Genomic DNA, 55,388 nt, shown 5'->3' with positions numbered 1-55,388 from the left:
CCGATCGCCCGACTTGTTTTTATCTTAGCGAGAATGGGCACGTCAGGCGGATTGCAGAGAGCTTCGCTTGGGTTTTCCAGCACCCTATCCGACGCGAAAACCCGCGACAGGCACGGATGGCCTTCACACTCACCGGTCTCTCCGGCCGCGCCTCCGCCCGAGCGTCGTCCTCCTACCGTGCAGCTTGCGGAAGACGCCCGCGCCATTTTCCGCTGTCGCGCCCACGCCGCAACTCCCGCGTATACCCCACATTAACCTTGCCGGATGCTTAACTCGCTCTGGAGCATGCGTTCCGTGGGAAACCCCGTTTCGGCCCATCTTTCGCCGGATTCACGCGCGATTGGAGGGATACGGCATTTCCCCGGATCGCGGATCGGGCGGCGGCGTGGGTCTCCCGCGACGCAAGCGGCGGGGTTTGGGCCGGGGCTGGAGCCTTGAGGCATCCGGCCACGGCGTACCGCCTGGGTGAGAAGGATGACAGGATGAACCCCGCCGACGTCGCGCAGGCCGCGCCGCAGATCGACATGTCGTTCTGGACGCTGTTCTGGCACGCCCATATCGTCGTCAAGCTGGTCATGATGGGCCTGCTCGCCGCTTCGGTCTGGTGCTGGTCGATCATCGTCGACAAGACCCTGCTTTATCGCCGGACGCGCAAGGACATGGACGCCTTCGAGGAGGTGTTCTGGTCGGGCCGTTCGCTCGAGGAGCTCTATCGCGACCTCGCCAGCAAGCCGGTCAACGACATGGCCGCCGTCTTCGTCGCGGCGATGCGGGAGTGGAAGCGCTCCTTCGAGAATGGCGGCCGCTCGGTCGCCAGCCTGCCCCAGCGCATCGACAAGGTGCTCGACGTCACCATCCAGCGCGAGACCGAGCGGCTGGAATCGGGGCTGCTCGTGCTCTCGACCATCGCCTCGGCCGCCCCCTTCATCGGCCTGTTCGGCACGGTCTGGGGCATCATGACCTCGTTCACCGCGATCGCGGTCTCCAAGAATTCCTCGCTCGCGGTCGTCGCGCCCGGCATCGCCGAAGCGCTGTTCGCCACCGCGATCGGCCTCTTTGCCGCCATTCCCGCGCTGATGGCCTACAACAAGCTCCAGGCCGAGGTCGCCAAGGCGCAAGGCCGTCTCGAAGCCTTCGCCGACGAGTTCTCCGCGATCCTGTCGCGGCAGATCGACGAGCGCATGGCGGCGTGAGGGCCTGAGCGATGGGTATGTCAGCCGCTTCAGGCGCAAAGGGCGGTTCCGGCCGCCGGGGCCGGCGTGGACGCCGCCACGGCGCCATCGCCGAGATCAACATGACGCCGTTCATCGACGTCATGCTGGTGTTGCTCATCATCTTCATGGTCGCCGCGCCGCTGATCGCGACCGGCGTGCCGCTCGACCTGCCGCAGACCGGCGCCAAGCCGATCAATGTCGATCAGAAGCCGCTGACCATCGCCATCGACAGCAAGGGTCAGATCTTCCTGCAGGACGAGCCGACGCTCGAGCCCGACCTCGTCGCCAAGCTCCAGGGCCTGGCCAAGCAGGGCTTCGACGAGCGCATCTATGTTCGCGGCGACAAGCAGGTCGATTACGGCCGCGTCGCCTCGGTGATGTCGACCATCACCGCCGCCGGCTTCAAGCGGGTCGCGCTCGTCACCGAGCCGAGCCGCTGAGAGCTGAGAGTTAGAGAGTAAGGACGTTAAGGGCGTGAAGCTTTCGACCTCCGAACCTGGCATGCTGGTGTCGGCGCTCGGCCACGCGACGTTCCTCGTCGCGGGGCTGCTGGCGTTCTCGTCGCCTGCGCCGCTGCCGGATAACGAGGAGGCGATCGCCGTCGAGGTGATCGACCCCAGCGCGCTGAACCAGGTGACGCGCGGCGAGCGCAGCGCCGAGAAGGTCCAGGCGCAGCCGACCCCGCGCGCCGAGCGCCAGTCCGAGACGGTCGAGCGCAAGGAAGCCGGCGAGGCCAAGGCCGACACGCCGGCGCCGCCCTCGCGCCCGCCAGAACTGAAGACCGCCGAGAACAACGCCACGACGCCCCCGCCGCCGGCCCGCCCGGTCGAGCCGCCGAAGCCCGAGGCCAAGCAGCCGGAACCCGCCAAGCAGCCGCCGCAGAAGAGCGAGGCCGCTGCCGCCCGCGAGGCCGAGCAGAAGCGCGAGGAATTGGCCAAGCTCGCCGAGGAGGCCGAGCTCGCCTCCAAGGCGAAGAAGGCCGAGGAAGAGGCGAAGGCCGCCGCCAAGGCCAAGGCGGAAGCCGATGCCCAGGCCGCCAAGCGCGCAGCCGACGCGAAGGCCAAGGCCGAGGCGCTCGCCAAGGCCGAAGCCGAGAAGGCCGCGAAGGAAAAGGCGGAGGCTGCCGCCAAGGCGAAGGCCGAGGCCGAGCAGAAGGCCAAGATCGCCGCCGAAGCGAAGGCCAAGCAGGAGGCCGAGGCCAAGGCGAAGAAGGAGGCGGAGATCGCCAAGAACTTCAACGCCAGCGATATCGCCAAGCTGCTCCAGTCGAAGGAGAAGGCGCAGTCGTCTGGCTCCTCGGCGCCGCAGGTCAACCGCACCGCCTCGCTCGGCACCGAGCGCGGCTCCTCGCAGAAGCTCAGCCCCTCGCTCCGGGCCCAGCTCATCGGCATCATCCAGGAACAGCTCCTGAAGTGCTGGAACGTGCCGATCGCGCTCGCCAACGCCCATGGCAACGGCAATGTCGTGCCGTCCGTGCGGATGAAACTGAACACCGACGGCTCGCTCATCGGCCAGCCCGGCGTGATCAACTCATCCGCGGATCCGCTCTTCCGGGTCGCCGCCGATTCGGCGCTGACCGCCACCCGCCGCTGCGCGCCGCTGCGCATCCCGGCTCAATTCGCCTCCTATTACGACGACTGGCGCGATGTCGTCGTCAATTTCGACGCCAGGGACGTCATGTGACCCCGATGATCGACAGAAGCCCCCTGCCCTTCCTCACGGCCGCGCCGACGCGCCGCCGTCTCCTCGCCACCGCCGGCGCGGCACTGCTGGTGCCGGCCGCGGCCAAGGCCGAGCTCGTCATCAACCTGACGGGCGGCGCCTTCCAGCCGATGCCGATCGCCATCGCCGATTTCGGCGGCGAGGGCGGCGTGCTGGTCTCCGGCGTCATCACCAACAACCTGAAGCGCTGCGGCTACTTCACACCGATCGACAAGGGCCGCTTCCCCGAAGCGAACCCACCCTTCGATGCGGCGCCACGCTTCGACGCCTGGAAGGCGGCGGGCGTGCAGGCCCTCGTCACCGGCCGCGTCGCACGCGAAGCCGGCCGCATCCGCGCCGAGTTCCGCCTCTGGGACGTCGCGACCGGCACCCAGACCGACGGCCAGCAGTATTTCACCGACCCGAGCAATGCCCGCCGCGTCGGCCACATCATCTCGGACGCGATCTTCTCGAAGGTCACCGGGCTGGGTGGCTTCTTCGACACCCGCGTCGTCTTCGTCGACGAATCCGGCCCGAAGGAAACGCGCCGCAAGCGCCTCGCCATCATGGACCAGGACGGCGCCAATGTGCGCTACCTCACCAATGGCGACACCTCCGTGGTGACGCCGCGCTATTCGCCGGTCTCGCAGGACGTGACCTTCATGACCCAGCGCCTCGGCGAGCAGCCGCGCGTGCAGGTCCTCAACATCGAGACCGGCCAGCGCCAGATCGTCGGCAACTTCCCCGACATGAGCTCGAGCCCGCGCTTTGCGCCCAACGGCCAGCGCGTCGTGCTCTCGCTGCAGCAGGGCGGCAATGCCAATCTCTACGCCATCGATATCGGCTCGCGCTCGACGACGCGCCTGACCTCGACGGCGGCGATCGACACCTCGCCTTCCTACGCGCCCGACGGCTCGCGCATCGTCTTCGAGAGCGACCGTGGCGGCCAGCAGCAGCTTTATGTGATGGGCGCCGGCGGCGGCGAGGGCCAGCGCATCTCCTTCGGTCAGGGCCGTTATTCGCAGCCGTCCTGGTCGCCGCGCGGCGACCTCATCGCCTTCACCCGCCAGGGCGGCGGCGGTTTCGCCATCGGCGTGATGCGGCCGGACGGCTCGGGCGAGCGCATCCTCACCGAGGGCTTCCACAACGAAGCCCCGAACTGGGCGCCGAACGGCCAGTACATCATGTTCTTCCGCGATCCGGGCGGCCAGTCCGGCGGCAAGCTCTACATGGTCGACATCACCGGCCGCGTCGAAGTGCCCGTGCCGACCCCGGCCTTCGCCTCCGACCCGACCTGGTCGCCCCTGCTCAGCGGCCAGCGCTGAGACGCACCGCAGGTTCCTCGAACGAGAAAAAGCCGCCCGGTCACTGCCGGGCGGCTTTTTGATTGCTGCGGCGGTTTCCTTCTTCCGCGAGCTGTGGCTGATGAGCGCGCAACAAGAGCGCCGATCCGATGCCTGCCACAGACGCCGCCCCGAAGACCTCGCGCATTCCGCGCACCGTATGGGTATTGGGCTTCGTCAGCCTGCTGATGGACGTCTCGTCGGAGATGATCCAGACGTTGCTGCCCTTCTATCTCGTGGGCGTGCTCGGCGCCTCAGCGACCTTCGTGGGCTTCGTCGAGGGCCTCTCGGTCGCGATCGCGACCGTGACCAAGCTGTTCTCCGGCGTGATCTCCGACATCACCACCCGCCGCAAGCCGCTGGCCGTGCTGGGCTACGGGCTCGGCGCCGTATCGAAGCTGATCTTCCCGCTCGCGACCTCGACCGGCTGGATCGTCACGGCCAAGGCGCTCGATCGTGTCGGCAAGGGCATTCGCGGCACGCCCCGCGACGCGCTGATCGCCGATGTGACACCGCCCGAAATCCGGGGCGCGAGCTTCGGGCTGCGCAAGTCGCTCGACACGGTCGGCGGCTTCCTCGGACCTCTAGCGGCAGTCGGGCTGATGCTCGCGCTCAACAACGACGTGCTCACGATCTACTGGATCGCAGTCGTGCCCGCCTTTCTGGCCATCGCGCTCCTCGTCTTCGGCATCAGGGAGCCCGAAGCCCCGCCATCCGCCAGGCCCGTGAAACGCTTTCGCCTCGCTAATGTCGTCCTGCTCAATCGCGCGGTCTGGCTGGTCATCATCGCCGCCTGCCTTTTGACCGCGGCACGCTTCAGCGAGGCTTTCCTGCTGCTGAAATCGCAGGAGGCCGGCTTCGCGCCGGCCATGATCCCGCTCACCATGGTGATCATGCACGCGGTCTACGGGCTGACGGCCTATCCGGTCGGCCGCCTGTCGGATCGCGTCGGGCGAACCGGCCTGCTCGTCCTCAGCATCCTCGTCCTCATCGCCGCTTACGGCGTGCTGGCAGTCGCATCCGGCATCACGGCCTTCGTGCTCGGCATCGTCCTCTGGGGCCTGCATATGGGCCTGTCACAGGGCCTGCTGGCGACGCTGATCGCCGATACCGCCCCTGCCGAGATGAAGGGCACGGCTTTCGGCTTCTTCAACCTGATGACCGGGCTCGTCGTCCTCATCGGCAATATCGCCGCCGGCCTGATCTGGGACGCCTATGGTTCGAGTGCGACGTTCCTGACCGGTGCCGCCCTGTCGGTGCTGGCCCTCTGTGCATTCATGATGCTCCGAGGGCGGATGCGGCCGGCTCAGTCGCGATAGACCGGCTCCTCAGTGTCGAGCTGGCGGCGGATCGAGGCGAGGTGCAGGCGGGCCGATTCCGGATCGCCCTCGCGCATCTGGCGATAGGCCGCTTCGGCGATCTCGGGCTTCACCGGCTTGACCTGCCGCCCCGTCGAGAGCGCCAGCGTCTGCACCTCGCAGGCCCGCTCCAGATAGTAGAGGTCGTCCCAGGCCTCGGCGATGTTGGGCCCGAGCACCATGACGCCGTGATGCTTCATGAAGACGATATCGGCGTCGCCTACCGCTGCCGCGATACGGTCGCCCTCGCGCTCGTCCAGCGCCAGCCCGTTATAGTCGCGGTCGACGACGGTGCGGCCGTAGAACTTCAGTGCCGTCTGGCCGGCGAAGATCAGCGGATCGCCCTCGGTCATCGAGAGCGCCGTCGCATAGGGCATATGGGTATGGAACGCGACCTTGGCGCGCGGGATGTTCTTGTGGATGCGGGCATGGATGTAGAAGGCCGTCGCCTCCGGCTGTCCCTCGCCCGAGACGACATTGCCGTGGAAATCGCAGATCAGCAGCTTCGAGGCGGTCAGCTCGCGGAAGGCCCAGCCATAGGGATTGACGATGAACAGGTCGTCATGGCCCGGCACCAGCGCCGAGAAATGGTTGCAGATGCCCTCCTCGAAACCGTAGCGCGCCGCCATGCGGAAGGTCGCGGCCAAGTCCCGGCGCGCCTCCCAGACGATCTCGGCATCGAGATCGGGCTGGTTCGGACCACGAAGCGGCATCACGTTCGCTGCGCCGGACTTGAGGGAATGGGCCATCGCGATCTCCGGTCGAAGGGAAAGGCGGAAACGAAGCAAGTATCGAGCCGTTGCTCGGGGAACGATAGAGCCCTTCCGGCGAAACAGGCGCTGCAATTGCCGGGGTGATCTGCAAGCTTGTTTCACGAGTGGGCGCGGATGTGTCCGCCGCACCACAGCCCTTCCCGGAATCGTCTTTCGCCATAATTGGTTAACCATAAGCCGCAATGCCGCCACTTCGCCCTGATTTGGCAAGGTCTCGTTTAGGTTGACACTTCATTGATGAGGCATTGCGAAGCCTTCCTCGAAGTGCCCCGCCACATCATTCGATTGCCCGGAGTCCAGCCATGTTCACCAATCTCGTTCCCGGCGGCCGTGCCGTCCGTTTCGCCGCCGCCATCGCCGCCACGCTCGCTCTCGGCGCCTGCGCCAAGGACCAGAACGCCGACGGCTCGGGCTTCGGCGCCGGCGGCGCCGCGACCCCGGGCAGCGCGCAGGACTTCGTCGTCAATGTCGGCGACCGCGTCTTCTTCGAAACCGACTCGACCGACCTGACCTCGACCGCGACCGCCACCCTCGACAAGCAGGTCGGCTGGCTGCAGCGCTACCCGCGCTACACCTTCACGGTCGAAGGCCATGCCGACGAGCGCGGCACCCGCGAGTACAACTATTCGCTCGGCGCCCGCCGCGCCCAGACCGTGCGCGACTACCTCGCCTCGCGCGGCATCCCGGCCAACCGCATGCGCACCATCTCCTACGGCAAGGAGCGCCCGGTCGCGGTCTGCAACGACATTTCCTGCTGGTCGCAGAACCGCCGTGTCGTCACGGTGCTGGACGGCGCCGGCGGCGTCTGATCTGAGCGGATAGACACAGAAAAGGCCCCGGATGGCGACATCCGGGGCCTTTTTCGTATCTGAATGGCGCGATCAGCCCACCGCGGTCGGGATCAGGCTGCGCGCCACGCCCTCGATCCGCTCGGCCGCCGCGACCAGCGCTTCGGCCGCCCGGTCCTCGACCTCGCTGAGGCGCTCGTCGGCGGCGCCGGCATTGCCCTGCGTCGCCGCGAGATCGGCCTCCAGCTTGGCCAGGCGCTGCTTCAGCTCATGGACCTCGTCGGCCACCATCAGCGCCGCCATGACATGCAGGCGCATGTCGCCGATCTCGCCGAAAGCCTGCCGCATCTCGCCGATCTTCTCGTCATAGAACCGGGCGAGCCCTTCGAGATGGGCCTCCTCGCCCTCCCCGCAGGCCATGCGATAGGCCTTCCCGGAAATCATGACGTTGACTTGCGGCATTCGAGCTCCAGTCCTTGTTCTAGCCTTGCGTTGCCTCGGGCTCCGGCGGCTGCTGCGCCTCCACCCGCGCGATCACCGCGCCGACGACGTTCATCGCCCGCTCCAGCCGCTGGTCGACATCGGCCGCGGCCGTCTCGACCTGGCCGAGGCGCGCCATCGCGCCGTCGAGCTCGGCCGCCAGCCGCGCCCGGTCGTCCTGCATCAGGGCGAGTTCGGTTTCGAGGTTGCCACGTCCACGCTCAGCTTCGACCCGCCGCCGCGCCGCCGCCTCCAGCTGCCCCAGCGCCGTATCGAGGCGCGCCAGCGCATTGTCCAGCATCAGGCTCGCCACCGTCGCTCTCCTTTCAGATCGAAGCCGGCTCACACGATTCGTGCCTCAATTTACAGCAAAGCGGCGGAAAACAGGAATCGATCTCGCGGCCCGGAAACACGCCTCCACAACGGCTTGCCCGGCGCAGTTGACGCGCCATCTGCGGAAAACCGATCGAAAGCCGCGCCTGCGACCCCGAAAGCGGGGTTTCGCGAATTGACTCGCGGGGAGGGCCGGGCCTAATCCACCCGTCCTTTCCAAGCCTGCCGCAAGCGGCTGCAGGAAAGCTGACGCGGAATTCACTGCCTTCCCCCTCGCCGGCCCGCTGTCGCGCAGGCCGGCCCGGTCCTCCCGCCCGCCCGACGGAGCCCTGTGAGATCATCATGACCACCATCGATCGCGCCCAGCACGACAAGCTCGCCAACGCCATCCGCGGCCTGGCGATGGATGGCGTCGAGAAGGCCAAGTCCGGCCATCCCGGCCTGCCGATGGGCGCCGCCGACATCGCCGCCGTGCTGTTTACCCGCGTGATGAAGTATGACGCCGCCGATCCGCGCTGGCCGGATCGCGACCGCTTCGTGCTCTCCGCCGGCCACGGCTCGATGCTGCTCTACGCCCTGCTCTATCTCACCGGCGCCCCCGGCATGCAGCTCGACGACCTCAAGGCCTTCCGCCAGCTCGAGTCGAAGACCCCCGGCCACCCCGAGAACTTCATGACCGCCGGCGTCGAGACCACCACCGGCCCGCTCGGCCAGGGCCTCGCCACCGCCGTCGGCATGGCGATGGCCGAGCGCATGCTCGCCGCCGAGTTCGGCAAGAAGGTCGTCGATCACCACACCTATGTGCTGGCGTCCGACGGCGACCTGATGGAGGGCATCAGCCAGGAGGCGATCGCGCTCGCCGGCCACCAGAAGCTGAACAAGCTGATCGTGCTCTGGGACGATAACGGCATCTCGATCGACGGCCCGCTCTCGATCACCGACAATGTCGATCAGGTCGCGCGCTTCAAGGCCTGCGGCTGGCGCTCCGAGCGCGTCGACGGCCATGATCCCGAGGCGATCGAGGCCGCGGTCCGCCGCGCCCAGAAGTCGAACAAGCCGACCATGATCGCCTGCAAGACCGTGATCGGCTTCGGCGCGCCGAAGAAGGCCGGCACCTCCAAGGCCCATGGCGAGCCGCTCGGCGCCGAGGAACTCGCCGCCGCCAAGCAGAAGCTCGGCATCACCGGCGGCGCCTTCGAGGTCGCGGCTGACGTGCTCAAGGCCTGGCGCGGCTTCGGTGCCGTCGGCGCCGCCGCCCACAAGGACTGGAGCGAGCGCTTCGCCACCCTCTCCGAGCGCAAGCGCGGCGAGTTCGACCGCCGCCTCGCCCTTGCCGTCCCGGCCAAGCTCGACAAGGCGATCCTCGCCCACAAGAAGGCGCTGATCGCCGCGCCGCAGGCCGTCGCCACCCGCAAGGCTTCGGAAATGGCTCTCGAAGCCATCACCCCGATCATGCCGGAGCTGGTGATGGGCTCGGCCGACCTGACCCCGTCGAACAACACCCGCACCAAGGCCGCCGAGGACTTCACCCCGAAGACCCCGAAGGGCCGCTATGTCCGCTACGGCATCCGCGAGCACGGCATGGCCGCCGCGATGAACGGCATCACGCTGCATGGCGGCTTCCGCACCGGCGGCGGCACCTTCCTGGTCTTCGCCGACTATGCCCGTCCCTCGATGCGGCTTGCCGCGCTGATGAGCCTGCCGGTCGTTTATGTCATGACCCATGACTCGATCGGCCTCGGCGAGGACGGCCCGACCCACCAGCCGGTCGAGCAGGTCGCCTCGCTCCGCGCCATGCCGAACATGCGCGTCTTCCGCCCGGCCGACACGATCGAGACGGCCGAAGCCTGGCAGGCAGCGCTAGAGCGCACCGACGGACCGACCGTGCTCGCGCTCTCGCGCCAGAACCTGCCGCAGCTGCGCACCGACGCCACCGCGAAGAACCGCTCTGCCACCGGCGCCTATGAATTGCTGGCGGCCGAGGGCGGCAAGGCCCAGGTCTCGCTCTTCGCCTCGGGTTCCGAGGTCGAGCTCGCGGTCGCCGCGCGCAAGCTGCTCGCCGAGAAGGGCGTGCGCGCCCGCGTCGTCTCGGTGCCCTCGCTCGAACTCTTCCTCGAGCAGGACGAGGCCACGCAGGCTGCTGTCATCGGCTCCGCCCCGGTCAAGATCGCGGTCGAGGCCGGCGTGCGCTTCGGCTGGGATGCCGTGATCGGCCATGACGGCACCTTCATCGGCATGAACTCCTTCGGCGCCAGCGGCCCCTACAAGGAGGTCTACAAGCATTTCGGCATCACGGCGGAGGCGATCGCCGACGCCGCGATGAAGCAGCATAACGCCTGAGCGCCTGTTTGCCGCAGGCAGGGCTGATTTTCCCGAAAGACATCTTGCGTTCGGCCATTCTTTGGCCGAATTGCCCGCGTGGATAGCGACGGCTTACGCCGGACGCTCGGCGAAGGAGAGGAAGACATGACGGTCAAGGTGGCGATCAACGGCTTCGGCCGCATCGGGCGCAACGTTCTGCGCGCGATCATCGAGTCGAAGCGCAAGGACATCGAGGTCGTGGCGATCAACGATCTCGGCCCGGTCGAGACCAATGCCCATCTCTTCCGCTTCGACTCCGTCCACGGCCGCTTCCCCGGCACGGTGACCGTTTCCGGCGACACGATCGATGTCGGCCGCGGCCCGATCAAGGTCACCGCGATCCGCGATCCCAAGGACCTGCCGCACAAGGCGCTCGGCGTCGACATCGCGCTGGAATGCACCGGCTTCTTCACCAGCAAGGAGAAGGCCTCGGCCCATCTCGCCGCCGGCGCCAAGCGCGTCCTGGTCTCGGCCCCCTGCGACGGCGCCGATCTGACCGTCGTCTTCGGCGTCAACCAGCACGAGCTGACCAAGGACCACCTCGTGGTCTCGAACGCCTCCTGCACCACGAACTGCCTCGCGCCGGTCGTGCGCGTGCTCCATGACGCCGTCGGCATCGACAAGGGCTTCATGACCACGATCCACGCCTATACCGGCGACCAGCCGACGCTCGACACGATGCACAAGGATCTCTATCGCGGCCGCGCCGCCGCGCTTTCGATGATCCCGACCTCGACCGGCGCCGCCAAGGCGATCGGCCTCGTCATCCCCGAGCTGAAGGGCCGCCTCGACGGCACCTCGGTGCGCGTGCCGACCCCGAACGTCTCGGTCGTCGACTTCAAGTTCATCTCGAAGCGCAAGACCACGGTCGAGAAGATCAACGAGGCGATCATCAAGGCGTCGAAGCGCGGCCCGCTCAAGGGCATCCTCGCCGTCACCGACCAGCCGAACGTCTCGATCGACTTCAACCACGATCCGGCGTCCTCGACCTTCGCCCTCGACCAGACCAAGGTCATGGACGACAAGTTCGTGCGCGTGCTGTCCTGGTACGACAACGAGTGGGGCTTCTCGAACCGCATGAGCGACACCGCCGTCGCCATGGGCGCCCTGCTCTGATCCATCATCACCCTGCCCCATATTGAGGGCATGACACCTGAATGCGAGGCCGCGCTGCCGAAGTGCGGTTTCGCCCCATACTTGCCAGCTACGGAGCGCCTATGGCCAAGATCGAGCCGACCGTCGTGACCCCGGCGAACACCGAGCAGCCCGTCGCATCCGGCCCCACGCTCGTGGCGACGACGCCCGCCTCCGAGACCGCTGCGCCCGTCACTGAGCCGCGCAAGCTCGACCAGCTCTCTCGCATCGAGGAGAAGGCGGCGCGCATCGAGGAGAAGTTCGCCCGCTACGAGGCCGTTCTGACCCGCGCCGAAGCCTCGCTGGAGCGCAGCGCCCACAAGGTCGATGCCGCCGCCGGCACCATGGATTTCGCGGCGATCCGCGGCGAGATCAACGCGCTCCGCAACCGCGTCGATGCGACGCCGCGCGCCGGCACGCTGTTCATGACCGCGATCGTCACGGCCGTACTGACCGTGATCCTCACCATTCTCGTGCTGAAATTCGGCGTGCCCGGCCTGTTCGGAGGCCTGCTCGCCCGATGAGCTTTCGGGACGTCGCCCTTCTGGCCGTGCCGCGCAGCCTGCGCTGGCGACCGGTCGAGGGCGTCGGACTGGAGCATCTGACGCTCGCCACCACGCAATCGGGCATCCGTGCCGAGGCCGTGGTCATCGGCGAGCGCGGCGAGCCGCCCTATGGCGTGTCCTACCGCATCGACTGCACGGCGGATTTCACGGTCACCGGCTTCGCCATCGCGACGACCGATGGCCGGCGCCTCGCCATGGAACGCCGCGCCGGCCGCTGGCATGATGCCGCCGGCACGCGGCTTCCCGCTTTCGACGACTGCATCGACATCGACCTGCAGGGCTCGCCCTTCACCAACACCCTGCCGATCCGGCGGGAGCGCTGGGAGATCGGCCAGAGCCGCACCTTCACAATGCTCTACATCCCCTTCGACGATTTCGTGCCGACCATCGACCGGCAGACCTATACCTGCCTAGCCCCGCGCCTGTTCCGCTATCAGGCGGCCGATGGCAGCTTCGAGGCCGAATTGCCTGTCGACGAGGACGGTCTCGTCGTCGATTATCCCAGCCTGTTCGAACGCATCCGATAAGAGAGCCCGATGACCGCCTTCCGCACCCTCGATGACGCCGATCTCGCCGGCAAGCGCGTGCTTGTCCGCGTCGACCTCAACGTTCCCATGGAAGACGGCAAGGTCAGCGACACCACACGCATCGACCGCATCCTGCCGACGATCCGCGAGATCGCCGACAAGGGCGGCAAGGTCGTGCTGCTCGCGCATTTCGGCCGCCCGAAGGGCCGCGACGACAAGAACAGCCTGCGCCAGGTCGTACCGGCCCTGACCGAGGCGCTCGGCCGCCCCGTCACCTTCGTCGATGACTGCATCGGCGATGACGTCGCCAAGGCGCTCGCCGCCGCGAAGAACGGCGATGTCCTGCTGCTGGAGAACACCCGCTTCCACGCCGGCGACGAGAAGAACGACCCGGACTTCGTCAAGGCGCTCGCCGCCAATGGCGATCTCTATGTCAACGACGCCTTCTCGGCCGCGCACCGCGCCCATGCCTCGACCGAAGGCCTCGCCCATGTCCTGCCGGCCTATGCCGGGCGCACCATGCAGGCGGAACTGGAGGCCCTCTCCGCAGGCCTCGACAATCCGGCCCGGCCGGTGATGGCGATCGTCGGTGGCGCCAAGGTCTCGACCAAGCTCGAATTGCTCGGCAACCTCGTCAGGAAGGTCGATGTGCTCGCCATCGGTGGCGGCATGGCCAACACCTTCCTCGCCGCGCGGGGCGTCGATGTCGGCAAGTCGCTCTGCGAGCATGACCTCGTCGGCACCGCCCGCCAGATCGAGGAGAAGGCCAAGGCCGCCGGCTGCGAGATCGTCCTGCCGGTCGATGCGCTGGTCGCGCGCGAGTTCAAGGCCCATCCCGGCCATCGCGTCGTAACGGTCGGCGAGGTCGCAGCCGACGAGATGATCCTCGATGCCGGCCCGCTCAGCGCCGCCGATGTCGTGCTGCGCCTGGACAAGGTCAAGACGCTGGTCTGGAACGGCCCCTTCGGCGCCTTCGAGCTGCCACCCTTCGACACCGCGACGGTCGCCGTCGCCAAGGCTGCGGCCAAGCGCGTCAAGGCGGGTCAGCTCGTCGCCGTCGCCGGCGGCGGTGACACCGTCGCGGCCATGAACCATGCCGGCGTCGCCGACGATCTTTCCTATGTCTCGACCGCGGGCGGCGCCTTCCTCGAATGGATGGAGGGCAAGGCCCTGCCGGGCGTCGAGGCGCTCCGGAAGGCGTGACAGCCGGATAGGCAATCTAGCTGGCCGCTTCGGCAACGGAGCGGCGGCTCGGACTTTAAGGTTTTTGCCGGTTTCGCTTTGCGCGGCCGGCGCCGACACACTAAATCCACCCTCAGACCGATGAACCAAAGGGGAGTGCCATCGTGGCCCGTATCACGCTTCGCCAGTTGCTCGATCATGCCGCCGAGAACGACTACGGCGTGCCTGCCTTCAACATCAACAACATGGAGCAGGCGCTGGCGATCATGGCGGCGGCCGACGCGACCGACGCGCCGGTGATCATCCAGGCCTCGCGCGGCGCTCGCAGCTACGCCAACGACATCATGCTCAAGCACATGATGGACGCCGTCACCGAGATCTATCCGCATATCCCGGTCTGCGTGCATCTCGACCACGGCAACGAGCCGGCGACCTGCATGACCGCGATCCAGGCCGGCTTCACCTCGGTGATGATGGACGGCTCGCTCAAGGCCGACGGCAAGACCCCGGGCGACTGGGACTACAATGTCGGCGTGACCAAGACCGTCACCGACATGGCCCATCTCGGCGGCATCTCGGTCGAGGGCGAGCTCGGCGTGCTCGGCTCGCTCGAGTCCGGCGAGGGCGAGAAGGAGGACGGCCACGGCTTCGAGGGCAAGCTCAGCCACGACCAGCTCCTGACCAACCCCGACGAAGCCGTGAAGTTCGTCGCCGAGACCAAGGTCGATGCGCTCGCCATCGCCATGGGCACCTCGCACGGCGCCTACAAGTTCACCCGCAAGCCCGACGGCGCGATCCTGGCGATGCATGTCATCGAGGCGATCCACAAGCTGCTGCCGAACACCCATCTCGTCATGCACGGCTCGTCCTCGGTCCCGCAGGATCTCCAGGACGTCATCAACCAATACGGCGGCAAGATGCCCCAGACCTGGGGCGTGCCGGTCGAGGAGATCCAGCGCGGCATCAAGCACGGTGTGCGCAAGATCAACATCGACACCGACAACCGCATGGCGATGACCGGCCAGATCCGCAAGATCCTGTCGGAGAACCCCGGTGAGTTCGATCCGCGCAAGTATCTGAAGCCCGCCATGGAAGCGATGACCAAGCTCTGCAAGCAGCGCCTTGAGGAGTTCAACACCGCCGGCCAGGCCTCGAAGATCAAGCGCGTCATCACGCTGGCCGACATGGCCAAGCGCTACGCCAAGGGCGAGCTCGACCCCACCTTCGGCGCCAGGAAGGCAGCCTGAGGCCGGCACCGCTTGCAATCCGTCATGGTCGGGCTTGTCCCGACCATCCACGTCTTCGTTCGGCGAGCATCGTGTTCGAGACGTGGATGCTCGCCACAAGAGCGAGCATGACGGCACGAGCGGCTCGGCTCCCGATAAGCTAAAAAGGCCCGGCAGCGATGCCGGGCCTTTCTCGTTCGAGAGATGCTTGGGGCAAGCCGGAGCATGACGTCTGGCAAAGCTCAAACCCCGATCTTGCCGCCACTCTTCTTGGTGATCGCCACCACTGACGGCCGCACCGGCATGTCCGGCTTGAAATCCGGCCAGCGGGTCGAGAGGTCCTCGTAATAGGAGCGGCGGCCGAATTCCGGCCAGTCCGGGCCGTCATCGCCGGGATGCTGCACGGCGACGAAGGCGGTGGTGTCGTCCGGCGTGAAGCACGGGCCGCAGAGCTCCGCGCCATGCGGCACGCGGTAGAACAGCTTCGAGGTCCGGCGCGCGCCACCCTCGGTATCGACCGCCCAGAGCCCGTCCGTGCGTCCGGTCACGTCGATGCCGTTGCCGTCGGTCGCGACCCAGAGCCGGCCGGCGGAATCGACCACGGCATTGTCGGGCATGCCGAACCAACCGTTCTTGGTCGTCTCGGTCGAGAAGCTCGCGCCAACCGCCGCGACGGAAGGATCGCCGCATTTCAGCAGGATCTCCCAGCGTCCTTTGGTCGCCGTGTGGTCGCCATCGGCCTCGGCGATCTCGATGATATGGCCAAAGGCATTCTTGGCGCGTGGATTGGCGGCGTCGACCTCGCCATCCTTGCGGCTCGTATTGTTGGTCAGCATCACATAGACGCGCCCCGTTACCGGATTCGGCGTGATGTCCTCCGGCCTATCCATCTTGGTCGCGCCGAGCAGGTCGCCGGCGCGGCGCGCCTCGATCAACACGTCGGCCTGGTTCTGGAAGCCGTTGGCGGCCGTGAGCGGCCCCTGCCCGAAGACAAGCGGCAGCCATTCATGCGTGCCGTCTGCCGCGAACTTGGCGACATAGAGCGTGCCGGCATCGAGCAGGTCGAGATTGCTGGCGCGGTTGTTAGGGTCGAAGCGGCCGGCCGTGACGAACTTGTAGACATAGTCGAAACGCTCGTCGTCGCCGAGATAGGCGACCACGCGCCCGTCCTTGGCGACGATCATGTCGGCGCCCTCATGCTTGAAGCGGCCGAGCGCAGTGCGCTTCTTCGGCACCGAGTTCGGGTCGAACGGATCGACCTCGATCACCCAGCCGAAGCGGTTGGCCTCGTTCGGCTCCTTCGCCAGGTCGAAGCGCTCCTCGAAGCGGCCCCAGGCGTAGGGCGAGGACGGCACGGCGAGGCGCTTGTAGTTCGCCTCCTCGCGATGGCCTTCCGGCAGCTTGCCGGAGAAATAACCGTGGAAATTCTCCTCGCCCGAAACGAAGGTCCCCCACGGCGTCAGCGCGCCCGAGCAGTTGTTGAGCGTTCCCAGTACCTTGCGGCCGCTGGCATCGGCCCTGGTCTGCACGCGCTCGGTGCCGGCGACCGGTCCCGAGAGCTGCATTTCGGTCGCGGCGGTGATGCGGCGATTGTACCTGGAATCCTTGACCAGTGCCCACTCGCTGCCGGTCTTGCGGATTTCCGCGACCGTCGCGCCATGCGCCATCGCCTCGATCGCGAAGCGCTCCGGCGTCGCGTTCTTCAGGACGGGCTTGCCGTCCTTCATCTCGACGACGCCCGGGAACATCAGGTGCGGGTTGGTGTATTCGTGATTGACGAAGAGCAGCCCATGCGCGGACGGATCCGCGGCGCCGGTCATCGGCACATAGCCGACGAAGTCGTTATTGTAGCCGAACTGCTTGCTCTGGGCCTCGGCGCTCTGCTTCGCCGGGTCGAAGGCCGGCGCATCGGCCGTCAGCGGGTCGCCCCAGCGCAGCAGCACCTGCGCCTCGTAGCCATCGGCGACATGGTGATCGGCATCGACGCCGACTTCGACCTCCTTGAAGGAGAAGGCCGATTTCGCGCCTTGCGCCTGCGCTTCCGCGGCGGTTTCCAGCGCCAGCGTGCCGACCGTCGCCGAGATCGCCGAAACGGCAAGCGCGCCCTTGAGCAAGCCGCGCCGCGAGAAGCGCTGCGAGATCAGCTCGCCCATGGTCGGGTTTTCGGTCGGGTTCCGCGGCTCCGCATCCTCGTGCTCCAGCATGCTGGCGCCGAAGGTGGATTCGTGATCGTCGTCGCGCATGATCGGCCTCGGTCGCTTCGGATTGGAATAATGCGCAGCTAGACCGAGCCATTGACAGCCGCATGACATCACCGTCCACCGACGGGCCATCCTGGGGCAACCCTTGTGCCCGAAGCTGGCCCCGGCCCTGCGCCCGTCACCCTTTCCGTGTCCCGCGTTTTCTGGTTCAACGCTGGCTTGCTTCCGTTCCAGCCGGCTTCCCGCACCATGTCGATCGTCTTCTCTGCCCTGGTCGCGGTATTTGTCGGCTTCGCCGCCTCCGTCGCCGTCATCCTGCAGGCCGCGCAGGCGCTGGGCGCCACACACGGCCAGACCATTTCCTGGATCGCGGCGCTCTGCCTCGCCACCGGCGCCTCCAGCCTCTTCCTGTCCTGGCGTTACCGCATGCCGATGATCTGCGCCTGGTCGACACCGGGCGCGGCGCTGATCGCGGCCGTGACCGGCTTCGACATGGCCTCTGCCGTGGGCGCCTTCCTGGTCGCAGCCGTGCTGATGATGCTGACGGCGGCCTTCCGCCCGCTCGGCAAGCTGATCGAGCGCATCCCGATGCCGGTCGCGGCCGCCATGCTCGCCGGCGTCATCTTCCGCTTCGTCGTCGCGGTCTTCGACGAGATGCGGCTCTCGCCCGGCCTCGTCCTGCCGCTGCTCGCCGTCTTTCTGGTGGCGCGGCTGCTCAATCCCTTCCTCGGCGTCATCGCCGCGCTCGTCGCCGGCATCGCGATCAGCTTTCTCGGCGGCCTCGCCCATTGGCCTGCAGGAGCCATGACGCTGAGCGGCCTCGAATTCGTCACGCCGCGCTTCGATATTCCCGCCATGCTCGGAATCGGCGTCCCGCTCTATCTCGTCACCATGGCCGCCCAGAACCTGCCGGGCTTCGCGGTGCTGCGCGCCGCCGGCTACAACCCGCCGACCGCGCCCTCGCTGTTCGTGACGGGGCTGACCTCGCTCCTGACCGCACCTTTCGGTGCGCATATGACCAACATGGCCGCGATCTCGGCCTCGATCTGCACGGGCGGCGACACCCATCCCGACCCGGCCCAGCGCTGGAAAGCGGGCGTGCTCTACGGGCTCGCCTATTTCGTCGTCGCCGCCTGCACCGGCCTGTTGATCGCCCTGCTGCTGGCCTTGCCCAAGGCGCTCATCGTCGCCGTCGCCGGGCTGGGCCTCGTCGGCTCGCTCACCGGCGCGCTCGGGCAGGCCATGGCCTCCGACAAGGAACGCTTCGCCGCCGTCGTCACCTTCGCCGTCGCCGCCTCCAGCCTATCGCTTTTCGGCATCGGCTCGGCCTTCTGGAGCCTCGTTGCCGGTCTTGCGGTCTTGACATTGGACTTCGCTGCGGGCCGTTTGCGCAGCCGATCATGACCACACAACCTTTCTCCACTCGCCTGATGCTCGTCACCCCTCCCGTCGCGGACGCGGAGGCCATGGCCTTTCGCCTGATGCAGGCCATGGCCGGCGGCGATATCGCCGCCGTGCTGCTGCGCCTGACGCCCGGCGACGACCGCAGCCGGATCGAGCGCGTCAAGCGCCTCGCCGGCCCGGTCCAGGCCAATAATGTCGCGCTCGTCGTCGAGGACAATGCGCTCGTCGCCGCGCGCGGCGGCGCTGACGGCGTCCATCTCACCGGCGGCCCGGCCGCGGTTGCCGAGGCCCGCTCCAGCCTGAAGAGCGAGCGCATCATCGGCATCGGCGGCCTGCGCGCCCGCCATGACGCCATGGATGCCGGCGAAGCCGGGGTCGATTACGTGATGTTCGGCGAGCCCCGTCCGGACGGCTCGCTGCCACCGCTGGCGGCGGTCGTCGAGCGCGCCGGCTGGTGGGCCGAAATCTTCGAGACGCCCTGCGTCGCCTATGCGCCCGATGCCGAATCCATCCCGGCCCTGGTCGAGACCGGCGCCGAATTCGTCGCCCTCGGCGCCTGGGCCTTCGACGAAGGCCAGGACATCCGTGCGCTGGTCGAGCAGGCCAATCAGGCGACCGCCGCCTGCGCGGCACGGAAGGCGGCGCGATGAAACGGCTGGTCGGGCTCGCCCTGCTCGCCGGCGCCCTGTTCGCGGGCCCGGCCGAGGCGGCGCCGGCGCCGGACATCGCCTATGGCGCCTATCAGGCCGGCCATTATCGCCGGGCTCTCTCCGAGGCGCTCAAGCGCATAGAAGCCGACAGCAGCGACGCCGGCGCGATGACCCTCCTCGGCGAGCTCTATCGCCAGGGCCTCGGCGTCCCGCCGGACCAGAAGGTCGCGTTGGAATGGTATGAGCGGGCCGAGGCGCGCGGCGACGTCAACGCCACCTTCGCGCTCGCCATGCAGCTCCTCGACGAGAAGAGCGGCAAGCGCGACCCCGCCCGCGCCGGTGTCCTTCTGGAGAAGGCCGCCGCCGCCGGCCACCCTGCCGCCAATTACAATCTCGCCCTCGCCCTGCTTGCGGCCAACAAGGAGGCAGAGGACAAGCGCGCCATCGCCAGCCTCGAGATCGCGGCGAAGGCACAGGTCGGCGATGCCATGTATGCGCTCGGCATCCTGGCCAAGCAGGGGCGCGGCATGCCGGCGAGCGAGGAGGTCGCGGCACGCTGGATGAAGCAGGCGGCCGCGGCCGGCAATCTCCCCGGCGAGGTCGAATACGCGATCATGCTGTTCAACGGCACCGGCGTGGAGAAGGACGAGGCCGCGGCGGCCAGCCTGTTCCGGCGCGCCGCCTGGCAGGGCAACCCGATCGCCCAGAACCGCCTCGCCAAGCTCTACCAGTTCGGGCTCGGCATCGCGCCGGACACGATCGAGGCCGCCGCCTGGCATCTCGCGGCCCGCGCGCAGGGCCTCAAGGACGCCGGACTCGACGACCTGTTCGAGCGCATGAAGCCCGAGCAGCAGGCCCGCGCCGTCCGCATGGCCGCCAGCCGGATCAGCAGCGCCGTCTTGACGGCGCCCTAAGACCCGCGCAAGTGACGGCACGCTAATTTTCCGCCGGGCGCAAGGCTTGCGCCGCTGGCTCACCGCGCCTCGCCGGCGCGCAAGAGGTTTTCGATGATCCGCTCCCCCCTGATGACCGTGATGACCGACGCCGTGATGAAGGCGTCCCGCTCGCTGAAGCGCGACTTCGGCGAGGTCGAGAACCTCCAGGTGCTCGCCAAGGGCCCGGGCGACTTCGTCTCCAAGGCCGATCACAAGGCCGAGGAGATCCTGCGCGAGGCACTGGAGAAGGCCCGCCCCGGCTATGGCTTCGTCCTGGAGGAGAGCGGCGTCGTCCACGGCACCGATGAGAGCAACCGCTGGCATATCGACCCGCTCGACGGCACCCATAACTTCCTGCGCGGCATCCCGCACTGGAACATCTCGGTCGCGCTGGAGCGCGACAACCAGTTCATCGCCGGCGTGATCTACGACGCCGCCAAGGACGAGATGTTCATGGCCGAGAAGGGCAAGGGCGCCTATGTCAACAACCGCCGCCTGCGCGTCTCCGGCCGCAACGAGCCGGCCGACATGCTGATCGGCACCGGCATCCCGCATATCGGCAAGGGCGGCCACGGCCAGTTCCTGCGCGAGCTCGCGGCCGTGATGCCGCGCTTCGCCAATGTCCGCCGCATGGGCTCGGCCGCGCTCGACATCGCCTATGTCGCCGCCGGCCGCATGGATGCCTATTGGGAACGCGGCCTCAACACCTGGGATTTCGCGGCCGGCGCCGTGCTGATCCGCGAGGCCGGCGGCACCTTCGGCACGCTCGACGGCAAGCCGATCACGAGCGCCAAAGACATCATCTGCGGCAATGAGGCCGGCGAGCGTGCTCTCGCCCAGGCGCTCAAGACTGCGGCCGCTTGAAACCTAACAGCCACTAAACTGTTGCTCTTTCGTGCTTGATCCCGGCGGCGTGGGAGGCGACAGTCCTCCCCGCACTCCGAGGCGAACGGAAGACGACGCATGGCGACTGAGGATTTTGCGGCCGAGCCGGCAACGGCCGCTCCGACGCGGGCGCAGGTCCGCTTCTCCAGGCCGCTTCGTTACGTCGTCCGCGCGGTCCTCTTCCTCGCCCTGATCGGCTTCCTCGGCTACATCCTGCAGGCCGGGCTGATCCAGGCCTTCATGACCAATCCGGGGCTGAACGGCCTCATCCTGGGCGCCCTGCTCGTCGGCTGCCTGATCGCGCTGCGCGAGCTCTGGCGCCTCCACAGCGAGGCGCGCGCCGCCACCAATCTCGCAGCCGCTCCCGCCTCCGCACAGGTCCGCCGCGGCCAGGTCATCGCTCCGCTGGGCTCCGTTCTGCCGGCGCTGGAGCACGGCACGCTCGCTCCCGTGCAGGCGGCCTCGACGCTCGAATCGATCGCCGTCAGGCTCGACGACGGGCGCGAGGTCCTGCGCTATCTCAGCGGGCTGCTCGTCTTCCTCGGCCTGCTCGGCACCTTCTGGGGCCTGCTCGACACGGTCGGCTCGGTCGGCGGCGTCATCAAGTCCCTGCGCACCGGCGCGGAAGCCGGCGTGCTCTTCGACGAATTGAAGGCCGGCCTTTCCGCTCCGCTCGCCGGCATGGGCCTGTCCTTCTCGTCCTCGCTCTTCGGCATCGCCGGCTCGCTGATCCTCGGCTTTCTCGACCTGCAGGTCGGGCAGGCCCAGCGCCGCTTCCGCAACGAGGTCGAGAGCTGGCTCGGCAGCCGCACCGGCTCGCCCGAGGCGCCCGCCGCCCTGCTGGGCGCCGGCAACCCGCTGGCCGACCGCTTCGAGCAGCTCAGCGCCGCCATGGCCGATGGCGCCTCCAACAACCGCGCCGCGACGCAGGCCCTCTCCAATCTGGCCGAGGGCATCCAGGGCCTCGTCCAGCACATGCGTTCCGAGCAGCAGATGATCCGCGACTGGGTCGAGGCGCAGGCCGCCCGCGAGAAGGACCTGAAGCGGCTGATCGACCGCCTCACCGCCGATCAGGTCTCCGAGCCATGATGCTCTCGGGCGGAACAGGAACCTGAGCCATGGCCCTCTCCCGCGCCCACCGCCGCGAGGAAACGAATTTCTGGCCCGGCTTCGTCGATGCGCTCTCGACGATGCTGATCGGCATCGTCTTCCTGCTCACCGTCTTCGTGCTCGGCCAGTTCTTCCTCTCGCAGGAGCTGACCGGCAAGGACACGGCGCTGGAGCGCCTCAACAAGCAGATTTCGGAGCTGACCGACCTCCTCGCACTGGAGCGCTCCTCCAACCGGCAGGCCCAGGAGAGCCTCCAGCTGATGCAGTCGACGCTGGCGCAGGCGCAGGGCGATCGTACCCGCCTGCAAGGCCTGATCGACACGCAGCAAGGCAGCAATGCCGGCGCCCAGCTCGCCGAATCCCAGAAGGCGCTCGACGCCGAGAAGCAGCTTTCCGCCCGCGCCCAGGCGACGGTCGATCTCGTCAACCAGCAGATCCAGGCCATGCGCCGCCAGCTCGCCGCGCTGGAAGAGGCGCTCGCCGCCTCCGAGGCCAAGGACAAGGATTCGCAGGCCCGCATCTCCGAGCTCGGTTCGCGCCTCAACGTCGCGCTGGCCCAGCGCGTGCAGGAGCTGGCGCGCTATCGCTCGGACTTCTTCGGCCGCCTGCGCCAGGTGCTTGGCACGCGGCCCGACATCCGCGTCGTCGGCGACCGCTTCGTCTTTCAGTCCGAAGTCTTCTTCGACGCCGGCCAGGCCGTGCTGAAGCCCGAGGGGAAGGGCGAGCTCGACAAGCTCGCCACCATCCTGCTCGACCTCGGCAACGAGATGCCGCCCGACCTGCCCTGGATCCTGCGTGTCGACGGCCATACCGACAACCACCCGATCAAGTCGGCCCAGTTCCCGTCGAACTGGTATCTCTCATCGGCGCGCGCCATCGCCGTCGTCGAGTACCTGATCTCGCGCGGCCTGCCGACCGACCGCGTCGCGGCGACCGGCTTCGGCGAGTATCAGCCGCTCGACGTCGCCAATACCGACGAGGCCCACCGTCGCAACCGCCGCATCGAGTTCAAGATCACCGAGCGGTAGGCGCTCCGCATGCGTCGGAAACCTCACCGTCATTCCGGGGCTTCGCGTCAGCGAAGAGCCCGGAACCCATGAACACGACGAGGCTTCAGTCCGTCATGCTCGCCCTTGTGGCGAGCATCCACGTCTTGAACACGGCGCTCGACGAGCGAAGACGTGGATGGTCGGGACAAGCCCGACCATGACGGGGGCGGCGTATTCATGGGTTCCGGGCTCGCTCCTTTGGAGCGCCCCGGAATGACGCTGAGGTTCCCGAGCGGCCCCTACGCCGCCTCCAGCCCGAACTGCAGCGCCGCCAGCCGCGCATAGAGCCCGCCGCGCGCCTTGAGCTCGGCATGGCTGCCCTCCTCGACGATGCGCCCGTCCTCCATGACGAGGATGCGGTCAGCCGAGAGGATGGTCGCCAACCGATGCGCCACCACCAGCGTGGTCCGGCCCTGCATCAGGCGGTCGAGCGCATCCTGCACCGCCCGCTCGCTCTCGGAATCGAGCGCCGAGGTGGCTTCGTCGAGCAGCAGGATCGGCGCGTCCTTCAGGATCGCCCGCGCGATGGCGAGGCGCTGGCGCTGCCCGCCCGAGAGCGTCACGCCGCGCTCGCCGACAACCGTCTCGTAGCCATCAGGGAGAGCGCGGATGAACTCGTCCGCCGCCGCGAGCTTCGCCGCAGCCTCGACCTCCTCCTGCGAGGCGTCAGGCCGGCCATAGGCGATGTTGTCGCGCACCGAGACGCCGAACACCGTCGGCTCCTGCGGCACCAGTGCGAAACGCTCGCGCCAGACCTCCGGATCGGCCTCGGGCCCCGCGACACCGTCGACGACGACGCGCCCGTCCTGCGGATCGTAGAAGCGCAGCGCCAGTTGCAGCACCGTGCTCTTGCCGGCGCCGGACGGGCCGACCAGCGCGATCCGCTCGCCCGGCCGAACCGAGAAGCTGAGATCCGACAGAGCCGGACCGACGCGGCCGGGATAGCTGAAGGAAACGTTCTCGAAGGCGAGCTCGCCGAGCGAGGGCGCCGGCATCGGCTTGGGGTGCGGCGGCGCGGCGATGGCCGGCTTCAGCGCCAGGATCTCGCCGAGCCGGCTGGAGGCGCCGGCGGCGGCACTGATATCGCCATAGACCTCGGAGAGCTGGCCGAGCGAGCTTGCTGCCAACACCGCATAGAGGATGAACTGCGACAGCCGTCCGCCGCTCATGCGCCCGTCGAAGACTTCGGTCGCGCCGACCCAGAGCACGCAGACCACGCTGGCGCTGACCAGGAAGATCGCGACGCCGGAAAGCAGCGCGCGCGATGCGCTCGCCTCGCGCGAGGCGCCGTAAGCGTCGTCCGAGGCCGCCTCGAACCGCGCCGAGGTCTGGCGCGCGGCACCGAAGGACTGCATCGTGCGGACCGCGCCGACAGCCTCGGCCGCGAAGGCGGAGGCATCCGCCAGCCGGTCCTGCGCCGCCCGCGAGCGCCGTCTGACCGAGCGGCCGGACAGGACCAGCGGAATCACGATCAGCGGGATGACGCCGATGACGATCGCGGACAGCCGCGGGCTGGTCGCCACCATCATCCCGAGCGCGCCCAGCGCCATGATGGCGTTGCGCAGCGCGATCGAGGCGGTCGAGGCGAAGGTCGACTTGATCTGCGTGGTGTCGGCGGTGAGCCGCGAGACGAGGTCGCCCGCCCGACTCGAATCGAAGAAGGCCGGCTCCAGCCGCGTCAGGTGACGGAAGACATCGGCGCGCAGCGAGGCGACGATGCGCTCGCCCACCGTCATCACCAAATAGAACCGCGCCGAGCTCGCCAGCGCGAGCACGGCGACCACGCCGATCAGGAGGATGAAATAGCTGTCGGCGAGCTGCCGCTCACCGCCGGCGAAGCCGACATCGATGACGCGGCGAACCGCCAGCGGCAGCGCCAGGGTCGCGAGCGACGCGACGATCAGCGCGACCAGCGCAAACGCGATCCGGCGCTTCTGCGCCCGCGCATAGGGCCAGAAGGTCGCCAGCGAGCGGAAATCGGGCCGGGCCTTCTTGGCGTTATTCTCAGCTTCGGCCACGCGCCGGAACTCCTGCTTCTCGCGCACGCGTCGCGCGCGCTCTTTCGACCAATCTCAATCTTGCCTTCGTGAAGCCGATCATGGCCGGATTGGCAAACGACGCAACGCCGCAGGGGAGCCCCCGAAAGCGCGTTGTGCTTGCGCTGCGGCGCCGGCTGCGATATGTGCACGCGACTTCACGACAGGCTCATCCGAATTCTTTCGACGGGCCGGGCAGGCTCGCCTGCTTGTCGATGCGCCCGTTTTTGTAGCTCCGAGGATTTCGTCATGGCCAAGGCCGGCATCCACCCCGATTACCACACCATCAAGGTCGTCATGACCGATGGCACCGAATATGCCACCCGCTCGACCTACGGCAAGGAAGGCGACACGCTGAACCTTGACATCGACCCCAAGACCCACCCGGCCTGGACCGGCGGCACCCAGCACATGCTGGACCGCGGCGGCCGCGTCTCGCGCTTCAACTCGCGCTTCAGCGGCATCGGCGCCATCGGCAAGAAGTGATGCTGCGGCGCTCCGGCGCCGCCGTCATTGATCTCGAACAAAAAACCCGGCCTCGCGGCCGGGTTTTTTTGTTTTGGATCCTCGCCCCAGTTGGGCGAAGCACCCTCCTCCAGCCTCCGTCGTCATCCCGGACAAGCGGCAAAGCCGCGCAGATCCGGGATCCATCGTAAGGCTCCGGAGCTCTACGATGGATCCCGGATCAAGCCCGGGAGGACGCCGCGGCTCGACAGAAAATCAGCGCCCGAAGCCCAGCCGGGCCTCGAGGCTCGCGAGCTGGGTGAGCACGGGGTTCACATGCGCGCGGATGGGCGCAGCGCCGGTCATCTGGCCTTCGAGATGGCGGATGCGCTCCTGCAGGCGGAAGGAATGCGCCATCAGGTCGCGCAGCCGCTCCGGCAGCTGTGCCACGACATGCTCGGCCGGCGGCGCCATCGGGTCACCGATCTTGACCTTGTTATGCTCGGTGCGAGCCTGCTCGACGGTCAGTTCTCCTTCCGCCACGGCTCGCTGCACGAGGAGCCAGGAGGCAATCTGCATCAGCCGCGTCGTCAGGCGCATGCTTTCGGTGGCGTAGGTCAGCGAGGCCTCGCGCGGCAGGGCAGCGGCGTCCTTGCGCCCGTCCCCGTCGAGATAGCCGGCGGTCTGCTCGACCAGTCCCATCCCCTCGCGAAACAGCAGCATGAAGGCATCGGAGCGCACGAAACCCCGAGCGAAGGAAATCGCGCCCTCTTCCGTCTGCGGATCGAGCAACTGGGCGTCGTTCATTGGTGTCTCCCATCGGCACAAACCCGTGCGCCTCTGGAACGCGTCACGGATGTTGTAGCCGATGTCGCAAGGATAGCGCCGATCATGGTTTCCAGCGCCGGTAAGGTGCCGTTAACCTTAACGAGGCTAAACCGCTGTGGCGACAACAAGGCAGGCGAGTCCACAGGGACAACGCGACCTGCCGGACGCAAGGGAACGTGCGGACAAAAAAAGAGCCGCCAAAGGCGGCTCGAAGGTCAACAGGGAGGCGTCAAACAGAGTGGGCAGGAGCCACTCGACATCCAGACAAACTGGATGATGCGATTCATACTTTGGAATCATTAACGCCCGGTAAACGGGCGTTTCTTTTTGACGCTTTTTCAGGCGGGCTTCCGGAAGAACGCGTCCGCCGCGGAGCGCGAGGCATCCTTGCGCGCCCGGGTCTCGATCAGCCTTTCGATCTCGGTCTTGAGCGCGGCGATGCGCTCGTCGATCTCGGCCAGGGACAGCATCGACAGGTCCTGCCCGATCTCATGCACGCTCTTCGGCTTGGGGCGATCGTCCTCCGGGAATATCGACATGGCGGCCTCGCATCTGCTCAAACTGCGCGCGGCACGCTAGAGCATCGCGCGAAAAAGTGGGAACCGGTTTTTCGCTGAGAGCGATGCTCCAGGCAAAACCAAGTTTCGACCGCAGTCACGCTGCGACGCACCAATCGAGGACGAGACGCATGACCACCCTTCCCGAGACGATGACGGCGATCGGCATGGCGGCGCCCGGCGGCCCTGAGGTCCTCAGGCCGGAAACACGGCCGGTGCCGAAGCCCGGCCCCGGCCAGATCCTCGTCGCCATCGCCGCTGCCGGCGTCAACCGCCCCGACGTCCTGCAGCGCCAGGGCGGCTACAATCCCCCGCCCGGAGCCTCCGATATCCCCGGCCTCGAGTTCGCCGGCACGGTGGTGGCGCAGGGCGAAGGCGCCAGCCGCTTCGCGATCGGCGCCATCGTCTGCGCCCTCGTCGCCGGCGGCGGCTATGCCGAATATGCCGTGGTCGACGAGAGCAACGCCCTGCCCGCCCCCAAGGGCCTGACGCTGACCGAGGCCGGCGCGATCCCCGAGACCTTCTTCACCGTCTGGACCAATGTCTTCCAGCGCGGCCGCCTGCAGGCCGGCGAGAGCTTCCTCGTCCATGGCGGCTCGTCGGGCATCGGCACCACGGCGATCCAGCTCGCCAAGGCCTTCGGCGCGACCGTCATCGCGACCGCCGGCTCGGACGACAAATGTGCCGCCTGCCTGGAGCTCGGCGCCGACCACGCCATCAACTACCGCACCGAGGATTTTGTCGCGGCGGGCAAGGCCGTGACCGGCGGGCGCGGCACCGACCTGATCCTCGACATGGTCGGCGGCGACTATATCGACCGCAATTACGAGCTGGCCGCCGATCAGGGCCGCATCGTCCAGATCGCCTTCCTCAACGGCCCCAAGGCCACCGTCAATTTCAGCCGCCTGATGCTGAAACGTTTGACCCATACCGGCTCGACGCTCCGCCCCCGCACCGTGCCGGAGAAAGCGGCCATCGCCGCGGAGCTGCACGCCAAGGTCTGGCCGCTGCTGGAGGCCGGGCGCTGCAAGCCGCTGATCCACGCGACCTTCCCGCTGGCGCAGGCCGCGGAGGCCCATCGCCTGATGGAGTCGAGCGCCCATATCGGCAAGATCGTACTGACGGTCTGACCGGCTTCGATCACACGCTTTTCATGGACACTGGTCCCGCCCTCGCCTATAAGGCGCGCCATCCTGCTCATCGTCGATGATTTGGATGGCCGGCCGGGGAGGCCGGTCGGCGCATGAGAGCTATTGTCCGCGACCCTGCCTTTTGGAGCCCCTGCGAGCGGCGGCGCGAAGGCGAACAGGAGACCGTCCCGTGTCACAAACCCCGCTGATGCCCAAGGCCACCGCGGTCTGGCTGGTCGAGAACACCTCGCTGACGTTCGAGCAGATCGCCGAGTTCTGCAAGCTGCACCCGCTCGAGGTGCGCGGCATCGCGGATGGCGAAGTCGCCGCCGGCATCAAGGGCCTCGACCCGATCACCTCCGGCCAGCTCACCCGCGAGGAGCTGGAGCGCGCCGCCAAGAACCCGAACCATCACCTCAAGCTCGCCGAGCGCAAGGTGAAGGTGCCGGAGATCAAACGCACCAAGGGCCCGCGCTACACCCCGGTCTCGAAGCGCCAGGACCGCCCGAACGCCATCCTCTGGTTGCTGCGCAACCATCCCGAGCTCAAGGACGCGCAGATCATCCGCCTGATCGGCACGACCAAGTCGACCATCGCGCAGATCCGCGACCGGACGCACTGGAACGCCCAGCAGCTCACCCCGATCGACCCGGTCAGCCTCGGCCTGTGCTCGCAGATCGACCTCGATTTCGAAGTCGGGCGCGCCGCCAAGGACCGTCCGGCCGCCCTGGCCGAAGCCGGCTCGACCCTGCTCACGGTGGAAGAGGCGATCGCTCCGGAGCCCGCGCGCAGCGAGAGCCAGCCCTTCGCCGACATGAGCCGGCCGAAGCGCGAGGAAGAGGCCGCGATCGACGTCGATTCGGTCTTCGCCAAGCTGAAACAGCTCAAGCGCCCGGCCGAAGACGAGGACGACGAGGGCTGAGCTTAGGCTCCGGCTCAGCCGTCATGGTCGGGCTTGTCCCGACCATCCACGTCTTCGCTGGTCGAAGATCGTGTTCAAGACATGGATGCTCGCCACAAGGGCGAGCATGACGCGGTAGGCACTATCGCCTACCCGATTCCCCTGCCCTTCAGCGCCGTGCCGATCTCGCCGAGCACCGCGATATCCTCGATCGTCGCCGGCACGGCGTAATCCTCGCCATCGGCGATCTTCTTCATCGTCGCCCTGAGAATCTTGCCGGAGCGCGTCTTCGGCAGCCGGGCGACCGTCAGCGCCAGCTTGAACGCCGCCACCGGCCCGATGCGCTCGCGCACCAGCGCGACCAGCTCCTTCTCGACCTGCTCGGGCGTCACGGTCGCGCCCGCCTTCAGCACGACGAAGCCGCAGGGCTGCTCGCCCTTGAGCGCGTCGCGGATGCCGACGACCGCGCATTCCGCCACGGCCGGATGCGCCGCCAGCACCTCTTCCATGCCGCCGGTCGAGAGCCGGTGGCCGGCGACATTGATGATGTCATCGGTGCGGCCCATGATGAAGACATAGCCGTCCGCATCGATGAAGCCGGCATCCGAGGTGTTGTAATAGCCCGGATAGGTCGCGAGATAGGCCTCCTTGAAGCGCGCATCGTCGTTCCACAGCGTCGGCAGTGCACCCGGCGGCAAGGGCAATTTCAGCACGATCGCGCCCATCTTGCCGGCCTCGACCGGCCGCCCGCCCTCGTCGAGGCACTGCACGTCCCAGCCCGGCAACGGCACCGTCGGCGAGCCGTGCTTCACCGGAAGCAGGCCAAGCCCCATGGGATCGCCGACGATCGGCGAACCGCTCTCGGTCTGCCACCAATGGTCGATCACGGGGACCTTGAGCATCTCCTCCGCCCATTTCAGCGTCTCGGGATCGGCCCGCTCGCCGGCGAGGAACAGCGCCCTGAAGCGCGAGAGGTCGTGTCCGGCGAGATGCTTGCCCTCGGGGTCCTCCTTGCGGATGGCGCGGAAGGCGGTCGGCGCCGTGAACAGCACCTTGACGCCATGTTCGGCGATCACCCGCCAGAACGCCCCGGGATCGGGCGTGCCGACCGGCTTGCCCTCGTAGAGCACGCTGGTCGCGCCCTGGATCAAGGGCGCGTAGACGATATAGCCGTGGCCGACGACCCAGCCGACATCGGAGGCGCAGAACATCACCTCGCCCGGCCCGACATCGAAAAGCTGATCCATCGTCGCCTTGAGCACGACCATGTGGCCGCCATTGTCGCGGACCACCCCCTTGGGCCGCCCCGTCGTGCCGGAGGTGTAGAGGATGTAGAGCGGGTCCGTCGCCGCGACCTCGACGCAATCGGCCTTGCGACCAGCCGCCTTCGCGGCGGCAACCAGCGTGCGCCAGTTCTTGTCGCGGGTCACATGCATCGAAGCGTCGGCCTGCGGGCGCTGCAGCACGACGCAAGCCTGTGGCTTGTGCCTGGCCATCTCGATCGCGCCATCGAGCAAGGGCTTGTATTCGACCACGCGCGTCGGCTCGATGCCGCAGGTCGCGGTCAGGATGACCTTGGGCTCGGCATCGTCGATACGCGTCGCCAGTTCCTTGGCCGCGAAGCCGCCGAACACCACCGAATGCACGGCACCGATCCGCGCGCAGGCCAGCATGGCAAAGGCCGCCTCCGGCACCATCGGCATATAGATGATGACGCGGTCGCCCTTGGCGACGCCGAGATCCTGCAGGACAGCGGCCAGGGTCGCGACCTCCTCCAGCATCTGCGCGTAAGTGTAGCGCGTCTTCGTGCCGGTGACCGGACTGTCATGGATCAGCGCGACCTGCTCTCCGCGCCCGTCGCGCACATGCCGGTCGAGCGCGTTGAAGCAGGTGTTGCAGGTCGCATCCGGGAACCAGCGGCCATAGATGCCGGCCCCCGGATCGAAGGCCTTCTCGGGCGGCTTGATCCAGTCGATCGCCCTGGCCATGTCGAGCCAATAGGCATCCGGATCGGACTGCCAGCTTGCGTAGACCTCGCGATAGCCTTCGGAGCGGGCGGGCGCCGCATGGGAGCCATTCATCGGAAGCGTTCCTCTGCGCCGGGTTTCAGCCTAAAGCCCCGTGAGCGAGCCGGCGATGGCGGGGCTGGTTTTGCGCGAACCCTGCGCTCTTCCCCGCGCCCAGCGCAAGCGCGCCGCCTTAAGACTTTCGCCGATCCCGACCCGTATTTCTCCGGCCCTGCGACGCAGTACCACATGCCCTTCGACCTGCTCTTCTTCGCCGCCATGGTGCCGGCCGTCGTCCTGACCGGACTGGCCAAGGGCGGCTTCTCGGGCATCGGCCTGCTCTCCCTGCCGCTGATGGCACTGGTCGTCTCGCCGGTGACGGCCGCCGCGATCATGCTGCCGCTCCTGATCGCGCAGGATGTCGTCTCGGTCTGGTCCTACCGGCGCGATTTCGACCGCCGCAATCTCGCGACGCTGGCGCCGGGTGCCCTGCTCGGCATCCTCGTCGGCTATCTCCTGGCAGCGAAGGTCTCGGATGCGGCGGTCGTGCTCGCCGTCGGCCTGATCTCGGTCGGCTTCGCCTTGCGCCGCATGCTCAGCGACGGAAAAAAGCCCACGGTCGCTACGCAGGCGAACTGGAGCGCCGGCAGCCTCTGGGGCTTCTTCTGCGGCTTCACCAGCATGGTCGCCCATGCCGGCGGTCCGCCCTTCCAGATCTACGTCATGCCGCAGAAGCTGAAGCCCGCCGTCTTCGTCGGCACCGGCGCGGTCTTCTTCGCGGCGATGAATCTGGTCAAGCTCGTGCCCTATCTCGCGCTCGGCCAGCTCAACGGCCAGAACCTTCTGGCCTCCGCCGCACTGCTGCCCTTCGCGGTCGCCGCGACCTTCGCCGGGGTCTGGCTGATCCGGCGCGTGCCGCCCGAACGCTTCTACGGCATCATCTACTGGCTCTTGCTGCTGGTCGGCGCCAAGCTTGTCTATGACGGCGTGCAAGGCCTGCATCTTCTGGGCTGAGCCCCATCCGCGCGATTGCGCCGCATCGGAAAAAGGGATGGATTACCTGCGAGCGCGCCAGCCGCTAAGGCTTCCGGCGCTTGCGAGGAAGGCTCCCGATGACCCGTTCGGCCTATGACACCGATCTCGACCGCAACCCGGCGAATTACCAGCCGCTGACGCCGCTCGCCTTCCTCGAGCGCGCGGCCTCGGTCTTCCCCGGCCGCACCGCGATCATTCACGGACCGCTGCGCCGTTCCTATGCGGAATTCTACGCCCGCTCGCGCCGCCTCGCCTCGGCGCTGGCGAAGCATGGCATCGGCAAGAACGACACCGTCGCGGCCATGCTGCCGAACACGCCAGCCATGCTCGAATGCCATTACGGGGTGCCGATGGCCGGCGCCGTGCTGAACACGCTGAACACCCGGCTCGACGCGGCGATCATCGCCTTCTCGCTCGACCACGGAGCGGCGAAGGTGCTGATCACCGACCGCGAGTTCTCCGGGACGATCAAGGCGGCGCTCGCGCTCTGCAAGGCCAAGCCGATCGTCATCGACTATGACGACCCCGTCTATGACGGCCCCGGAGAGCGGCTCGGCGACGTCGAGTACGAGGAGCTCATTGCTTCGGGAGACCCGGAATTCGACTGGCTGATGCCGGGAGACGAGTGGGACGCCATCGCGCTGAACTACACCTCCGGCACCACCGGCGATCCCAAGGGCGTGGTCTATCACCATCGCGGCGCCAACCTGCTGGCGACCTCGAACGTCATCACCGGCAATATGGGCCGGCACCCCGTCTATCTCTGGACGCTGCCGATGTTCCACTGCAACGGCTGGTGCTTCCCCTGGACGATCTCGATCGTCGCCGGCACCCATGTCTGCCTGCGCCAGGTCCGCGCCAAGGCGATGTACGATGCGCTCGCCGACCATGGCGTCACCCATCTCTGCGGCGCGCCGATCGTGATGTCGACGCTGCTCAACGCGACGCCCGAGGAGCGCCGCGACTTCCCGCAGACGGTCTCGTTCTTCACCGCCGCCGCCCCGCCGCCGGAAGCTGTGCTCGCCGGCATGAAGCAGGCCGGTTTCGAGGTGACGCATCTCTACGGGCTGACCGAGTGCTACGGCCCCTCCGTCGTCAATGACTGGAACGATGACTGGAACGCCCTCTCGCCGGCCGAGCAGGCCGCCAAGAAGGCCCGCCAGGGCGTGCGCTATCCGGCGCTCGAAGGGCTCGACGTGCTCGATCCCGAGACGATGCAGCCGGTCCCGCGCGACGGGCAGACGCTCGGCGAGGTGATGATGCGCGGCAATGTCGTGATGAAGGGCTATCTCGGCAATCGGAAATCGACTGAAGCCGCCTTCGCCGGCGGCTGGTTCCATACCGGCGATCTCGGCGTGCGCTATCCGGACGGCTATATCCAGCTCAAGGACCGCTCGAAGGACATCATCATCTCCGGCGGCGAGAACATCTCCTCGATCGAGGTCGAGGACGCGCTCTACAAGCATCCGGCCGTGCAGGCCGCCGCCGTGGTCGCCCGCCCCGACGAGAAATGGGGCGAGACGCCTTGCGCCTTCATCGAACTGAAGCCCGGCAAGACCGCGACGGAGGCCGAGATCATCGCCTGGTGCCGCGAACATCTCGCCTCGTTCAAATGCCCGCGCACCATCGTCTTCGCCGAGGTGCCGAAGACCTCGACCGGCAAGATCCAGAAATTCCGCCTGCGCGAGATGGCGCGGGCGTTGTAACGCAGAACGCTCGGCAACAGCGCTCCTGATCCGTCATGCTCGCCCTTGGGGCGAGCATCCACGTCTTGAACACGACTTTCGCCCGTTAAGACGTGGATGGTCGGGACAAGCCCGACCACGACGACGCCTTTGACGGAGGTCGAGCCTCAGGCCCCGGCGCGATCGATCCGCCCGTTCGGCGTGAAGCGGTCGACCGCTTCCGGCAGAACCTGCGAGAGTCGGTCCAGCAATTCGTCCCGCGAGAGGCCGGTGCGGCGTGCGATCGCGTCGATCACCTGCGGGCCCAGCGCCTGTTCGAGGTCGTTGGGCGCGACATCCTGATTGGGGCCGTGCTGCACCCAGGAATCGACCTTCTCGCCCTGCCCGGCCTGCCTGAAGCGGTCGGAAAGCTCACCGAGCCCGCCATTCAGCACGCCACCGATGCCGCCGGCACCAAGCAGGCCGCCGAGGCTGCCGAGAAGCCCGCCGCCGTCACCCTGCGGAGCGGCTCCGGCCTGGCCCGGTTGCGGCGCCGAAACCTGCCCCGGCTCCGGCTGGCCGCGCCCGCCGAGCCATTCCGCGATCTTGTCGCGATTCTGGTAACCGGCGACCGCGACGAGCCCGAGAAGGGCGGTCAGGGACGGGAAACCGCTGCTGCTGTTGTCGTCACTCACGGCGCTTACTCCGTTTGGGAAAGGAAGGTCGAACTCAGACCGCTCGATTGCGGCCGCTGATCGCGCCCCAGACGACCAGCACGATGATGGCGCCGACGACGGCGCCGACCAGCCCGGCGCCCTGCCCCGGCGCGTACCAGCCGAGCGATTGGCCGAGATAGGTCGCGACGAAGGCGCCGATGATGCCGAGGATCGTCGTCAGCACGAAGCCGGCAGGCTCGTTCGAGCCGGGCATGATGAACTTGGCGACGACGCCGGCGATGAAACCGATGATGATGGTCCAGACGATGCCCATGGCTGCCTCCCCTCGCGATGCGCGCCCGCCTTCAACGGGTCATCGCGACAGAAGTTCCCGCCGCTTTGTGTCATTCCGTTGACGGTGCTCCCGCCAACGAAAAACCGGCCCTTTCGGGCCGGTTCATCCGCATCTTCATCGCATTCAACGGGCCATTCGGCCCGCCGGCTCAATGCAAGGTTCGCTCCGGAATGGTCATCCGTACGCGTTCGATCTCATCCTTCAGTTGCAATTTCTTCCGCTTCAGCTCTGCGAGGCTGAGGTCACTCGACGACGGGCTCGCCACAGCCTGGGCGATGGCGTCCTCGAGTTGACGGTGCTTGCGCTCGAGTTCCGCAAGACGGGTCTGCAACGACATCTGGATCCTCCTGATGAGCGGTTGACTCAACCAATCTGGCATAGAGCCGGCTTCACGTCTTCCCCGTGCCGTCACACGGCATTCATGAGATTCTGTGATCGTGACCGGTCCGTTTCCGGAAAGCCGTGAATAGATGGCTTCCCCACGCCTGCAGCCCCTCGCCCGCACTTGCGGGACCCGGGGCGGCACGCGCATAGTCGCCCCCGATCAAGGCGATGATGAGATGCCCATGGGATTCGAGCTCAGCCCTGAAGAGGTCGAGACCTTCACCTCCGAACTCGCGCGGCTGCGCGAGGAGCATCGCGATCTCGACAGCGCCATCGACGCGCTGGAGCGCGTGGGCTCGATCAATCAGGTCCAGGTCCAGCGCCTGAAGAAGCGCAAGCTCTACCTCAAGGACCGCATCTCCCAGATCGAGGACGCGCTGACGCCCGACATCATCGCCTGACGCGAGCGCTTTCCGGCGCCCTGACGCCGATTCGCCCTTGCTTACCCGGCGCCTACCGGTCTAGATCGCGCGCTTCCGGAGCCGAGCCCGAGCGCATTCCATGGCAGCCAGCAGCCCCCCCGTCGCCATCATCATGGGCAGCCAGTCCGACTGGGCGACGATGCGTCATGCGGCCGAGGCGCTCGAAGCGCTCGCCATCCCCTATGACGCCCGCATCGTTTCGGCTCACCGCACGCCGGACCGGCTCTTCGACTTCGCCAAGGGTGCCAAGGCCGAGGGCTTCAAGGTGGTCATCGCCGGGGCCGGCGGCGCGGCTCACCTGCCGGGCATGACGGCCTCGCTGACGCCTCTCCCTGTCTTCGGCGTCCCCGTCGAATCCAAGGCCCTGTCGGGCCAGGACAGCCTGCTCTCGATCGTGCAGATGCCGGCCGGCATCCCGGTCGGCACGCTCGCCATCGGCCGAGCCGGCGCGGTCAACGCCGCCCTCCTCGCCGCCGCGGTGCTCGCGCTCTCGGACAGCGCCCTCGCCGAGCGGCTCGACGCCTACCGCGCCCGCCAGAGCGCCGGCATCGCCGAACGCCCCAACCGGGACGAGGCATGAGCGCGCCCGTTCCGACCGGCCTCGCGCCCGGCGCCATGCTCGGCATCCTCGGCGGTGGCCAGCTTGCCCGGATGATGGCACTCGCCGCCGCCGATCTCGGCATCCGCTGCCATGTCTTCGCACCCGAGGCCGACAGTCCCGCCTTCGACGTCGCGGCGCGCCACACCGTCGCAGAATACGAGGACGAGGAGGCGCTGGCCCGCTTCGCCGATGCCGTCGATGTCGTGACCTATGAATTCGAGAACGTCCCGGCCGCGACCGCTGCCTTCCTAGCCGCCCGCGTACCGCTCCATCCGGGTGCCCGCGCCCTGGCGGTGACGCAGGACCGGCTCAGCGAGAAGCGCTTCGTCTCCGAGCTCGGCCTCGCCGTGGCACCGTTCCGGGCCGTCGATACGCTGGCCGATCTCGAAACCGCTGCCGCCGAACTCGGTCGTCCTTCGGTGCTGAAGACCCGCCGCTTCGGCTATGACGGCAAGGGCCAGGTCAAGATCGCGCCGGGCAGCGACCTCGCCGAGGCGCATGAGGCGATCGGGCGCTTTCCGGCGATCCTCGAAGGCTTCGTCTCCTTCGTGCGCGAGGTCTCGGTCATTGCCGCGCGCGGTCTGGACGGCTCCTTCGCCGCCTTCGACGTCTGCGAGAACGAGCACCGCGACCATATCCTCGCCTACACCCGCATTCCCGCGAATCTCTCGGAGGGCGCGTCCCTGCAAGCGATCGATGCAGCCCGTCGCATCGGCGATGCGCTCGGCTATGTCGGCGTCTTCGCCGTCGAGATGTTCGTGCTGGAGGCCGAGGGCGGCCTCGCCGAGCGTGTCGTCGTCAACGAGATCGCCCCGCGCGTCCATAATTCCGGACACTGGACCAGCGAAGGCGCCGAGACCTCGCAGTTCCACCAGCATATCCGCGCCGTCTGCGGCTTCCCGCTCGGCTCCACTGCCCGGCGCGGCCACGTCGAGATGGAGAACCTGATCGGCGCGAGCGCCCTGCGCTGGCGCGAATTGCTGGCCGAGCCCGGCGCGCATCTGCACCTCTATGGCAAGCGCGACGCCCGCCCCGGTCGCAAGATGGGCCATGTCACCCGCGTCACAGACGAGCGCGCTTGACCGCCCGGCCCGCCCTCATGTCCGAACTGCATGCGGCCCCGCATTTTCAAGGGATCGCGGCGTGGACAGGCGAAATGAATTCTGCTATCGGCACCCATCTTCGCGCGGTGGGCTCTGCCTTACCGCCGGCCCCAATTTCTGGATCAACCCGCTAAGGACGGACGTTTCACGTGCAGGTTCTCGTTCGCGACAACAATGTCGATCAGGCGCTCCGCGCCCTCAAGAAGAAGATGCAGCGCGAGGGCATCTTCCGTGAGATGAAGCTTCGTGGTCACTACGAGAAGCCTTCCGAGAAGCGCGCTCGCGAGTCGGCCGAGGCCGTCCGCCGCGCCCGCAAGCTCCAGCGCAAGAAGCTCCAGCGCGAGGGCCTTCTGCCCGCGCCGGTGAAGCCCAAGCGCCCCTGAGACCCTCGGGCTGCCCTGTTCGGGGCAGCCACGACAGGGCCGATAGCGATTCGCGCCTGGAGCCCGCTCCGGGCGCGTTGTCTTTTCAGCGACGTTAACCAAGTTTTGGCGGGTTTCGGGCGTTTTCTCCGGCAGGGGCGCTGTCGGTTGGGGAGCGCGATCAAGCCGCGACGGGCCGCTCAGCCGGCCATCTCCGGGGACGGGGGCATCGCGGCAGGCGAAGCACGAAACCGATGAGGCAGAGCATGATCCGAGGCAGTTACTGGTTGGCCGCAGCCGGCATGGCGCTGGCGCTCGCAGGTTGCGACACGGTCTCCAATCTTGGCTCCCAGCCCGCCGTCGCCGAGCTCGACACGCGCGACAGCGCCGATGCCAGCGTCAATATCGGCTCGCTCAGCGAGGTCATCTCGCGCAATCCGAACGACCCCGGCGCCTACAACACGCGCGGCGCGGCCTATGCCCGCGTCGGCCGCTTCTCGGATGCGATCGGCGATTTCACCAAGGCGATCCAGATCGATCCGAACCTCGCCTCCGCCTATACGAATCGCGGCCTGGCGCTGCGCCAGAGCGGGCGCGCCGATTCGGCGCTCGCCGATTTCAACCGCGCCACCACGGCCAATCCGAACTACGCGCCGGCCTATATCGCGCGCGCCAACCTGCTGCGCCAGCAGAACAACAGCCAGCAGGCGCTGGCCGATCTCAACACCGCGATCCGGCTCAATCCCGAATCGGCGGAAGCCTTCCATGCCCGCGGCCTCGTCTACCAGAAGGAAGGCCAGCACCAGCATGCCGTCACCGATTTCGACTCGGTGATCGACCGCAACCCCTACACCGCCCCGCCCTATATCGCGCGCGGCCAGAGCCTGAACGCGCTCGGGAAATACGATTCCGCGCAGGAGGATTTCACCGCCGCGCTCAATGTAGACAACCGCAATGCCGATGCCTGGGCCGGCCGCGGCTTCGCCTTCGAGAAACTCGGCAAGAAGGCGGAGGCCTCCGAAGCCTATCAGCGCGCGCTCGCCATCGACAGCAACAATGCCATCGCCCGCGCCGGATCCTCGCGCCTCGGCGGCGGCGGCTTCTTCCGCAGCTGATCGATTTCTCCCAAGCGTCAGGGACGGACGCCCGCTCCGTCCCCGATCGTGCGGCTCTCCGTTCCGGCCAGGTTGCCGGCCGCAACCTCCGTCAGGAAACGCCTGATCTCACCGATCGAGCCGTATTGCGGCAGATCCGAGTGACGCCCGGCCGGAAAGCGCAGGAAGCGCTTGGGCGCATGCGCGAGCTCGTAGAGCCGCTGCCCCTGCGCGAAGGGAATGACCTGGTCGCGCTCGCCATGCAGCACCAGCAGCGGCGCCCTGACCCGGCCAATGACGTCCTCGGAGCGGAACTGGTCCTTCATCAGCAGGCCGAGCGGCAGATAGGGATAGACGCCCTGCGCCACCGATAGCGTCGAACGATAGGGCGCCTCCAGCACCACCGCCTGCAGCGGCACCTCGGCCGCAAGCTTGAGCACCACGCCGGTGCCCAGCGACTCGCCATATCCGATCAGCTTGCCCGCCCCGAAGCGCTCCGCAGCGGCGCCATAAGCAGCCCGCGCGTCCTGCAGCAGCCCTTCCTCGCTGGGCGAGCCGGAAGAACCGCCATAGCCGCGATAACTGACGGCGAAGAGGCCCGTGCCGTCCTCGGTGAGGCCCTGGAAGCGGTCGACCCGTCCGCTGCGCCCGAGATTGCCGGCATTGCCATGGAAATAGAGCAGGACCGGCTTGCCGGCGCGCGGCGGCACCACCCAGGCGACGAGCCGCTCGCCATCGGCCGTGGCGACGCTGACTTCCTCGGCGGCGGCCAATCCGGCCGATGCGATGTCGGGCTTCGCGGGGTCGCGCGGAAACACGAGGTCGCGCTGGCGGACATAGAGCGTGCCGAGCACGGCGAGATAGCCGGCAAGGCCGAGCAGCAACACCAGTTTCAGCAGGCGCAGGATCATGGGGCGGCGCAGGGTCCGGAAACGAAAAGGCCGGCGATCAAGCCGGCCCTTTGCAGCAATCCGATGACGGGCACTTCCGTTCCGCAGGCAGCGGCCTTGCGGAGGAACGGTCAGAGCAGGAGCAGCGCGAGCAGCATCAGGACGAGCGAGACCAGCGGCGCGCGCCAGCCGATCGAGGGAGCGGCGATGCCGACGCCGGTGCCGAGAACGGCGAGCAGCGTGCCGATCAGCGCCGTGCCCCAGGCATGCTTGGTGCCGCCGACGGCGAGCGCCGCGACGATGGCGAGGCAGGCGACCGTTCCGACCTCGGCGAAATGGATGAAGCCGGTATAGGTCCGCTCATGCTCGGGATAGTCCATCGCGGGGGCGTCGGCGTGATGGGCGTGGTCGGCCATGGTCTCGATCCTGAAAAAGACGAAGTCTCTGCAAGCCCTGTAGCGCACCAGCGACGCACGGGCAACGCGGCAGCTTGCAGCAACCGTGGAGCGAAGCGTGGAAGCATCACCGCGCGCGTCAGCCCGCCGGAAGCAGCCCCGCTGCGAGCAGCGCCGCGCCCTGCCGCTCGGCGACGCGCTCGACCGAGAATCCGTCGATCTCCGCCTCGAACAGCCGATGGAAGTTCAGTTCGGCGTCGAGATGCAGGAAGACGCCGCCGAGCCCGATCGCGGCGCGGTCCATGAACACGAACTCGCGCGGCACCGTCACCGGCCCCCGCGCTTTCAGCGCCTGATGCACCTGGAAAGCCTGCTTGCGGCCGTATTCGGCCGGGCTGACATCCTCGGCGATGCGCCTCACCCGATCCTCCAGCAAAGGCCCGTAGATGAAGCGCGCCCAGATATTCAGGGTGTCGACGAGATCCTTGGTCAGGCCCTTGAAGCCCCAGGTCTCATAGGCATGGACGACGCGGGCCTCGTCCCCGTCGCGCAGGCCCTTGTAGAGATCGACCACGCCGCCGACGAAGCTCTCCGGGAAGATGCGGATGCAACCATAGTCGAGCAGGTTGATTCCCTGCGGCTCCCCCCCGTCCGAGAACACCGTGTAGTTCCCGAGATGCGGGTCGCCATGGATGACGCCGTGATGGCTGAACGGGCGCCACCACGCCTTGAACATCGCGGTCGAGATGCGGTCACGCACCGCCTGCCCGTCCTGCTTGTGCGAGAGGATCGGGCTTCCCTCCAGCCAGTGCATGGTCAGGAGCCGCCGGGTCGAGAGGGATGGTTCCAGCGCCGGCACACGGACCTCCGGCGTATCCGACAGGATCGCCTGGTAGAGCGCCGCGTGCTTGGCCTCGCGCCGGTAGTCGAGTTCCTCGCGGACGCGCGCGCCGATCTCCTTGGCGATCTCGGTGGTGTCGATCACCGCGCCCATGCGCCGGTGCAGCGAGAACAGCACCTCGAGCTGCGCGATATCGGCCTCCACCGCCGATTCCATGTCGGGATATTGCAGCTTGCAGGCGAGCGCCGCGCCATCCAGCGTCGTCGCGCGATGAACCTGTCCGAGCGAGGCCGCCGCCGCCGGCTTCAGGTCGAATTCACCGAAGCGCTCGCGCCAGCTGGCGCCGAGTTCCGCCATCATCCGCCGCTTGACGAAGGCCGCGCCCATCGGCGGCGCCTGCGATTGCAGCTTCTGCAGTTCGGCGGCGTATTCCGGCGGCACGACATCGGGAATGGTGGCGACGAGCTGCGCCACCTTCATGATCGGGCCTTTCAGCCCGCCCAGCGCCTTGGCCAGCGCCTCGGCATTGGTGGCGTCGCGCCCTTCGACGCCGAAGAGCCGGGCACCCGCGATCCGGGCCGCCACGCCACCGACATTGGCGCCGACGCGGGCATAGCGCGCCGCGCGAGCGGAGAATCGGTTGGCTTCGGCGTCGCGTTCGGACATGCGGATCGTGCTTTCGCTGTTCCTGCCAACCTCATGTAGGCACCGGCACGCCGCAAGCCAATGCGACAAGCAGCGCTGGGCTCTTTCCTTGTCATTCCGGGGCTTCGCGCAGCGAAGAACCCGGAAACCACGACTGGGTGAGACGTTCGAAGCCTTGTTGCAAACCGCCCACCCAGTCGTGGGTTCCGGGTTCGCACCTTCGGCGCGCCCCGGAATGACAACCGTGTAGCCTACACGACCATCCCGTTCTGCCCCGCCAGCAGGCAGATGCGCCGCGCCACCTCATAGGAGGTCTCGAAGGCCGGCAGCGGCAGGAACTCGAAGCGCGAGTGGAAATTATGCGCGCCGGTGAAGAAATTCGGCGTCGGCAGGCCGCGCGCGGAGAGCGCCGCGCCATCCGTGCCGCCCCGCATGGGGATCAGCTTCGGCGCGATCTGCAATTCGGCCAGCGCCGCCATCAGGAGATCGACCGAGCGCCGGTCCTCGCCCAGGCTGTCGGCGATATTGCCATAGACATCACTCACCTCCGAGGTGACGCGCCCGGTCGGATAGCGCCTGACGATCTCCGCCGCGACCTCGCCGATCCGGCGCTTGCGCGCCGCGAAGGATGTCTTGTCGAAATCGCGGATGTTGGCGCGCAGCACCGCCTCGGCCGGCGTGGCGACGAGTTCGAGGAACCAGGTGTAGCCCTCGCGCCCCTCGGTATGTTCCGGCGTCTGGGCCCTGTCGAAGGCCGCCATGAAGTCCTGCGCCATCATCAGCGGGTTCACCAGCACGCCCTTCGCCGACATCGGATGGGCGGTGACGCCGGTGAAGACGATCTCGGCCATGGCGGCGTTGAAATTCTCCCAGACGACCTCGCCGACCTCGCAGCTGTCGATCGTATAGGCGAAATCGCAGTCGAACCGGGCGAGATCGAGCGCCTTGGCGCCGCGCAGGCCGATCTCCTCGTCCGGCACGAAGGCGACGAGGATGTCGCCATGCCCGTCCTCGGGACGCAGCTCCGCCAGCAGCGTCATGACGATCGCAACCGCCGCCTTGTTGTCGGCGCCGAGCACGCTGGTGCCGTCGCTGAAGACGATCTCGCTGCCCTTGTAGGGGGCGATCTCCGGATGCTCGGCGACGCGCAGCCAGATGTCCTTCTCCGCATTGAGGCAGAGATTCTCGCCCGTGAAGCGCAGCACCTGCGGCTTGATCACCGGCGACAGGCCGACATCGACCGTATCGACATGGGCGATGAAGCCGATGCGCGGCGCGCCGGGCCTGGTGCCGCGCTTCAGCGCCGTCACCGTGGCGTGGTCGTCGATGACCACATTCTCCAGCCCGAGCGCGCGCAGCTCCTCCGCGAGCCGTTCCGCCAGAACCTGCTGGCCCGGCGTGCTCGGCAGGCTCGTCGCCTTCATGTCGCTCTGGCTCTCGATCGCGACATAGCGCAGGAACCGTTCGAGCAGTTTGTCGCGCAAGCTCACAGCGCCTCTCCCTTGGCCTGTCGCGCCAGCCAGCCCCGCACCTCGGCCGCGCTGGCAGGCTTTCCACCCGCCGCTTCGACCAGGCGGACGGTGTCCGCGATCAATTCACGATTGGTCTTCTCGCAGCCGAAGGGCGCATCCTCCAGTCCGCCGCGGACATGGACGCCCCGCGCCACCGCCGGGCCGATGAGATCGCGGAGATCGACGCCGAGCCCGGCGATCATCACCGGCGCCTCCGGCGCATCCTCGGCGAGCAGCCTGAGATGGGCCTCCAGCGCCCATTCGCGCGGCGGAAAGCCCCAGGCGAAGGCATCCGAGAACATCAACCGGTAGATCGGCATCGGCATGCCCGGATAGGCCTTCGCCAGCGCAGCGCCGAGCCGCGTGAAGCCCGGTTCGTAGATCGCATAGCTCGGATGGACCTTGTGGCGCTCGGCCACCTCCATCCCCTCGCGAATGTGCTCGCCGGGGTTCTGGTAGATGAAACCGGCCTCGCCCTGCGGGATGCCGGCAAAGGTCGTCCAGTTGCATGAGCCGGGATCGAGCACGCCCCATTCGGTAAGTCCGCGCTTGGCCAGCTCTTCGAGATGGGTGTAGCGGCCCGACCCGATCATGTCGCCGGCATAGCCGGAGCCCAGGATCGGAATGGTCGGATAGACGATGGCGTCGACCTTGGCCCGGATGCCCTCGATCGCCTGCGCATAGAGCTGCCAGTCGTCCCGCTGCCGGCCGGTCGCCAGGTCATAGACATGCAGATGCACGATCGCCGCGCCCGCCTCCACGGCGGCGATGCCGTCCGCGACGATATCGGGAATGCTGATTGGGATGCCGGGCTGGCGCTCCTTGCCCCAGGGGCCGTTGATCGCGGCCTCGACCCAGATCGGCTTGGTCATGCCGGCATATCCTTCGGCCAGTTGTCGCGGATCCAGCGTGTCAGCCCGTCCTCGTCGACCTCGCCGGCCGCGAGCGCGAGGATGGCGGCGGCGGCATCAGCCTCAGGAACGATGAAATCGACACCGTTGATATAGAGGAAGGTGTAGAGCGCCAGCAGCGCGGTTCGCTTGTTGCCGTCGATGAAGGGGTGGTTCTTCGCCAACCCGAACGCATAAGCCGCCGCAAGCTCGGGCAGCCCGGCATTTTCATAGGACCATTTATTGACCGGTCGTTCGAGCGCGGAAGCCAGCATCCCTTCATCGCGCAATCCGACTCCTCCGCCGTGAATGGCGAGCTGTTCGTCGTGAATCGCGATAATGATCTCGTCCGAGAGCCAGCTCGGCTCAATCACTTCGCGAGTTCCGCCAGCGCGTTATGATAGATTTTCATCCCGCGCCGCGCGGCCTCCATCGCCTTGTCGAAATCCGGCTTCTGCTTGACGAAGCGAAAGCCGCCGCCGACCTGTTCGACCAGATGGACCTTGTCGCCTTCGGAGAGCTTCATCTGCGCGAGAACATCCCGCGGCAGGATCACCCCAAGCGAATTGCCGATCTTGCGGATCTGCAGCACGTTGGCGTTCTCGCTGCCACGCTCGGTCGCAGGCGGGTTCTGCTTATTCATTGCGGAATCCTTTCTGAGGCAATCGCGAGTGCGAACCATATAGCACCGATCCGGTTATAACAAAAGTTATGACACAAGGAACGAACCGCTTGTCAGGCGTCCCCGGTGGCGGGTCTATTGTCGCAGCCTCATCAGACGGATGACGACATGCTCGAACGCGGCACCACCTATGACGACACGCTGCGTCGCTTCGCCTGGCGCATCCCGGAGCGCTTCAACATCGGCACGGCCTGCTCGGACGCGCATGCGGATGGCTCCGGCCGCCCGGCGCTGATCTTCGAAGAGGACGGGGGCAAGGTCGCGACGCTCTCCTTCGATGAATTGTCCCGCGCCTCGAATCGTTTCGCCAATCTGCTCGGCGCTCACGGCATCGGCCCGGGCGAGCGCGTCGGCATCCTGCTGCCGCAATCGCCGCAGACCGCGATCGCCCATCTCGGCGCCTACAAGCTGGGCGCCATCGCGCTGCCGCTCTTCATCCTGTTCGGCCCCGAGGCTTTGGAGCACCGGCTTGGCCATAGCGGCGCCAGCGTGCTCGTCACCGACGCCGAGAATATCGGCAAGGTCGAGGCGATCCGCGATGCCCTGCCGAATCTGCGCAAGATCTTCGTCGTCGGCGGCGCCGGCCATCTCGATTTCGAGGCGGAGATGGCGAAGGCCTCCGACCGCTTCACCCCCTCCGATACGCGCGCCGACGACCCCGCCGTGATCATCTACACCTCCGGCACGACGGGTAAGCCGAAGGGCGCGCTGCATGCCCATCGCGTGCTGCTCGGCCATCTGCCCGGCGTGCAGATGCCGCAGGAATTCTTCCCGCAACCGCATGACCTGTTCTGGACCCCGGCGGACTGGGCCTGGATCGGCGGCCTGCTCGACGTGCTCCTGCCCAGCCTCTATTGCGGCGTGCCGGTGCTCGCCTCGCGCGCCCGCAAATTCGATCCCGAGGCCGCCTTCGCTTTGATGGCGCGGCACAGGGTCCGCAACGCCTTCCTGCCGCCGACGGCGCTGAAGCTGATGCGGCAGGTCGGCAATCCCAGGCGCTTCGGCTACGCGATGCGCTCGATCGGCACGGGCGGCGAGACGCTCGGCGCCGACATGCTCGACTGGAGCCGCGAGACCTTCGGTTTCCCGGTCAACGAGTTCTACGGCCAGACCGAAGCGAACCTGCTCGTCGCCAATTGCGCGGGCCTTTACCCGGTGAAGCCCGGCTCGATGGGCCGCGCCGTGCCCGGCCATCGCGTCGCGGTGATCTCGCCGGAAGGCCGTGAATTGCCTGACGGCGAGCAGGGGCTGATCGCCGTCGCCAGGCCCGATCCCGTGATGATGCTGGAATACTGGAACCAACCCGAGGCCACGGCCGCGAAGTTCATCGGCGACTGGCTCGTCACCGGCGATAGCGGCGCCCGCGACGAGGAGGGCTATTTCTGGTTCCAGGGCCGCGACGACGACATCATCTCCTCGGGCTCCTACCGCATCGGGCCGGGCGATATCGAGGATTGCATCATCCGCCACCCGGCCGTGCTGATGGTCGCGGTGGTCGGTGTGCCCGATCCCGTCCGCACCGAGATCGTCAAGGCCTTCGTCCTGCCGAAGCCGGATGTGACGCCGACGGCGGAGCTGGCGACCGAAATCCAGGCCTTCGTGCGCGACCGGCTCGCGGCCTACCAGTACCCGCGCGAGGTCGAGTTCGTGACGGAGCTGCCATTGACCGCGACCGGCAAGATCATGCGCAAGGACCTGCGCAACCGGGAGATCGCGAAGCAGCAGGGTGGTTGACGCCCAAAGCGTCAGCGCGCCTCCAGCACCAGCTCGAAGGTCATCAGCACCGGGTTGTCGCCACGCTTCAACCGCCCGCTCGCCAGCGCGCCGCTATAGTCGACCAGCGCGACATCGATCGCCGCCTCAAAGCCGCCGGCGCTGGGAGCGATCCGCCCCGCCGTGATCGCGACCTCCGTGGCGAAATTTTCCACTGCCCCACCATCGACGAACCGCGCGCCGATGGTCGAGCCCACGCCGCCATGGATGAGCGCCTCGCGAATGCCATGCTCAGCGCAGAACGCTTCCAGTGCGCCGCAGAAATCGACATTCGGCTTCACCCGCAGCGCGAAGAAACGCCCTTCTCCGGCGCCGCCGGAAGCCGCCGGCACCGGCCCGAACAGCTTGAAATGCGTCTCGCTGTCCGGCTCGGCGGCGAAGACTGCGCCGTCGAGCCCGACAGCCTCCACCGTGATCGTCTCGGCGATTGTCGTCTCGTCCGGCAGGATATGTCCCCCGCTGCGCTTAGCCGAGCCCTCAACCCACAAGGCATGGGCATGGAAGAACGGCGCCCCGTCGCGCTGGCCGAAGGTCATGGCGCCGACCTCGATGCGCGCCCCGCCCTCCGGCCGATACGTATCGCTGTAGAAGGCCGCATGCTCGGGCGTCTTCGATAGCGCCGGCATCACATAGGCGAAGGGCGCGAGCCTGAGCCCGTCAAGCTTCACAGCGCCCGAAGCGAAACCCTCGGCCGCGAAGCCACTCCTGACCGCCTCCAGCAACGGCACACCCGCCGGCAGCGTCAGAGAGAAGGCTCGCCCGCTGCATTCAACCCACTGGATGCGCTCGGGCGTGCCGGTGCCCGGCTGCTGGATGCGCCTCACGACGCCTTCCCCTTCAGGAAGTCGAGCTCGCCGCGCTTCTCCAGCTCGTCCTTGACGAGGCGCTTCGGCACCTTGCCATAGCCGGATTTCGGCAGGGCTTCCCAGAACAGGAAACGCTTCGGCATCTTGTAGCGGGCGATCTTCGGGCCGAGGAAATCGGCGATCTCGGCTTCGGTCGCGTTCTGGCCCGGCCGGTTGACGCAGACCGCGATGCCGATCTCGCCCCAGACCGGATCGGGCACGCCGAGCACGGCGACCTCCGCGATCGCCGGATGCGTCAGGATCTTCTCCTCGATCTCGCGCGGATAGATGTTCGAGCCGCCGGAGATGTACATGTCCGAGGCGCGGCCGGTGATGTAGACGAAGCCCTGTTCGTCCATATGGCCGAGATCGCCCGTGCGGAACCAGCCGTTGCGGAAGGATTTCGCGTTGGCCTCCGGGTTGTCGTAATAGCCGGCGAAGACGGCCGGGCCGATCACGCAGATCTCGCCCTGGACGCCGGGTTCGACCTCTTTCCCCTGATCGTCCTGAATCTGCACCTGCATGCCCGTGCGCTCGAAGCCGCAGGTGCCGATGCGCGCATTCGGCCCGTCCTCGGCCTCGTGCAGGGCCGGCGGCAGCACGGTGATGTTGCCGGTCACCTCGCCCAGGCCGAAATACTGCACGATCACCTTACCGAGCTTCCGCAACGCCGCCTTCTGGTCCTCGCGATACATCGGCGCGCCCGCATAGATGATGTAGCGCAGACTGGAATGGTCGTGCTGATCCACGGCGGGATGTTCGACCAGCATCTTCAGGATCGTCGGCACGGTGAAAATGTTGCTGATGCAGTGCTTCGCGATCAGCCGATACGCTTCGTCGATATCGAAGCGCTCGGTCGGCAGCAGGATCGAGGTCGCCCCGCGCGCGGAGATCATGAGCTGGTGCACGCCCGCGCCATGCGAGAGCGGCGCCACCACCAGCGAGGCATCCTTCTCGGTCGAGCCGGGCACGAGGTCGCAGAGATGGTTGGTGATGACGAAGCCCATCTGGCCATGGGTCAGCACCGCAGCCTTCGAGCGCCCGGTCGTGCCGGAGGTGAAGAAGAACCAGCAGGGATCGTCATGCTCGACTGCGGTGTTCTCGACCTTCTCGCCGCGATGGCGCGCGATCACCGCGCCGACCTCGTCCTCGCCGAACGCCCCCTCCCCGACCCGCCAGATGAACTCCGGCGCCGGGCTCGCAGCCGCAACGGCGGCCGCATGCTCCGGGAAATCGCCATGGCAGAGGAAGCCCTTCGCGCCCGAGGCCGTGGCGAGATAGGCGACCTCGTCCGGCAGCAGGCGGAAATTCGTCGGCACCCAGACGGCGCCGAGCCGAAAGGTCGCGAACATCGAGACGAACATCGCGTCGCAGTTCTTGGAATGGACGAGCACGCGGTCGCCCTTGCCGATGCCCCGCGCCCGCAGGCCCGCCGCCAGCGCGGAGACCTGCGCATCGATCTCGGCCCAGTCGAGCGTCTTCTCACCCCAGACGAAGGCGGGGTGCGCCGGCAGGCGCCGCGCGTTCTGCGTCGCGATATGGGCGAGGTTCATCACGCGCCGGGTCATCGGCACGACGCCCCCGGTCGGGGCGGCTGTTGCAGAGCTCATTTTGCGGCTCTCCCTGTCTCGATGGGTCGCTGGGCGGCCGCCACGATCGGCCGCGCGGCCCGTTTGGATATGAACATCTGCTTGAGCAGCGCTTCCAGCCGCTCGGCCTCGCGAGCCAGCGGCACCACGACCTCCGCCTGCCGGCCAGGCGTCATCCGGCTGTCGATCGCGGCGATGGAAAGGGCCCCTGCCACCCGCCCGTCCGGATAGCGGAAAGCCCGGCCGATCCCCCATGAGCTGGCGACGAGCCGGCCGGGATTGAGCGAGAAGCCGCGCTCGCGCGTCGCCGCGATATCGACCCGCAAGGCGTCCGGCGCGAAGCCCGGATAACGCGCCAGCAGCGCGGCCTCGTTGGCCGCGATCACCCGGTCCACATCGTCGTCGGGCAGCGCCGCCAGCATGGCGAGCGAGCCGGCGCCGACACCGAGCGGATGCTGGTCGCCGGCCTGCAACGCATGGGTACGCACGGGATAGGTCCCCTCCTCCCGATGCAGGCAGATCGCGTAGTTCTCGCGCCGCACCGTCAGGAAGCTCGTGTCCTGCGTCTCGGCCGAAAGCCGCCTCAGGCCGTCCATCGCCAGTTCGAGCAGGCCGTGGCGACGCGCCGCCAGCACGCCGAGCACGAAAGCCTCTTCGCCCAGGCAATAGCGCCGCGTCAGCGGCTCCTGCTCGACGAGGCCGGCCCGCATCAGCGCCAGCAGCAGACGCCGCGTCGTCGGCTTGTTGAGGCCGCTGCCTGAAACGATCTCGCCGAGCGGCAGGCCTTCGGCCGGCTCCCGCCCGATCAGCGAGAGCAGGCCCAGAGCACGGTCGACGCTCTGCGAGCCGGATAGCCCGGCCTCGGCCATGGAATTCTGCGGCAAGCGCTCCTCCAAATGGTCCATGATATGGACCTTATTCTTATCTCCCAACCGTAGATGGGCGCTTTGCGGATTGCAATGCCGTCCCCCTCGTGTAATCTGCGCCCCGTCCCGCTGCCCGGCTATTCACAGTGTGGACCACAATCGACGCCGACGACACCACAAGATCGGCGCGAAGGGAGGAACGGAACGATGGCCCTCGAGGCATCCCACATGACGGGCGTGCTGCGCCCGGCGACCGGCATCTGAGGCCGCCGCATGGTCGATGTCGTCGATACGCTGCATATCCCTGAGAACCTGAGCGAGAACGAGGACGCGCGCCCCGGCTCCGCCATCATGCGCCCGGTCGAGATCGTCGCGGCCGCCCTTGTCGCCTTCATCATCGGCGTTCTGCTGCTCGGCGTGATCTCGCGCTATGTCTTCTCGCTGCCCTTCGTCTGGGTCGACGAAGTCGCCTCGATTTCCTTCATCTGGCTCGCCATGCTCGGCGCGGCCATCGCCGTCGACCGCAACGAACATCTGCGCCTGACACTCTTCGTCGGCATGATGCCCCCGCGCCTGCGCGCATTCGTCGAGACGCTCGCGCTGCTGGCGGTTGCCGCCTTCCTGGCGGCGATGGTCTACCCGGCGATCGATTACGCCGTGGAAGAGAGCTACGTCACCTCGGCAGCGCTCAACATTCCCGTCAGCTGGCGGGTCTCGGCCATCGCGGTCGGCATCGTGCTGATGCTGCTTCTGACGATCCGCTATGCCTTCAAGACCGGGCATCTGGCGGATATCGCGGCTTCCGCGCTGATCATCGGCGGGCTCGGCCTCGCCTTCTGGCTGCTGGGGCCGACGCTGAAGACCCTCGGCTACTACAATATCCTGATCTTCCTGGTCTGCGTCGTCGCCGCCTGCCTCGTCGCGGGCGTTCCGATCGCCTTCTGCTTCGGGCTGGGCACGCTCGCTTTCCTGGCCTTCTCGACCAATGTCCCGATGATCGTGATGATCGGGCGCATGGACGAGGGCATGTCGAGCCTCATCCTGCTCTCCGTGCCGATCTTCGTGCTGCTCGGCTGCATCCTCGACGCCACCGGCATGGGCAAGGCGATCGTCGATTTCCTCGCCTCCCTGCTCGGCCATGTCCGCGCCGGCATGTCCTATGTCCTGCTCGGCTCGCTCTACCTCGTCTCCGGCATCTCCGGCTCCAAGGTCTCGGACATGGCGACCGTCGCCCCGGCCCTGTTCCCGGAGATGAAGCGGCGCGGCTACAAGCCCAAGGACCTGATCGCGCTGCTCTCGACCGGCGCCGCGATGGCCGACACGGTGCCGCCCTCGATCGTGCTGATCGTGCTCGGCTCCGTCGCCGGCGTCTCGATCGCCGGCCTGTTCAACGCGGGCTTCGTCATCGCCGGCGTGCTGCTCGTCGCGCTTGCCGGCCTCGCCCGCTGGAAGGCGGCAGCGGAAGACATGAAGGGCGTGCGCCGTGCCCCGCTCGCAGTGATCGGCAAGGTCGCGCTCGTCGCGGCGCCTGCCCTGGTCCTGCCCTTCATCATCCGCGCTGCGGTCGGCGGCGGCGTCGCGACCGCGACCGAGGTCTCGACCATCGCGGTGCTGTATGCGCTGGTCATCGGCATCGTGCTCTATGGCGGCATCAGCCCGCGCAAGTTCTACCAGATGCTGGTCGAGACGGCCGCGCTTTCGGGCGCGATCCTCGTCATCCTCGGCACGGCGCTCGCCATGGCCTGGGCGCTGACCCAGACCGGCTTCGCCCGCGACCTCGCCACCTTCATGGCGAACCTGCCCGGCGGCTGGCTCACCTTCATGGCGGTGACCATCGTCGTCTTCATGATCCTCGGCTGCGTGCTGGAAGGCCTGCCGGCGATCGTGCTGATGGCGCCGCTGATGTTCCCGATCGCCAAGAATCTCGGCATCAACGACGTGCACTATTCGATGGTCGTGGTCACCGCGATGAATATCGGCCTGATGGCGCCGCCGATCGGCATCGGCTTCTACATCGCCTGCAAGATCGGCAACGTCTCGCCCGACGAGGCGATGGGCGCGATCTGGCCCTATCTCATCGCCCTGATCGTCGGCCTCATCGTCATCGCCCTCGTGCCCGGGCTCTCGACCTGGGTGCTGTGAAGCTCACAACAAGAAACCAGACAATCCCCGAGGAGAAACGCTCATGACCATTTCGCGCCGTACACTGCTCCAGGCTTCGGCCGCCGCCTCCGCCATCGGCACCTTCCATATCGGCCGCGCCAATGCCCAGGCCGCCGAGTTCACCTACAAATACGCCAACAACCTGCCCGTCGCGCACCCGATGAACACCCGCGCCAACGAGGCGGTGGCCAAGATCAAGGAAGAGACCAAGGGCCGGGTCGACATCCAGATCTTCCCGAACAACCAGCTCGGCTCCGACACCGACATGCTGAGCCAGGTCCGCTCGGGCGGCGTCGAGTTCTTCACGCTCTCGCCGCTGATCCTGTCGACGCTGGTCGCCAACGCCTCGCTCTCCGGCATCGGCTTCGCGTTCCCGAATTACGACGCGGTCTGGAAGGCGATGGACGGCGAGCTCGGCGCTTACGTTCGCGGCCAGATCAACAAGGCCAACCTCGTCGTCATGGACAAGATCTGGGATAACGGCTTCCGCCAGATCACCTCGTCCAAGGGCCCGATCAACACGCCCGACGACCTCAAGGGCTTCAAGATCCGCGTGCCGGTCTCGCCGCTCTGGACCTCGATGTTCACCGCCTTCCAGTCCGCCCCGGCCTCGATCAACTTCGCCGAGGTCTACACCGCGCTGCAGACCAAGGTCGTCGACGGCCAGGAAAACCCGCTGGCGATCATCGCGACCGCCAAGCTCTTCGAGGTGCAGAAGTACCTCTCGCTGACCAACCACATGTGGGACGGCTTCTGGTTCCTGGCCAACCGTCGCGCCTGGGAGCGTCTGCCGGAGGACCTGCGCGCCATCGTCGCCAAGAACATCAACGCCGCAGCCCTGCTGGAGCGCGGGGACGTCGCCAAGCTCAATGCCGGCCTGCAGGGCGAGCTCGCCTCGAAGGGCATGACCATCAACGAGACCAAGGCAGACGCCTTCCGCGACGCGCTGCGCAAGGCCGGCTTCTACGCCGAGTGGAAGAAGAAGTATGGCGACGAGGCCTGGGCGATCCTGGAGAAGGCCGTCGGCAGCTCGCTGAGCTGATCGACTCCAACCACCTACGCGGGTCATCCCGGGCGTAGCGAAGCGCAGACCCGGGATCCATTCCGGAACGGCTCAGGAATGGATCCCGGGTCTGCGCGGCTTCGCCGCTTGTCCGGGATGACCCGCGTCTATTGCTGACCTTGAAAGACCAACCACCATGGCCGACCGGCTGAAGGGTAAGATCGCCATCGTCTTCGGCGCCGGCTCCTCCGGCCCCGGCTGGGGCAACGGCAAGGCCGCCGCTGTCGCCTATGCCCGCGAGGGTGCCGGCGTCGCCTGCATCGACCTCAACCGCGACGCTGCCGAAGAGACTGCCGCGATCATCGCAGGCGAAGGCGGAAACGCACTGGCGCTCGCCGCCAATGTCACCGATCTCGCCTCGGTCGAGGCCTGCGTCGCCGCGACCGTGAAGCATTTCGGCCGCATCGACATCCTCCACAACAATGTCGGCGTCACCCATATGGGCGGCCCGGTCGAATTGTCCGAGGAACAGTTCAACGCCTCGCTCCAGCTCAATCTCGGCTCGGTCTATCGCTGCGCCAAGGCCGTCATTCCGGAAATGCTGAAGGGCGGCGGCGCCATCGTCAACATCTCCTCGCTCGCCGCCATCCGCTGGACCGGCTACCCGTACTTTGCCTACTACGCCACCAAGGCGGCGGTGAACCAGGCGACAGTCGCGCTCGCGATGCAATATGCGCGGCAAGGCATCCGCGCGAACTGCATCATGCCCGGCCTGATCGACACGCCGCTGATCTACAAGCAGATCTCGTCGCAATACGCTTCCGTCGAGGAGATGGTCGCCGCCCGCGACGCGCAGGTGCCGATCGGCAAGATGGGCACCGCCTGGGACATCGCCAACGCCGCAATCTTCCTCGCCTCCGACGAGGCGAAGTTCATCACCGGTGTCTGCCTGCCGGTCGATGGCGGCCAGAGCTGCACGGCCGGCCTGCCGGGATAAGCCATCGCCGAGCGTTCATTCCTTCTTTGGAATGCTTGCTCCATTTCCGCTTCGCTGCCAGAACTGTCGCAACAGGGACGGCAACGGGAACCCAGGATGAGCGAAACCGCCGTTGCGGAGCTGCCGCGCGACTTCGACGAATTGCGCGCATCGATCCTCGCCCAGCGCGAGAGCCTGCCCAAGCGCATCGCCCAGATCGCGGCCTATGCCCTCGACAATCCCGACGAGATCGCCTTCGGCACGGCCGCCAGCATTGCGATCTCGGCCGGCGTCCAGCCCTCCACCCTGATCCGCTTCGCCCAGCATCTCGGCTTCGACGGCTTCACCAGCCTGCAAAGCGTCTTCCGCGAGCGGCTGCGCGAGCGCAATTCCAGCTATGAGGAACGCCTCAACACGCTCCGGGTCGGCGACGGCACGGCGGCCGGCAATCATCGCATCCTCGACGGCTTCCTCACCGCCTCGCGCAAATCGCTGGACGTGATGAGCCGGACCCTCGACGAGGCAACGCTCGACCGCGCGATCGACGTCCTCGCCCGCGCCGAGACGATCTATATCCTCGCCCGGCGCCGCTCCTACCCGGTGGCGAGCTATCTCGCCTATGCGCTCGGCAAGCTCGAAGTCCGCAACCAGATGATCGAATCCGCCGCCGGGCTCGATCCCGAGATGATCTCCTTCGCCACCCCGCGGGACGCGGTGATCGTGATCAGCTTCTCGCCCTATGCGCCCGCCACGATCGAGGACGCCCGCGGCCTCGCAGAGCGCGACGTGCCACTGATCGCCATCACCGACAGCGCCTTCTCGCCGCTGGCCGGCTTCGCCAAGCTCTGGTTCGAGGTCGCCGAGGCGGATTTCGGCGGTTTCCGGACTCTCGCCTCGACCATGGCGCTCTCGATGGCGCTGGCGGTCGGAGTCGGCGAGGCGCGCCGGGCCGGACGCGGCAAGGGCCGGCGCGGCGGAGTGGCTTAAAGTTTAGGGAACATACATTCCGCATTGACGAAATACTGGAATTATTATTTCATTCCGGCAACAGGGGCCGTTCGGTTCCGATGACCAGCACAGCCGGGAGAGAGACATGACGGGACCGCTCGGCGGATCGACGCAGGCGCTCGACGTCATCACCATCGGCCGTGCCTCGGTCGATCTCTATGGCCAGCAGATCGGCTCGCGGCTGGAGGATGTCACCTCCTTCGCCAAGTCGGTCGGCGGCTGCCCGGCCAATATCGCCATCGGCACCGCCCGGCTCGGCCTGCGTTCGGCCCTGCTGACCCGCGTCGGCAACGAGCAGTTCGGCCGCTTCCTGCGCGAGCAGCTCGCCCGCGAGGGCGTCAATCTCGACGGCCTCAAGACCGATCCCGAGCGCCTGACCGCGCTCGCCATCCTCTCGGTCGAGAGCGACAAGTCCTTCCCGCTGCTGTTCTACCGCGAGAACTGCGCCGACATGGCGCTGGAGGAAGGCGATATCGACCCCGCCTTCATCGCCAAGGCCCGCGCCGTCGTCGT

The 55,388-nt window shown here is 67.4% G+C and carries 55 protein-coding genes (1 of these 55 only partly in view); 34 read left to right on the top strand and 21 right to left on the bottom strand.

Translation table 11 applies throughout. The features are described from left to right. Positions 1–482 precede the first annotated feature (482 nt). From tolQ to WFK61_RS08740, 5 genes are all read left to right on the top strand, one after another. The gene (gene tolQ / locus WFK61_RS08760) at positions 483–1,193 is read left to right on the top strand and encodes a protein TolQ (protein ID WP_336811136.1); all 711 of its coding nucleotides are present in this window, start codon (positions 483–485) and stop codon (positions 1,191–1,193) included. Between the two features lie 17 nt (positions 1,194–1,210). Continuing rightward, positions 1,211–1,654 (top strand): protein TolR, encoded by a 444-nt coding sequence (tolR, locus tag WFK61_RS08755; RefSeq protein ID WP_442896280.1) that lies wholly within the window; start codon positions 1,211–1,213, stop codon positions 1,652–1,654. Positions 1,655–1,688: 34 nt separating this feature from the next. Continuing rightward, positions 1,689–2,897 (top strand): cell envelope integrity protein TolA, encoded by a 1,209-nt coding sequence (tolA, locus tag WFK61_RS08750; protein WP_336811134.1) that lies wholly within the window; start codon positions 1,689–1,691, stop codon positions 2,895–2,897. Between the two features lie 5 nt (positions 2,898–2,902). Beyond that, the gene (tolB, locus tag WFK61_RS08745; RefSeq protein ID WP_336811133.1) at positions 2,903–4,240 is read left to right on the top strand and encodes a Tol-Pal system beta propeller repeat protein TolB; all 1,338 of its coding nucleotides are present in this window, start codon (positions 2,903–2,905) and stop codon (positions 4,238–4,240) included. Positions 4,241–4,368: 128 nt separating this feature from the next. Further along, on the top strand, positions 4,369–5,577 hold the full coding sequence (locus WFK61_RS08740; RefSeq protein WP_336811132.1) for an MFS transporter: 1,209 nt from the start codon (positions 4,369–4,371) through the stop codon (positions 5,575–5,577). Here the strand turns inward: WFK61_RS08740 and WFK61_RS08735 are convergent. Beyond that, positions 5,565–6,365: an aldolase gene (locus WFK61_RS08735; protein ID WP_336811131.1), complete on the bottom strand. Its 801-nt coding sequence runs from the start codon at positions 6,363–6,365 to the stop codon at positions 5,565–5,567. The genes WFK61_RS08740 and WFK61_RS08735 overlap by 13 nt on opposite strands. A 326-nt stretch (positions 6,366–6,691) precedes the next feature. Here WFK61_RS08735 and pal point away from each other — a divergent pair, with 326 nt between their 5' ends. Further along, positions 6,692–7,198: a peptidoglycan-associated lipoprotein Pal gene (pal, locus tag WFK61_RS08730; RefSeq protein WP_336811130.1), complete on the top strand. Its 507-nt coding sequence runs from the start codon at positions 6,692–6,694 to the stop codon at positions 7,196–7,198. Positions 7,199–7,270: 72 nt separating this feature from the next. On the opposite strand, the gene WFK61_RS08725 is transcribed toward pal, so the two are convergent. Then, the gene (locus tag WFK61_RS08725) at positions 7,271–7,639 is read right to left on the bottom strand and encodes a cell division protein ZapA (protein WP_047580412.1); all 369 of its coding nucleotides are present in this window, start codon (positions 7,637–7,639) and stop codon (positions 7,271–7,273) included. 19 nt (positions 7,640–7,658) lie between these two features. After that, on the bottom strand, positions 7,659–7,970 hold the full coding sequence (locus tag WFK61_RS08720) for a DUF4164 domain-containing protein (RefSeq protein ID WP_336811129.1): 312 nt from the start codon (positions 7,968–7,970) through the stop codon (positions 7,659–7,661). Positions 7,971–8,332: 362 nt separating this feature from the next. Here WFK61_RS08720 and tkt point away from each other — a divergent pair, with 362 nt between their 5' ends. The 6 genes from tkt to fba all read left to right on the top strand — a co-directional run bounded on the left by tkt (position 8,333) and on the right by fba (position 15,007). Further along, positions 8,333–10,330, top strand: coding sequence for a transketolase (gene tkt / locus WFK61_RS08715; RefSeq protein ID WP_336811128.1), 1,998 nt, complete (start codon positions 8,333–8,335; stop codon positions 10,328–10,330). Positions 10,331–10,456: 126 nt separating this feature from the next. Next, positions 10,457–11,467 carry a type I glyceraldehyde-3-phosphate dehydrogenase gene (gap, locus tag WFK61_RS08710; protein WP_265055978.1) on the top strand — a complete coding sequence of 337 codons (1,011 nt, stop codon included), beginning with the start codon at positions 10,457–10,459 and terminating at the stop codon, positions 11,465–11,467. Positions 11,468–11,568: 101 nt separating this feature from the next. Further along, complete coding sequence (locus tag WFK61_RS08705; RefSeq protein WP_336811127.1) at positions 11,569–12,009, top strand: hypothetical protein; 441 nt, start codon at positions 11,569–11,571, stop codon at positions 12,007–12,009. Further along, complete coding sequence (locus tag WFK61_RS08700) at positions 12,006–12,578, top strand: putative glycolipid-binding domain-containing protein (protein ID WP_336811126.1); 573 nt, start codon at positions 12,006–12,008, stop codon at positions 12,576–12,578. The genes WFK61_RS08705 and WFK61_RS08700 overlap by 4 nt, the downstream gene beginning before the upstream one ends. Before the next feature lie 9 nt (positions 12,579–12,587). Then, positions 12,588–13,781 (top strand): phosphoglycerate kinase, encoded by a 1,194-nt coding sequence (locus tag WFK61_RS08695; RefSeq protein ID WP_336811125.1) that lies wholly within the window; start codon positions 12,588–12,590, stop codon positions 13,779–13,781. A gap of 143 nt (positions 13,782–13,924) precedes the next feature. Then, entirely contained in the window at positions 13,925–15,007 is a 1,083-nt protein-coding gene (fba, locus tag WFK61_RS08690) for a class II fructose-bisphosphate aldolase (protein ID WP_336811124.1), read from the top strand. Between the two features lie 221 nt (positions 15,008–15,228). Here fba and WFK61_RS08685 read toward each other — a convergent pair whose 3' ends face one another. Next, positions 15,229–17,229 carry a PhoX family protein gene (locus tag WFK61_RS08685; RefSeq protein ID WP_442896279.1) on the bottom strand — a complete coding sequence of 667 codons (2,001 nt, stop codon included), beginning with the start codon at positions 17,227–17,229 and terminating at the stop codon, positions 15,229–15,231. A gap of 207 nt (positions 17,230–17,436) precedes the next feature. On the opposite strand from WFK61_RS08685, the gene WFK61_RS08680 reads away from it, so the two are divergent. The 6 genes from WFK61_RS08680 to WFK61_RS08655 all read left to right on the top strand — a co-directional run bounded on the left by WFK61_RS08680 (position 17,437) and on the right by WFK61_RS08655 (position 23,199). Then, positions 17,437–18,591, top strand: a complete 1,155-nt coding sequence (locus WFK61_RS08680) for a benzoate/H(+) symporter BenE family transporter (RefSeq protein ID WP_336811123.1) — start codon at positions 17,437–17,439, stop codon at positions 18,589–18,591. Beyond that, positions 18,588–19,241: a thiamine phosphate synthase gene (locus WFK61_RS08675; protein ID WP_336811122.1), complete on the top strand. Its 654-nt coding sequence runs from the start codon at positions 18,588–18,590 to the stop codon at positions 19,239–19,241. The genes WFK61_RS08680 and WFK61_RS08675 overlap by 4 nt, the downstream gene beginning before the upstream one ends. Then, a complete protein-coding gene (locus WFK61_RS08670) occupies positions 19,238–20,155 on the top strand; it encodes a tetratricopeptide repeat protein (protein ID WP_336811121.1) in 918 nt (305 codons plus the stop codon). The genes WFK61_RS08675 and WFK61_RS08670 overlap by 4 nt, the downstream gene beginning before the upstream one ends. Before the next feature lie 93 nt (positions 20,156–20,248). After that, positions 20,249–21,040 (top strand): inositol monophosphatase family protein, encoded by a 792-nt coding sequence (locus tag WFK61_RS08665; protein WP_336811120.1) that lies wholly within the window; start codon positions 20,249–20,251, stop codon positions 21,038–21,040. A gap of 99 nt (positions 21,041–21,139) precedes the next feature. Continuing rightward, positions 21,140–22,150: a flagellar motor protein MotA gene (locus WFK61_RS08660; RefSeq protein WP_336811119.1), complete on the top strand. Its 1,011-nt coding sequence runs from the start codon at positions 21,140–21,142 to the stop codon at positions 22,148–22,150. A 29-nt stretch (positions 22,151–22,179) separates the two neighbouring features. After that, the gene (locus WFK61_RS08655; RefSeq protein WP_336811118.1) at positions 22,180–23,199 is read left to right on the top strand and encodes a peptidoglycan -binding protein; all 1,020 of its coding nucleotides are present in this window, start codon (positions 22,180–22,182) and stop codon (positions 23,197–23,199) included. Positions 23,200–23,459: 260 nt separating this feature from the next. On the opposite strand, the gene WFK61_RS08650 is transcribed toward WFK61_RS08655, so the two are convergent. After that, a complete protein-coding gene (locus WFK61_RS08650) occupies positions 23,460–25,238 on the bottom strand; it encodes an ABC transporter transmembrane domain-containing protein (RefSeq protein ID WP_442896278.1) in 1,779 nt (592 codons plus the stop codon). A gap of 267 nt (positions 25,239–25,505) precedes the next feature. Between WFK61_RS08650 and rpmE the strand changes: the two genes are divergently transcribed. Beyond that, positions 25,506–25,742 carry a 50S ribosomal protein L31 gene (gene rpmE, locus WFK61_RS08645; protein WP_199091846.1) on the top strand — a complete coding sequence of 79 codons (237 nt, stop codon included), beginning with the start codon at positions 25,506–25,508 and terminating at the stop codon, positions 25,740–25,742. A gap of 234 nt (positions 25,743–25,976) precedes the next feature. Here the strand turns inward: rpmE and rcdA are convergent, their stop codons facing one another. After that, a complete protein-coding gene (rcdA, locus tag WFK61_RS08640) occupies positions 25,977–26,507 on the bottom strand; it encodes a protease adaptor protein RcdA (protein WP_336811117.1) in 531 nt (176 codons plus the stop codon). 359 nt (positions 26,508–26,866) lie between these two features. Then, positions 26,867–27,067, bottom strand: coding sequence for a DUF1192 domain-containing protein (locus WFK61_RS08635; protein ID WP_047576131.1), 201 nt, complete (start codon positions 27,065–27,067; stop codon positions 26,867–26,869). A 149-nt stretch (positions 27,068–27,216) separates the two neighbouring features. Between WFK61_RS08635 and WFK61_RS08630 the strand changes: the two genes are divergently transcribed. Then, positions 27,217–28,215 carry an NAD(P)H-quinone oxidoreductase gene (locus WFK61_RS08630; protein WP_336811116.1) on the top strand — a complete coding sequence of 333 codons (999 nt, stop codon included), beginning with the start codon at positions 27,217–27,219 and terminating at the stop codon, positions 28,213–28,215. A gap of 190 nt (positions 28,216–28,405) precedes the next feature. Further along, positions 28,406–29,137: a DUF1013 domain-containing protein gene (locus WFK61_RS08625; protein ID WP_257731144.1), complete on the top strand. Its 732-nt coding sequence runs from the start codon at positions 28,406–28,408 to the stop codon at positions 29,135–29,137. 128 nt (positions 29,138–29,265) lie between these two features. Here the strand turns inward: WFK61_RS08625 and WFK61_RS08620 are convergent, their stop codons facing one another. After that, positions 29,266–31,197, bottom strand: coding sequence for a propionyl-CoA synthetase (locus tag WFK61_RS08620; RefSeq protein ID WP_336811115.1), 1,932 nt, complete (start codon positions 31,195–31,197; stop codon positions 29,266–29,268). Between the two features lie 174 nt (positions 31,198–31,371). Between WFK61_RS08620 and WFK61_RS08615 the strand changes: the two genes are divergently transcribed. Beyond that, positions 31,372–32,136 (top strand): sulfite exporter TauE/SafE family protein, encoded by a 765-nt coding sequence (locus WFK61_RS08615; protein ID WP_336811114.1) that lies wholly within the window; start codon positions 31,372–31,374, stop codon positions 32,134–32,136. A gap of 98 nt (positions 32,137–32,234) precedes the next feature. Next, complete coding sequence (locus WFK61_RS08610; RefSeq protein ID WP_336811113.1) at positions 32,235–33,863, top strand: acyl-CoA synthetase; 1,629 nt, start codon at positions 32,235–32,237, stop codon at positions 33,861–33,863. 146 nt (positions 33,864–34,009) lie between these two features. Here the strand turns inward: WFK61_RS08610 and WFK61_RS08605 are convergent, their stop codons facing one another. The 3 genes from WFK61_RS08605 to WFK61_RS08595 form a co-directional block, all read right to left on the bottom strand. Further along, a complete protein-coding gene (locus WFK61_RS08605) occupies positions 34,010–34,516 on the bottom strand; it encodes a YidB family protein (protein ID WP_336811112.1) in 507 nt (168 codons plus the stop codon). Between the two features lie 34 nt (positions 34,517–34,550). After that, positions 34,551–34,811, bottom strand: a complete 261-nt coding sequence (locus WFK61_RS08600; RefSeq protein ID WP_336811111.1) for a GlsB/YeaQ/YmgE family stress response membrane protein — start codon at positions 34,809–34,811, stop codon at positions 34,551–34,553. Between the two features lie 169 nt (positions 34,812–34,980). Next, positions 34,981–35,169, bottom strand: a complete 189-nt coding sequence (locus WFK61_RS08595; RefSeq protein ID WP_199091974.1) for a YdcH family protein — start codon at positions 35,167–35,169, stop codon at positions 34,981–34,983. A gap of 229 nt (positions 35,170–35,398) precedes the next feature. On the opposite strand from WFK61_RS08595, the gene WFK61_RS08590 reads away from it, so the two are divergent. The 5 genes from WFK61_RS08590 to WFK61_RS08570 all read left to right on the top strand — a co-directional run bounded on the left by WFK61_RS08590 (position 35,399) and on the right by WFK61_RS08570 (position 38,819). Then, the gene (locus tag WFK61_RS08590) at positions 35,399–35,617 is read left to right on the top strand and encodes a YdcH family protein (RefSeq protein ID WP_047580734.1); all 219 of its coding nucleotides are present in this window, start codon (positions 35,399–35,401) and stop codon (positions 35,615–35,617) included. Between the two features lie 100 nt (positions 35,618–35,717). Further along, entirely contained in the window at positions 35,718–36,218 is a 501-nt protein-coding gene (gene purE, locus WFK61_RS08585; protein WP_336811110.1) for a 5-(carboxyamino)imidazole ribonucleotide mutase, read from the top strand. Beyond that, positions 36,215–37,321 carry a 5-(carboxyamino)imidazole ribonucleotide synthase gene (locus tag WFK61_RS08580; RefSeq protein WP_336811109.1) on the top strand — a complete coding sequence of 369 codons (1,107 nt, stop codon included), beginning with the start codon at positions 36,215–36,217 and terminating at the stop codon, positions 37,319–37,321. Before purE ends, WFK61_RS08580 begins: the two co-directional genes overlap by 4 nt. Before the next feature lie 170 nt (positions 37,322–37,491). Continuing rightward, a complete protein-coding gene (gene rpsU / locus WFK61_RS08575; protein ID WP_047579559.1) occupies positions 37,492–37,725 on the top strand; it encodes a 30S ribosomal protein S21 in 234 nt (77 codons plus the stop codon). A gap of 245 nt (positions 37,726–37,970) precedes the next feature. Beyond that, positions 37,971–38,819, top strand: coding sequence for a tetratricopeptide repeat protein (locus tag WFK61_RS08570; protein WP_336811108.1), 849 nt, complete (start codon positions 37,971–37,973; stop codon positions 38,817–38,819). Positions 38,820–38,836: 17 nt separating this feature from the next. Here WFK61_RS08570 and WFK61_RS08565 read toward each other — a convergent pair whose 3' ends face one another. The 7 genes from WFK61_RS08565 to WFK61_RS08535 form a co-directional block, all read right to left on the bottom strand. Then, entirely contained in the window at positions 38,837–39,709 is an 873-nt protein-coding gene (locus tag WFK61_RS08565) for an alpha/beta hydrolase (protein WP_336811107.1), read from the bottom strand. A gap of 110 nt (positions 39,710–39,819) precedes the next feature. Continuing rightward, complete coding sequence (locus WFK61_RS08560) at positions 39,820–40,104, bottom strand: aa3-type cytochrome c oxidase subunit IV (protein WP_047576116.1); 285 nt, start codon at positions 40,102–40,104, stop codon at positions 39,820–39,822. Positions 40,105–40,222: 118 nt separating this feature from the next. Further along, positions 40,223–41,590 carry an ABC1 kinase family protein gene (locus WFK61_RS08555; protein WP_336811106.1) on the bottom strand — a complete coding sequence of 456 codons (1,368 nt, stop codon included), beginning with the start codon at positions 41,588–41,590 and terminating at the stop codon, positions 40,223–40,225. A gap of 230 nt (positions 41,591–41,820) precedes the next feature. Then, positions 41,821–43,059: a peptidase T gene (pepT, locus tag WFK61_RS08550; RefSeq protein WP_336811105.1), complete on the bottom strand. Its 1,239-nt coding sequence runs from the start codon at positions 43,057–43,059 to the stop codon at positions 41,821–41,823. After that, positions 43,056–43,952 carry a beta-keto acid cleavage family enzyme gene (locus WFK61_RS08545; RefSeq protein WP_336811104.1) on the bottom strand — a complete coding sequence of 299 codons (897 nt, stop codon included), beginning with the start codon at positions 43,950–43,952 and terminating at the stop codon, positions 43,056–43,058. The genes pepT and WFK61_RS08545 overlap by 4 nt, the downstream gene beginning before the upstream one ends. Next, a complete protein-coding gene (locus WFK61_RS08540; protein WP_336811103.1) occupies positions 43,949–44,344 on the bottom strand; it encodes a type II toxin-antitoxin system death-on-curing family toxin in 396 nt (131 codons plus the stop codon). Before WFK61_RS08540 ends, WFK61_RS08545 begins: the two co-directional genes overlap by 4 nt. Continuing rightward, entirely contained in the window at positions 44,341–44,613 is a 273-nt protein-coding gene (locus WFK61_RS08535; RefSeq protein WP_336811102.1) for an AbrB/MazE/SpoVT family DNA-binding domain-containing protein, read from the bottom strand. The genes WFK61_RS08540 and WFK61_RS08535 overlap by 4 nt, the downstream gene beginning before the upstream one ends. A 147-nt stretch (positions 44,614–44,760) precedes the next feature. On the opposite strand from WFK61_RS08535, the gene WFK61_RS08530 reads away from it, so the two are divergent. Continuing rightward, the gene (locus tag WFK61_RS08530; protein ID WP_336811101.1) at positions 44,761–46,386 is read left to right on the top strand and encodes an acyl-CoA synthetase; all 1,626 of its coding nucleotides are present in this window, start codon (positions 44,761–44,763) and stop codon (positions 46,384–46,386) included. Between the two features lie 11 nt (positions 46,387–46,397). Here WFK61_RS08530 and WFK61_RS08525 read toward each other — a convergent pair whose 3' ends face one another. From WFK61_RS08525 to WFK61_RS08515, 3 genes are read right to left on the bottom strand one after another with little or no spacing between them, the layout of a single operon-like run. Continuing rightward, the gene (locus WFK61_RS08525; protein ID WP_336811100.1) at positions 46,398–47,249 is read right to left on the bottom strand and encodes a PCC domain-containing protein; all 852 of its coding nucleotides are present in this window, start codon (positions 47,247–47,249) and stop codon (positions 46,398–46,400) included. After that, the gene (locus WFK61_RS08520) at positions 47,246–48,880 is read right to left on the bottom strand and encodes an acyl-CoA synthetase (RefSeq protein WP_336811099.1); all 1,635 of its coding nucleotides are present in this window, start codon (positions 48,878–48,880) and stop codon (positions 47,246–47,248) included. Before WFK61_RS08520 ends, WFK61_RS08525 begins: the two co-directional genes overlap by 4 nt. Further along, entirely contained in the window at positions 48,877–49,764 is an 888-nt protein-coding gene (locus tag WFK61_RS08515; RefSeq protein WP_336811098.1) for an IclR family transcriptional regulator, read from the bottom strand. The genes WFK61_RS08520 and WFK61_RS08515 overlap by 4 nt, the downstream gene beginning before the upstream one ends. Positions 49,765–49,998: 234 nt before the next feature. Here WFK61_RS08515 and WFK61_RS08510 point away from each other — a divergent pair, with 234 nt between their 5' ends. The 5 genes from WFK61_RS08510 to WFK61_RS08490 form a co-directional block, all read left to right on the top strand. Next, positions 49,999–51,867, top strand: coding sequence for a TRAP transporter large permease (locus WFK61_RS08510; protein WP_336811097.1), 1,869 nt, complete (start codon positions 49,999–50,001; stop codon positions 51,865–51,867). 43 nt (positions 51,868–51,910) lie between these two features. Then, on the top strand, positions 51,911–52,930 hold the full coding sequence (locus WFK61_RS08505; RefSeq protein ID WP_336811096.1) for a TRAP transporter substrate-binding protein: 1,020 nt from the start codon (positions 51,911–51,913) through the stop codon (positions 52,928–52,930). 157 nt (positions 52,931–53,087) lie between these two features. Continuing rightward, positions 53,088–53,888: an SDR family NAD(P)-dependent oxidoreductase gene (locus WFK61_RS08500; protein ID WP_336811095.1), complete on the top strand. Its 801-nt coding sequence runs from the start codon at positions 53,088–53,090 to the stop codon at positions 53,886–53,888. A gap of 96 nt (positions 53,889–53,984) precedes the next feature. Further along, the gene (locus WFK61_RS08495; protein ID WP_336811094.1) at positions 53,985–54,854 is read left to right on the top strand and encodes a MurR/RpiR family transcriptional regulator; all 870 of its coding nucleotides are present in this window, start codon (positions 53,985–53,987) and stop codon (positions 54,852–54,854) included. A gap of 106 nt (positions 54,855–54,960) precedes the next feature. Continuing rightward, positions 54,961–55,388: the start of a bifunctional 5-dehydro-2-deoxygluconokinase/5-dehydro-2-deoxyphosphogluconate aldolase gene (locus WFK61_RS08490; RefSeq protein WP_336811093.1), read on the top strand. The gene runs 1,507 nt beyond the window's last position; 428 of the gene's 1,935 nt are visible here — the first part of the coding sequence; it begins with the start codon at positions 54,961–54,963; its stop codon lies off the right edge, out of view.

Origin of the sequence: Allobosea sp. MMO-172, from assembly GCF_037147855.1 — a bacterium.
Classification (GTDB): Bacteria; Pseudomonadota; Alphaproteobacteria; order Rhizobiales; family Beijerinckiaceae; genus Allobosea.
This window is presented reverse-complemented; position numbering and strand designations above follow the sequence as displayed.

Excerpts from the sequence above, each read along its gene's own strand:
- tolQ (WP_336811136.1), top strand. The coding sequence starts at position 483 with ATGAACCCCGCCGACGTCGCGCAGGCCGCGCCGCAGATCGACATGTCG.
- tolR (WP_442896280.1), top strand. The coding sequence starts at position 1,211 with ATGTCAGCCGCTTCAGGCGCAAAGGGCGGTTCCGGCCGCCGGGGCCGG.
- tolB (WP_336811133.1), top strand. The coding sequence starts at position 2,903 with ATGATCGACAGAAGCCCCCTGCCCTTCCTCACGGCCGCGCCGACGCGC.
- WFK61_RS08740 (WP_336811132.1), top strand. The coding sequence starts at position 4,369 with ATGCCTGCCACAGACGCCGCCCCGAAGACCTCGCGCATTCCGCGCACC.
- WFK61_RS08735 (WP_336811131.1), bottom strand. The coding sequence starts at position 6,365 with ATGGCCCATTCCCTCAAGTCCGGCGCAGCGAACGTGATGCCGCTTCGT.
- pal (WP_336811130.1), top strand. The coding sequence starts at position 6,692 with ATGTTCACCAATCTCGTTCCCGGCGGCCGTGCCGTCCGTTTCGCCGCC.
- WFK61_RS08725 (WP_047580412.1), bottom strand. The coding sequence starts at position 7,639 with ATGCCGCAAGTCAACGTCATGATTTCCGGGAAGGCCTATCGCATGGCC.
- tkt (WP_336811128.1), top strand. The coding sequence starts at position 8,333 with ATGACCACCATCGATCGCGCCCAGCACGACAAGCTCGCCAACGCCATC.
- gap (WP_265055978.1), top strand. The coding sequence starts at position 10,457 with ATGACGGTCAAGGTGGCGATCAACGGCTTCGGCCGCATCGGGCGCAAC.
- WFK61_RS08705 (WP_336811127.1), top strand. The coding sequence starts at position 11,569 with ATGGCCAAGATCGAGCCGACCGTCGTGACCCCGGCGAACACCGAGCAG.
- WFK61_RS08700 (WP_336811126.1), top strand. The coding sequence starts at position 12,006 with ATGAGCTTTCGGGACGTCGCCCTTCTGGCCGTGCCGCGCAGCCTGCGC.
- WFK61_RS08695 (WP_336811125.1), top strand. The coding sequence starts at position 12,588 with ATGACCGCCTTCCGCACCCTCGATGACGCCGATCTCGCCGGCAAGCGC.
- WFK61_RS08685 (WP_442896279.1), bottom strand. The coding sequence starts at position 17,229 with ATGCGCGACGACGATCACGAATCCACCTTCGGCGCCAGCATGCTGGAG.
- WFK61_RS08680 (WP_336811123.1), top strand. The coding sequence starts at position 17,437 with ATGTCGATCGTCTTCTCTGCCCTGGTCGCGGTATTTGTCGGCTTCGCC.
- WFK61_RS08675 (WP_336811122.1), top strand. The coding sequence starts at position 18,588 with ATGACCACACAACCTTTCTCCACTCGCCTGATGCTCGTCACCCCTCCC.
- WFK61_RS08670 (WP_336811121.1), top strand. The coding sequence starts at position 19,238 with ATGAAACGGCTGGTCGGGCTCGCCCTGCTCGCCGGCGCCCTGTTCGCG.
- WFK61_RS08665 (WP_336811120.1), top strand. The coding sequence starts at position 20,249 with ATGATCCGCTCCCCCCTGATGACCGTGATGACCGACGCCGTGATGAAG.
- WFK61_RS08660 (WP_336811119.1), top strand. The coding sequence starts at position 21,140 with ATGGCGACTGAGGATTTTGCGGCCGAGCCGGCAACGGCCGCTCCGACG.
- WFK61_RS08655 (WP_336811118.1), top strand. The coding sequence starts at position 22,180 with ATGGCCCTCTCCCGCGCCCACCGCCGCGAGGAAACGAATTTCTGGCCC.
- rpmE (WP_199091846.1), top strand. The coding sequence starts at position 25,506 with ATGGCCAAGGCCGGCATCCACCCCGATTACCACACCATCAAGGTCGTC.
- rcdA (WP_336811117.1), bottom strand. The coding sequence starts at position 26,507 with ATGAACGACGCCCAGTTGCTCGATCCGCAGACGGAAGAGGGCGCGATT.
- WFK61_RS08635 (WP_047576131.1), bottom strand. The coding sequence starts at position 27,067 with ATGTCGATATTCCCGGAGGACGATCGCCCCAAGCCGAAGAGCGTGCAT.
- WFK61_RS08630 (WP_336811116.1), top strand. The coding sequence starts at position 27,217 with ATGACCACCCTTCCCGAGACGATGACGGCGATCGGCATGGCGGCGCCC.
- WFK61_RS08620 (WP_336811115.1), bottom strand. The coding sequence starts at position 31,197 with ATGAATGGCTCCCATGCGGCGCCCGCCCGCTCCGAAGGCTATCGCGAG.
- WFK61_RS08615 (WP_336811114.1), top strand. The coding sequence starts at position 31,372 with ATGCCCTTCGACCTGCTCTTCTTCGCCGCCATGGTGCCGGCCGTCGTC.
- WFK61_RS08610 (WP_336811113.1), top strand. The coding sequence starts at position 32,235 with ATGACCCGTTCGGCCTATGACACCGATCTCGACCGCAACCCGGCGAAT.
- WFK61_RS08600 (WP_336811111.1), bottom strand. The coding sequence starts at position 34,811 with ATGGGCATCGTCTGGACCATCATCATCGGTTTCATCGCCGGCGTCGTC.
- WFK61_RS08595 (WP_199091974.1), bottom strand. The coding sequence starts at position 35,169 with ATGTCGTTGCAGACCCGTCTTGCGGAACTCGAGCGCAAGCACCGTCAA.
- WFK61_RS08590 (WP_047580734.1), top strand. The coding sequence starts at position 35,399 with ATGGGATTCGAGCTCAGCCCTGAAGAGGTCGAGACCTTCACCTCCGAA.
- purE (WP_336811110.1), top strand. The coding sequence starts at position 35,718 with ATGGCAGCCAGCAGCCCCCCCGTCGCCATCATCATGGGCAGCCAGTCC.
- WFK61_RS08580 (WP_336811109.1), top strand. The coding sequence starts at position 36,215 with ATGAGCGCGCCCGTTCCGACCGGCCTCGCGCCCGGCGCCATGCTCGGC.
- WFK61_RS08570 (WP_336811108.1), top strand. The coding sequence starts at position 37,971 with ATGATCCGAGGCAGTTACTGGTTGGCCGCAGCCGGCATGGCGCTGGCG.
- WFK61_RS08565 (WP_336811107.1), bottom strand. The coding sequence starts at position 39,709 with ATGATCCTGCGCCTGCTGAAACTGGTGTTGCTGCTCGGCCTTGCCGGC.
- WFK61_RS08560 (WP_047576116.1), bottom strand. The coding sequence starts at position 40,104 with ATGGCCGACCACGCCCATCACGCCGACGCCCCCGCGATGGACTATCCC.
- WFK61_RS08555 (WP_336811106.1), bottom strand. The coding sequence starts at position 41,590 with ATGTCCGAACGCGACGCCGAAGCCAACCGATTCTCCGCTCGCGCGGCG.
- WFK61_RS08545 (WP_336811104.1), bottom strand. The coding sequence starts at position 43,952 with ATGACCAAGCCGATCTGGGTCGAGGCCGCGATCAACGGCCCCTGGGGC.
- WFK61_RS08535 (WP_336811102.1), bottom strand. The coding sequence starts at position 44,613 with ATGAATAAGCAGAACCCGCCTGCGACCGAGCGTGGCAGCGAGAACGCC.
- WFK61_RS08530 (WP_336811101.1), top strand. The coding sequence starts at position 44,761 with ATGCTCGAACGCGGCACCACCTATGACGACACGCTGCGTCGCTTCGCC.
- WFK61_RS08520 (WP_336811099.1), bottom strand. The coding sequence starts at position 48,880 with ATGAGCTCTGCAACAGCCGCCCCGACCGGGGGCGTCGTGCCGATGACC.
- WFK61_RS08515 (WP_336811098.1), bottom strand. The coding sequence starts at position 49,764 with ATGGACCATTTGGAGGAGCGCTTGCCGCAGAATTCCATGGCCGAGGCC.
- WFK61_RS08510 (WP_336811097.1), top strand. The coding sequence starts at position 49,999 with ATGGTCGATGTCGTCGATACGCTGCATATCCCTGAGAACCTGAGCGAG.
- WFK61_RS08505 (WP_336811096.1), top strand. The coding sequence starts at position 51,911 with ATGACCATTTCGCGCCGTACACTGCTCCAGGCTTCGGCCGCCGCCTCC.
- WFK61_RS08500 (WP_336811095.1), top strand. The coding sequence starts at position 53,088 with ATGGCCGACCGGCTGAAGGGTAAGATCGCCATCGTCTTCGGCGCCGGC.
- WFK61_RS08495 (WP_336811094.1), top strand. The coding sequence starts at position 53,985 with ATGAGCGAAACCGCCGTTGCGGAGCTGCCGCGCGACTTCGACGAATTG.